At 43.7% G+C, this 57671-nt stretch carries 44 protein-coding genes (2 of these 44 running past the window's edge); 19 read left to right on the forward strand and 25 right to left on the reverse strand.

The features are described from left to right. A protein-coding gene (locus AC5JPY_RS12595; protein ID WP_493852652.1) for a ferredoxin--NADP reductase crosses the window boundary here: on the reverse strand, positions 1-125 show its beginning. It extends 649 nt beyond the left edge of the window; 125 of the gene's 774 nt are visible here — the first part of the coding sequence; it begins with the start codon at positions 123-125; its stop codon lies beyond the left edge, outside the window. Between the two features lie 443 nt (positions 126-568). Here AC5JPY_RS12595 and tsaA point away from each other — a divergent pair, with 443 nt between their 5' ends. The 8 genes from tsaA to gspK all read left to right on the forward strand — a co-directional run bounded on the left by tsaA (position 569) and on the right by gspK (position 8678). Beyond that, the gene (gene tsaA, locus AC5JPY_RS12600) at positions 569-1474 is read left to right on the forward strand and encodes a tRNA (N6-threonylcarbamoyladenosine(37)-N6)-methyltransferase TrmO (protein WP_493852653.1); all 906 of its coding nucleotides are present in this window, start codon (positions 569-571) and stop codon (positions 1472-1474) included. 53 nt (positions 1475-1527) lie between these two features. Further along, a complete protein-coding gene (gene tfpB, locus AC5JPY_RS12605) occupies positions 1528-3315 on the forward strand; it encodes a type IV pilus assembly ATPase TfpB (RefSeq protein WP_493852654.1) in 1788 nt (595 codons plus the stop codon). A gap of 224 nt (positions 3316-3539) precedes the next feature. Further along, a complete protein-coding gene (locus AC5JPY_RS12610; RefSeq protein WP_493852655.1) occupies positions 3540-4328 on the forward strand; it encodes a TatD family hydrolase in 789 nt (262 codons plus the stop codon). 233 nt (positions 4329-4561) lie between these two features. Beyond that, positions 4562-5245: a TetR/AcrR family transcriptional regulator gene (locus AC5JPY_RS12615; RefSeq protein ID WP_319050189.1), complete on the forward strand. Its 684-nt coding sequence runs from the start codon at positions 4562-4564 to the stop codon at positions 5243-5245. A 159-nt stretch (positions 5246-5404) separates the two neighbouring features. After that, on the forward strand, positions 5405-6247 hold the full coding sequence (locus AC5JPY_RS12620) for a prepilin-type N-terminal cleavage/methylation domain-containing protein (protein WP_493852656.1): 843 nt from the start codon (positions 5405-5407) through the stop codon (positions 6245-6247). Further along, positions 6247-6741, forward strand: coding sequence for a type II secretion system minor pseudopilin GspI (gene gspI / locus AC5JPY_RS12625; RefSeq protein WP_493852657.1), 495 nt, complete (start codon positions 6247-6249; stop codon positions 6739-6741). Before AC5JPY_RS12620 ends, gspI begins: the two co-directional genes overlap by 1 nt. Beyond that, complete coding sequence (locus AC5JPY_RS12630; protein ID WP_493852658.1) at positions 6738-7565, forward strand: type II secretion system protein GspJ; 828 nt, start codon at positions 6738-6740, stop codon at positions 7563-7565. Before gspI ends, AC5JPY_RS12630 begins: the two co-directional genes overlap by 4 nt. 48 nt (positions 7566-7613) lie before the next feature. Next, a complete protein-coding gene (gene gspK / locus AC5JPY_RS12635; protein WP_493852659.1) occupies positions 7614-8678 on the forward strand; it encodes a type II secretion system minor pseudopilin GspK in 1065 nt (354 codons plus the stop codon). 21 nt (positions 8679-8699) lie between these two features. Here gspK and AC5JPY_RS12640 read toward each other — a convergent pair whose 3' ends face one another. The 4 genes from AC5JPY_RS12640 to ychF form a co-directional block, all read right to left on the reverse strand. Next, complete coding sequence (locus AC5JPY_RS12640) at positions 8700-9380, reverse strand: TetR family transcriptional regulator (protein ID WP_319050194.1); 681 nt, start codon at positions 9378-9380, stop codon at positions 8700-8702. Between the two features lie 105 nt (positions 9381-9485). Then, complete coding sequence (locus AC5JPY_RS12645) at positions 9486-10898, reverse strand: deoxyguanosinetriphosphate triphosphohydrolase (RefSeq protein WP_493852660.1); 1413 nt, start codon at positions 10896-10898, stop codon at positions 9486-9488. Between the two features lie 168 nt (positions 10899-11066). Beyond that, positions 11067-11603, reverse strand: coding sequence for a hypothetical protein (locus AC5JPY_RS12650; protein ID WP_493852661.1), 537 nt, complete (start codon positions 11601-11603; stop codon positions 11067-11069). 184 nt (positions 11604-11787) lie between these two features. Further along, positions 11788-12879, reverse strand: a complete 1092-nt coding sequence (gene ychF, locus AC5JPY_RS12655; protein WP_443524295.1) for a redox-regulated ATPase YchF — start codon at positions 12877-12879, stop codon at positions 11788-11790. A gap of 503 nt (positions 12880-13382) precedes the next feature. Between ychF and AC5JPY_RS12660 the strand changes: the two genes are divergently transcribed. From AC5JPY_RS12660 to AC5JPY_RS12670, 3 genes are all read left to right on the forward strand, one after another. Then, on the forward strand, positions 13383-15566 hold the full coding sequence (locus AC5JPY_RS12660) for an ATP-dependent helicase (protein ID WP_493852662.1): 2184 nt from the start codon (positions 13383-13385) through the stop codon (positions 15564-15566). Between the two features lie 326 nt (positions 15567-15892). Then, complete coding sequence (locus AC5JPY_RS12665) at positions 15893-17140, forward strand: NAD(P)/FAD-dependent oxidoreductase (protein WP_493852663.1); 1248 nt, start codon at positions 15893-15895, stop codon at positions 17138-17140. A 59-nt stretch (positions 17141-17199) separates the two neighbouring features. Then, on the forward strand, positions 17200-17538 hold the full coding sequence (locus AC5JPY_RS12670; protein ID WP_493852743.1) for a RidA family protein: 339 nt from the start codon (positions 17200-17202) through the stop codon (positions 17536-17538). A 138-nt stretch (positions 17539-17676) separates the two neighbouring features. Here the strand turns inward: AC5JPY_RS12670 and AC5JPY_RS12675 are convergent, their stop codons facing one another. Next, on the reverse strand, positions 17677-18489 hold the full coding sequence (locus tag AC5JPY_RS12675) for an enoyl-CoA hydratase (RefSeq protein ID WP_493852664.1): 813 nt from the start codon (positions 18487-18489) through the stop codon (positions 17677-17679). A gap of 189 nt (positions 18490-18678) precedes the next feature. Continuing rightward, entirely contained in the window at positions 18679-19179 is a 501-nt protein-coding gene (locus AC5JPY_RS12680; protein WP_101205448.1) for a lactoylglutathione lyase family protein, read from the reverse strand. 108 nt (positions 19180-19287) lie between these two features. On the opposite strand from AC5JPY_RS12680, the gene AC5JPY_RS12685 reads away from it, so the two are divergent. Continuing rightward, entirely contained in the window at positions 19288-20157 is an 870-nt protein-coding gene (locus tag AC5JPY_RS12685; RefSeq protein WP_493852665.1) for a LysR family transcriptional regulator, read from the forward strand. Between the two features lie 99 nt (positions 20158-20256). Here the strand turns inward: AC5JPY_RS12685 and AC5JPY_RS12690 are convergent, their stop codons facing one another. The 8 genes from AC5JPY_RS12690 to ppsA form a co-directional block, all read right to left on the reverse strand. After that, positions 20257-21393 (reverse strand): glycerate kinase, encoded by a 1137-nt coding sequence (locus AC5JPY_RS12690; protein WP_493852666.1) that lies wholly within the window; start codon positions 21391-21393, stop codon positions 20257-20259. Positions 21394-21504: 111 nt separating this feature from the next. Continuing rightward, positions 21505-22863: a GntP family permease gene (locus AC5JPY_RS12695; RefSeq protein WP_493852667.1), complete on the reverse strand. Its 1359-nt coding sequence runs from the start codon at positions 22861-22863 to the stop codon at positions 21505-21507. 553 nt (positions 22864-23416) lie between these two features. After that, positions 23417-23656 carry a hypothetical protein gene (locus AC5JPY_RS12700; RefSeq protein ID WP_493843409.1) on the reverse strand — a complete coding sequence of 80 codons (240 nt, stop codon included), beginning with the start codon at positions 23654-23656 and terminating at the stop codon, positions 23417-23419. Positions 23657-24009: 353 nt separating this feature from the next. Continuing rightward, complete coding sequence (gene rplI / locus AC5JPY_RS12705; RefSeq protein ID WP_493852668.1) at positions 24010-24516, reverse strand: 50S ribosomal protein L9; 507 nt, start codon at positions 24514-24516, stop codon at positions 24010-24012. 20 nt (positions 24517-24536) lie between these two features. Further along, entirely contained in the window at positions 24537-24767 is a 231-nt protein-coding gene (rpsR, locus tag AC5JPY_RS12710; RefSeq protein ID WP_010198808.1) for a 30S ribosomal protein S18, read from the reverse strand. A gap of 16 nt (positions 24768-24783) precedes the next feature. Beyond that, on the reverse strand, positions 24784-25188 hold the full coding sequence (rpsF, locus tag AC5JPY_RS12715) for a 30S ribosomal protein S6 (protein WP_101205443.1): 405 nt from the start codon (positions 25186-25188) through the stop codon (positions 24784-24786). A gap of 293 nt (positions 25189-25481) precedes the next feature. Next, complete coding sequence (locus tag AC5JPY_RS12720; RefSeq protein WP_493852669.1) at positions 25482-26465, reverse strand: RDD family protein; 984 nt, start codon at positions 26463-26465, stop codon at positions 25482-25484. Positions 26466-26634: 169 nt separating this feature from the next. Further along, positions 26635-29019: a phosphoenolpyruvate synthase gene (ppsA, locus tag AC5JPY_RS12725; RefSeq protein WP_443524281.1), complete on the reverse strand. Its 2385-nt coding sequence runs from the start codon at positions 29017-29019 to the stop codon at positions 26635-26637. Positions 29020-29646: 627 nt separating this feature from the next. On the opposite strand from ppsA, the gene ppsR reads away from it, so the two are divergent. After that, complete coding sequence (ppsR, locus tag AC5JPY_RS12730) at positions 29647-30543, forward strand: posphoenolpyruvate synthetase regulatory kinase/phosphorylase PpsR (protein WP_443524279.1); 897 nt, start codon at positions 29647-29649, stop codon at positions 30541-30543. A gap of 160 nt (positions 30544-30703) precedes the next feature. Further along, on the forward strand, positions 30704-32347 hold the full coding sequence (gene sthA / locus AC5JPY_RS12735) for a Si-specific NAD(P)(+) transhydrogenase (RefSeq protein WP_319050212.1): 1644 nt from the start codon (positions 30704-30706) through the stop codon (positions 32345-32347). Between the two features lie 163 nt (positions 32348-32510). Here the strand turns inward: sthA and AC5JPY_RS12740 are convergent, their stop codons facing one another. The 5 genes from AC5JPY_RS12740 to AC5JPY_RS12760 form a co-directional block, all read right to left on the reverse strand. After that, positions 32511-33707, reverse strand: coding sequence for an ABC transporter permease (locus AC5JPY_RS12740; RefSeq protein ID WP_493852670.1), 1197 nt, complete (start codon positions 33705-33707; stop codon positions 32511-32513). Further along, the gene (locus AC5JPY_RS12745) at positions 33707-35020 is read right to left on the reverse strand and encodes an ABC transporter permease (RefSeq protein WP_493852671.1); all 1314 of its coding nucleotides are present in this window, start codon (positions 35018-35020) and stop codon (positions 33707-33709) included. The genes AC5JPY_RS12740 and AC5JPY_RS12745 overlap by 1 nt, the downstream gene beginning before the upstream one ends. A 3-nt stretch (positions 35021-35023) precedes the next feature. Beyond that, the gene (locus AC5JPY_RS12750; protein ID WP_493852672.1) at positions 35024-36223 is read right to left on the reverse strand and encodes an HlyD family secretion protein; all 1200 of its coding nucleotides are present in this window, start codon (positions 36221-36223) and stop codon (positions 35024-35026) included. A gap of 62 nt (positions 36224-36285) precedes the next feature. Next, positions 36286-37152 carry a YihY/virulence factor BrkB family protein gene (locus AC5JPY_RS12755; RefSeq protein WP_493852673.1) on the reverse strand — a complete coding sequence of 289 codons (867 nt, stop codon included), beginning with the start codon at positions 37150-37152 and terminating at the stop codon, positions 36286-36288. A gap of 207 nt (positions 37153-37359) precedes the next feature. Continuing rightward, entirely contained in the window at positions 37360-39018 is a 1659-nt protein-coding gene (locus tag AC5JPY_RS12760; protein ID WP_493852674.1) for a TolC family protein, read from the reverse strand. Positions 39019-39590: 572 nt separating this feature from the next. Here AC5JPY_RS12760 and glpK point away from each other — a divergent pair. The 4 genes from glpK to AC5JPY_RS12780 all read left to right on the forward strand — a co-directional run bounded on the left by glpK (position 39591) and on the right by AC5JPY_RS12780 (position 44325). Further along, positions 39591-41225: a glycerol kinase GlpK gene (gene glpK / locus AC5JPY_RS12765; RefSeq protein WP_493852675.1), complete on the forward strand. Its 1635-nt coding sequence runs from the start codon at positions 39591-39593 to the stop codon at positions 41223-41225. Between the two features lie 368 nt (positions 41226-41593). Continuing rightward, positions 41594-42064 carry a hypothetical protein gene (locus tag AC5JPY_RS12770; protein WP_319050431.1) on the forward strand — a complete coding sequence of 157 codons (471 nt, stop codon included), beginning with the start codon at positions 41594-41596 and terminating at the stop codon, positions 42062-42064. Between the two features lie 308 nt (positions 42065-42372). Next, positions 42373-43395 carry an endonuclease/exonuclease/phosphatase family protein gene (locus AC5JPY_RS12775; RefSeq protein ID WP_493852676.1) on the forward strand — a complete coding sequence of 341 codons (1023 nt, stop codon included), beginning with the start codon at positions 42373-42375 and terminating at the stop codon, positions 43393-43395. A 237-nt stretch (positions 43396-43632) separates the two neighbouring features. Further along, positions 43633-44325: a TetR/AcrR family transcriptional regulator gene (locus tag AC5JPY_RS12780; protein ID WP_319050221.1), complete on the forward strand. Its 693-nt coding sequence runs from the start codon at positions 43633-43635 to the stop codon at positions 44323-44325. Positions 44326-44478: 153 nt separating this feature from the next. Here the strand turns inward: AC5JPY_RS12780 and AC5JPY_RS12785 are convergent, their stop codons facing one another. The 5 genes from AC5JPY_RS12785 to AC5JPY_RS12805 all read right to left on the reverse strand — a co-directional run bounded on the left by AC5JPY_RS12785 (position 44479) and on the right by AC5JPY_RS12805 (position 55815). Next, positions 44479-45276 (reverse strand): hypothetical protein, encoded by a 798-nt coding sequence (locus AC5JPY_RS12785; RefSeq protein WP_493852677.1) that lies wholly within the window; start codon positions 45274-45276, stop codon positions 44479-44481. 147 nt (positions 45277-45423) lie between these two features. Then, entirely contained in the window at positions 45424-50754 is a 5331-nt protein-coding gene (locus AC5JPY_RS12790; protein ID WP_493852678.1) for an SdrD B-like domain-containing protein, read from the reverse strand. A 139-nt stretch (positions 50755-50893) separates the two neighbouring features. Beyond that, entirely contained in the window at positions 50894-53002 is a 2109-nt protein-coding gene (locus tag AC5JPY_RS12795; RefSeq protein WP_493852679.1) for a beta strand repeat-containing protein, read from the reverse strand. A gap of 41 nt (positions 53003-53043) precedes the next feature. Then, on the reverse strand, positions 53044-53511 hold the full coding sequence (locus tag AC5JPY_RS12800; protein WP_420230407.1) for a hypothetical protein: 468 nt from the start codon (positions 53509-53511) through the stop codon (positions 53044-53046). Between the two features lie 249 nt (positions 53512-53760). Continuing rightward, positions 53761-55815 carry a hypothetical protein gene (locus AC5JPY_RS12805; protein ID WP_493852680.1) on the reverse strand — a complete coding sequence of 685 codons (2055 nt, stop codon included), beginning with the start codon at positions 55813-55815 and terminating at the stop codon, positions 53761-53763. Between the two features lie 579 nt (positions 55816-56394). On the opposite strand from AC5JPY_RS12805, the gene aceE reads away from it, so the two are divergent. Next, positions 56395-57671: the start of a pyruvate dehydrogenase (acetyl-transferring), homodimeric type gene (gene aceE, locus AC5JPY_RS12810; RefSeq protein WP_443524259.1), read on the forward strand. Its footprint extends 1537 nt past the window's final position; only the first 1277 of its 2814 coding nucleotides appear in the window; it begins with the start codon at positions 56395-56397; the stop codon falls past the right edge of the window.

The following is a 57671-nucleotide window of genomic DNA, read 5'->3' on the forward strand; positions in this document are numbered from 1 at the left end:
AGTCCAATCATCGCAAATTCGCCATTACGAAAGCGTAAGCCATCGTCACGAGTGGTTTTGATGCTAAATAGAGAGTCATTCCAGTGATGAACCTCTGTGACCTTTTCGGTGCGAAGTTTTGACATAAAGTCCTCGTTAATTAATAAGTTGCTGTCGGTGTCGTCACGTTTAAATACGTATTAAATCAAAATTTTCAATGATAGATTAAAAAATATAAAAACCTACCAGTATTCTAATAGTTATCGAAAATCCTGATTATTAAAACGTAAGTAACGAAGGTTTAATAATAAATCTGGCCTATCAGTCTCTATAAAAGGGAAGATAGCCTGTATTGTATTTCGTATACCCATTCATAATCGATGCTAATAGCCTTTACAAATAAGTATCAGAGAGTACAAATGAAAAAGACTCTCATCAAAATTATTGCTCATAATACCAAACTTTAAAATAAAAATCCGTCTGGCCGTTACCTTCTAGCATGATAAAATGGAATATCGTTAGTGAGTAATTTTGTATCATTTGATAGAACTGTCTAAAAAAGACAGTCAGCTATTACTGGAGCAGGCTTATGTCTGATGGCAATATGCCTTTAGTTGGTTATCATCAATCGCCTATCATTGGTTACCACCGTGCACCGCTTTCACAAAAGTTTGGGGCACCGCGCCAGCCAAATTTGGTCGCGCTGACCAGCGCTATTGAAATGGTCGCGCCCTATGATACGCCAGCCGCGTTTGAGGGTTTAGACGCTTTTAGCCATATATGGATCAGTTGGCAGTTTCATCATAATTATCGATACAAAAATTCTGGACATAATGACAACCATCAAGCGGATAGTAACTTTCGAGCACAAGTGCGCCCTCCAAGATTGGGTGGTAACCAAAAGATAGGGGTGTTTGCCAGTCGTAGTATGTATCGACCATCAGCATTGGGGTTATCTGTCGTTAAACTTGAGCGTGTAGAGGTGATACAAGGTCGTATACTACTCATCATTAAAGGTGCTGATATGATAGACGGTACCCCAATTATTGATATAAAGCCGTATGTGTCCTATAGCGATGCACTCATACAGGCACAAAGCGGATTTGCACCCGCTGCGCCAACGCTGCTAGACGTGATTATGACCGAGCATGCTTACGAGCAATTTATGCTGCTAGTGAGCACTAAAGAACCAGCTGGTATCAACGATAGTGACGAGGGCAGTACTCATATAAGTAACCACATAAGTAGCCATATAAAAAGTGCATCCAGAAATGCTACAGTAGCTGCAACACTTCGTCAGATACAAAGCCAGCTGGTGGTCTCTGATATCGATGCTATCAAAGCGCTAATCGCTCAAGACCCGCGTCCAGCTTATCGTCGTCAAGAGGTGGATGCATCATTTGTGATGCGTTATAAGTCTGTTGATGTGGGCTTTAGGCTAATAGCGTCAGGGCAGCTACACATAACATCAGTGGTGGCAATAGCGCTCGTATGAGTTGATGCCTTGTCTAATAAGAGACCATTTAACCATAATAGAAGAAGAAAAATATGTCTGCTCAAAATTACTCGATAGTGATTGATTTGCGTTGGTGCCTAGATGAGTTATTGGCAGATAAAATCATTGATCAGCGCAGCTACAACCTAGTGATTACCAGTCGCCGTGATAAAACGCAGCATCCACTGCTGACGATTAGTGAGTTTGGGTTGCCGAATGGTCATGCAGCAGACACGAGCGCTGAAAGTAAACTGACGCTGGCATGGTTAAATCAGTGGCTAGCATCAAAAGCGGGCATACCGCTGGTCCGTATCGACCCGCTCAAGATTGATGTGCCTGCCGTCACGCAGCTGATGTCATTTGAGTACGCGCGCTCACAGCATATTTTGCCGATAGAGGTTACTCTAGATGAGGTCGTCATCGGTACCGACCAGCCTTTTTATACCGATTGGCACCCTAGCATTGAAAAGCTGATTAAATTAAAGAACTATCGCACGGTTTATATTAGTCCTGACCAAATCAACCGTTACCGTCAGGAGTTCTATCAAGTCACGCAAGCGATCGCTGGGGCAAATAGTGTTCACAAACGCGCCGCGGCTGATGTCACTAACGTCGAAGCGTTATTGCAGTTGGGTGACAATACCAATCCTGATGCCAATGATCAGCATATTGTCAGAGTCGTTGATTGGCTGTTGCAATATGCCTTTGAACAGCGCGCCAGTGACATCCATTTAGAGCCACGCCGTGAGACGGGAAAAGTGCGGTTCCGTATCGATGGCGTGCTACATACTGTGTATGAGATGCCGCTTGCGATCATCGTGGCAGTGACAGCACGTATCAAAATTTTGGGGCGTCTCAATGTCGCAGAAAAACGCAAACCCCAAGATGGTCGCTTAAAAACCCGTACACCAAAAGGATTGGAGACTGAGTTACGTCTCTCAACCATGCCCACTGCCTTTGGTGAAAAGCTGGTCATGCGTGTATTTGATCCTGAAGTACTCGTACGCTCATTTGCTCAGCTCGGTCTCTCAGGTAAGCAGCTTGAGACTTGGCATCAGCTGACTGCGAACCCTAATGGTATTATTCTAGTCACGGGCCCGACAGGCTCAGGTAAGACCACGACTCTTTATAGCACGCTCAAGCAACTGGCCACTGAGCAAGTCAATGTCTGTACGATTGAAGATCCGATTGAGATGATAGAGCCTGCATTTAACCAAATGCAGGTCAATCCAGGAGTTGATCTGTACTTTGCTGATGGTATTCGCTCGTTGATGCGTCAGGATCCTGACATTATTATGGTAGGAGAGATTCGGGATGCCGAAACGGCAAATATGGCCGTACAGGCTTCACTAACAGGGCATTTGGTACTCTCGACGCTTCACACCAACGATGCGCCAAGCTCGCTCACTCGTCTGCATGATCTCGGTATCCAGCCATTTTTGACGTCAGCGACGATACTAGGGGTTATGGCACAGCGATTGCTACGTACGCTATGCTCGCATTGCAAGCAAGCAATAGACGTGACACCAGATAGCGAAATCGCCATTCAATGGCAAGAGTTGGTCCAACCATGGCGTGCAGCAGTACCTGCACAGATTTATATGGCGCAGGGCTGTGAGCACTGCCGCCATACAGGCTATCAGGGCCGAGTTGGCCTCTACGAGATTATGCCATTATCTAATGAATTGAAAAAATTGGTCGCCGCTGATGCAAACTTGGATGTGCTCAAACAACAAGCGTACCGTGAAGGGGTACAGCCACTGCGTCTCTCAGGTGCTAAACGCATTAGCGAAGGGGTGACAACGATAGAAGAAGTCATGCGTGTGGTGCCGCTGCATTAACGTTAGGCACCATACGTTAAGTGAAAATATACTCATTAAACACTCAACCGAGCTTAAGTCTATTTTCCGTTGCACGTAGCTGCACTTACGCTACTTGGCTTGAACTTACGCCGCTCGAAAGTCATCCACTACTTGAAAACCATTATCGATAGAACAATTAAGATACTAACGACTTTTTAATTTGCATAGTTTTTACCGATACGCTTCCAATAACGAGATTATTTATGTTTACAGATACACATTGCCACCTAAACCGCTTAGATTTAACCAAGTATGATGGTCAACTGACAGGCGCAATTGATGCCATGAAAGCTGCCAATGTGACGCGTGCGATGGCAATTATGTGTGATTTTGCGGAATATGATGAGATTGCAAATATTGTTAGTACCTATGGCGATGAGACACTCAATTTAGGGATGAGTGTGGGTATCCATCCCTGTGAAGATATTGGTGTCTTGCAATCAGCGACAGTCGAGCGTCTGATAGAAACTGCAAAGGCTGATCACGTATGGGCAATAGGAGAAACGGGTCTTGACTACTATTGGTCAACAGAAAATAAAAAAGAGCAGCAAGCCAGCCTTGCGCGCCATGTTCATGCCAGTCAACAGTTAAAAAAGCCGCTGGTGATACATATGCGCGATGCAAAAGAGGATACGATAGATATCCTAAAAAGTGAGGGCGCTGAGCATGGCATCATTCATTGTTTTACTGAAGACTGGGAGACCGCAAAGCGTGCTTTGGATCTGGGTTTTTATATCTCATTTTCAGGTATCGTGAGTTTTAAGAGCGCGCAAGATATCAAGGATGCTGCTAAACAAATGCCAAGAGATAGAATATTAATCGAAACTGATAGTCCGTACTTGGCGCCAGTCCCCAAACGCGGTAGACCCAATGAGCCTGCGTATGTGCCCTACGTGGCGAGCTGCATCGCAGACATGTATGGTTGTAGTGCAAAAGAAGTAGGGGCATTGACGGCAAAAAACTTTGAAAATTTACTGGCACAGTACCACTAAAATGGTTATGCTATGACCAATCAGTCATTTATTCGATAGTCTTGTGGTTCAATCCCCCTAAGTATTTATCACAATAAATATAACCACATGACTACCGATAACTATGTCAGCAAACATAAGCATATTCCCCGTTGTAGAGCTTTAGCAGTTTTGGTATAGCATTAAACGCTTACTACCTATACTGCTGTGAATGATGGTTGTATGCTTAATCTTGTCATGTTTTAGGAGAGATTATGAGTCGTCAGCATCAGTTCAAGGCACGAGAAGAGAATATCTTAGCGATGGCAGAGCAATTGCTACTTGAGTCAGGCGATGGTGATATTACGTTGGACAGTTTGGCAGATCAGCTAGACTTGGCCAAAGGCACGCTATATAAGCATTTTTCTAGTAAAGATGAGCTCTACCTACGTATTATTATTCGTTATGAAGAGCAACTGTTCGATATCAACCGTATCGATGACTGCCCATCAGCAGGTGTTGCCCGCATGATTTTTCAGCAGTTATTTAATCCACAAAAAGCAATGCTACTGAATCAAATCGAAGAGCGTCTTGCTGCATCAGTTACTGGTCTCAATCGCTTGTTTGGTGAGTTATATGATATTCGCCGCCAACGTATGAAGCGCTTAATTGATATTATTAGTGCTTACTTAAAAGATGAACACAGTAGTTTGAGCACACGTGACTATTTGTCATCTATTTGGGCGATGGGTCAAGGCGGTGCAGGGCTGTTAAATTCAAGTTTTTATCAGCGTTATTTAGGTCGCCGTGATACCTTGCGCTACGCTTTTGTTCAACAAATGCTAGAGTTGCCTAGTCATTATCCCGCTGAGGATGATGAGGTGATGGATGAGGACATGCAAGAGCTAGTAGAGCAGATTGACACTGAGTCAGAAGAGCATCGTAATACCAACTATTAAACGGTCTATGATCTATTATTTTGGCTACCCTCAATGACGTCATTTCTGTGTTGTCATACCCGATATGGCAGCACATTGAAATGACTTTTTTTAGCATTTACAAAAGCAAAGTCTATTATCCTACATATATAAACGAATTACAGGCTCTATAGGTGCAATATGCCGGTCACTGTCAAGACTCAGTCCAGCTCAGTGGCCACTCGCCCTTTAGCCCTAATCAGTCAAACCTCACGCTCACCCCACTTTGGTACGATAGCTACCAACCCTCACTACAGCGGTGCTTCTTCAGCTGTTTGTGACTCATTATCTTCTTTCTCAAGATATAGGACCGCGCAGACTGGTTTTACGCTGGTTGAAATCGTAGTAGTGGTGGTTATTTTGTCTATATTTGCTGGCATGATGAGCCTTTCTGTTGGGAGTAGCGAGTCCCGAAAAAACCGCGCCTTTTATGAGCACCTTACCGACTCCTTAAGCTACGTTCGTCTACTATCAGCTGAGCGTATGCAGCCAATGGGCTTACGTCTACAAGCAGATAATCAAGGTCAAATAGAGCCCGTCATCGTCACCTTGTCAAATCCCTATATCGCTTATCAAACTGCTGATAGCGTATCAGGCAACCTATCAGGCTCCTTCTCAAATAACCTCGACAGCCAGTCGAAAAACTCGATGGAGCTGTCTGCAGATCTGGGCGGTATGTCAGGCTCCACTGGAGAGCAGCAGCCAACACCGAGCTGGGATCTTGAGTCAGAAGTGAGCATGCCTGAGTTACCTGCTGGTGTCAGTATCAGAATCCAAAGCTTGGACGCTATCAATCTGGCAAATACAAGACAGACGCAGTCGCTACAACCTTGGTTTAGTGATCAAACCGTACCACAGCTATTATGGTTTGGTACGGGACAAGCGACACCGGTTACCATTGAAGTCATTCATGATTCGCGACTAGTAGGGGAAGTGATTACCATTATGCCTGATGGTAGTATGATGATAGGGCAGGGACTATAGTGAGTAAACGATCTAACAGTCCCAGAATGATGAATAAGCCGAGAGCAATCAATGCTAAACGTGAGAGTGGATTTACATTAATCGAAGTTATGGTTGCTTTAGCTATCTTGGCAGTAGTAGCAGTAGCAGCCAGCCGTGCCAGCAGTGCGTATTTGAGATCGGTTGATATATTGCGTACCCGTACGCTCGCTCATTTTGTGGCGCAAAATGCCGCTGCTGACTTACGAATCCAAGAGACATGGCTGACTGCCAATCGTACCCAAACCGTGAATGCTCAAGGTCGTGACTGGCAAATAGTGATGACAGTTGGCGATGCCATTACACCTGCGTTAAAAGAAGTTAATATATCGGTGGCACCTATCATAGATGGACAAACGCGTACCTCGGTCACTGATATTAGTATCATGCTAAGTAATGCTGAGCAAGATACGGCAAGCTTAGACTTTAATAACGTGGGTGGTGATAATACCCGGCAAGCAGGAGATGGCCTGTGAAGCGACAGCGTGGATTTACACTGCTCGAGCTGATGGTTGCTATGGCGATATTCGCGATGCTAGCAGTCGCAGGCTGGCAAGTGTTTGATAGTGTCAACCGCGCTCGTGAACGCGCCCAAACCCATGCGGATAACTTGGCTGTACTACAGTATGCTTATTTGCAGCTGCAACAAGATATGGCACAAGTAGTCCCTTACCAAGCGCTTAGCGATCCAAACGTCAATGTTGCTGTGCCTACAAATAACCGTACAGATAGTACCAGTCCAGCAGGCGAGCAAACCAGCGAAACAGTACCTGAGCCTTTTATGAAGGTAGATAGTGAGCACATCAGCTTTGTACGTTTTGCTGATCCTGACCCACGCTATCAAAGCAGCACGAGTATCCAGCATATCGAATATGTATTTGCAGATGGGCGCTTGATACGTCGGCAGTACACTAGTCTAGAAAATGGAAGCAATAGCGTTAGCTTAGACAGCGTGCTATTAGAAGATATTAGCGTAGGACGTTGGCAAGCCTATCTACCAGAGCTAAGCCCTAAATTTCCAAGTGATGATATCAATAGTAGTAGCACTACTATCAATACCGCCTTGGGACAGACAGCAAATACCGAGAGTAGTGAGCCCGATGCTATTCTGCTCCCAAAAGGTGTTTCTATTAATTTTACGTATCAAGATATGCCAATCACGTGGCAGTGGGCGCTTACTCCGCAGCCGATACCACAAAGTACGCCAAGCGTGACTAACAATCCTGAGGGTAATAGTAACGATAGTGATAGTAATGGTAGCAGCAATACAGATAATGGCAGTATAGAAAATGGTAATTGAGATGGTGGTATATAATAGGCATCACTTGCCGAGCAATAAAGGCTATATATGTCAATAACAGTGAATGCTCAGCGCGGTGTGGCGCTGCTTACGATATTACTATTGGTCGTGAGTATTACCGTGGTTGCAGGAGCGATGTTGGCCAGTCAAAAGGTCGCTATTAGGCGTAGCGGCTTATTGTTTGATCAAAATCAGCTATTGCAAGATATCGATGCTGGTCAGCAGTTGGCAGTGACGATGATTCGCGCGGATAGTCAGCTTAACGATACCGATAGTGAGCGAGACATTTGGGCACAGCCAATTCCGCCTTACACATTGGCGAACCATGGTATTAGTGTTGAGTTACGCGATGAGGCGGGTCGTTTTAATATCAATAATTTGTATCAAGGCGGTGCGGTTAATACGGCTGCACTGGCAGTCTTTCAACGATTATTGACTGAACTAAACCTAGAGACAGATATTGCTATTGCGGTACTTGATTGGCAAGACGCGGACAGCGATGTCTATCAAGATGGTGGTGATGAAAGCACAGTATACGCCCAGCAGTTAAACGGCACTACAAATGGTTCTTTACCTAATCAACCTTTTGTCAGTATTGATCAGTTACAAGAAGTGCGGGGAGTGAGCGCTGAGGCGTTAGCGACCATGCGACCTTATCTGACTGCGGTTCCTTATTACGTGCCTATCAACATCAATGCTGCCAGCCCAGTATTGTTAGCAGCACTGATTGATGGTGCAACCAGCCAGCAGATGCAAGGATTGGTCGACGCGCGCGCAAGACAAGCATTGACCTCTATCGATGAGATATGGCAGCTGACAAATCTGAGCGACGTAGATGATACACAGCGTCAAGCGATAGCCCCGTTGCTAGCAGTTGACAGTCAGGCTTTTATGGCGCTTATCACAGCAAGTGACAATGTTGTTACTGATAATGGACGGGGTAGACAGCGCTTTGCTACCGTTTTAATCAGCAAGACCGCAGTGAACGACAGCCAGCGGTCAAATAATAACCAAACCCCAAACGGTACTGATGGTAGTAATACCAATAGCGACACGCCCAAAGAAATCAAAGTGATTGGACAGCGACTATGGGCTTTTCGTCCGAGTTTTTAGTGAATCATCGTGAATGACTCATCAATCTCGCAGGCGAGTCTCTTCACTCGATTTCCAGTTATAAGCACCATAAAACAACATCTGTGCTTGACGAGTACAATTATGGAGCATCAACTGCTTATTCTCTTCGATCTCATTTAGATCGATCTCATCATCGTGGTCTTCAGTATAGGTCAACTCCAACCAGTCGATAATCCAAGAAAAGAACATATTTACGCCAGCCTCAGCAAGCAAACGGCGATCATAAGCATTGATATGCGTAAACGCTGGCTGTAACGCCAAATCATCTGCTAAGCTTTGAGCATGCTTTTTTACTAACTCATTAATAGCTTTGCGTACCGCTTCTGAACCGCCATAACGCTCACTGACCAAAAACTGCCAGTAATAAGGCTGGTCGCTGACCATATACAAAAACAGCTGAATACTCTTAGCTATCTGACGATCAAAACTGCGTTTACGTCCAATTTGTAGACTATCGCTAAGTGCGGCTAGCGTACCGCCCAGCTCCTCGATGACTAAGGCGCGCCCTAGGGACTCCATATCATCAAAATGACGATAAAACGCAGTCGGCACTACGCCAACCTCGCGGGTGACTTGCCTGAGACTAATAGAGCTAAAAGATTGCCCTGTCATACATAGATCAAGTACGGCGTTAAAAAAAGCGTGCCGAGTTTGAAGTTTCTTTTGTTCGCGACTGCTCATAATATTTCAAAATTGTCCGATTAGTGTTTATCATACTCATTTCAACGCATAAATACGACCAAAATGCGCAATTCGTGTGAATTTACTAGAGCTGTACTTGGTTTTTTAAACCAGGGTATCCCAATGGCCTTGTAGTTCTTGCGCCAATCGATAAGCCTCGTGATCATTCATACCGGTAATAAAATCTAAAATATTCAATATATTGTCATAAATATCGTCTGACAACACGCGGCGATGTTCGTCAAAATGTGGCCGTAGCAAGCTCAGCAGACGCTGCTGCTCAAAAGACATCGATGATAAGTTGCCTACTTGAGAGCCTGTCCAAGCCAATGGCACAAAAGCATCCATCAGGCGATGCAGACATTGATTGGCCATCAGCTCCATTCTGACTTTGCTTGGGTGATTGAATATTTTTTCGCGCGCTAATTGCTTTGCCTGCAATATACCGTTTTGTACGCTAGTATCACAGTGAGCAAACAAGCTACCTTGCAGTGTACCAGCCAGCAGCGCTGCACTGTTGGCGACAAAAGCATCGGTGACCGTATTGACCAACCGCATCATAGCACGTGATCGTAATGAGGCGAGGCTCTGCCTGACAGACATGTGCGCGGGCAGGCTGACGCTATCAGGACGCTCACCAATCAATTCATAGAATATCGTGGCAACCTCATGATAGGTGAGCATATTGAGATTAATGCCATCTTCTAAATCAATTAGGGCATAGCAGATATCGTCTGCCGCTTCCAACAGATAAGCTAAAGGATGACGAGCAAACCCATCGTGTTGTGCGGCGCGCGGCAGCTGTAAACACGCTGCCAGCTCCTCTAACTGAGCAGCCTCACTATAAAAACAGCCAAACTTCTGTATATTGTGATTTTTATCATCAGCGTCATTGCTGTGAGTGGCGAGCCAAGGATACTTCATAAAAGCGCCTAGCGTTGCGCAGGTGAGACGCATACCGCCTTTATCAGGATGGTGCTCATTGCGTACTAAGAGCCGAAACCCTTGGGCATTGCCTTCGTAGGCCAGTAAGTCCAAACGCTCATTGCTACTTAGCTGTTGTAGTACTGCTTGAGGATCGGACTGCCTAAACCAATCACGAATGGCGTACTCTCCAGCATGTCCAAAAGGCGGGTTACCAATATCATGAGCGAGACAGGCAGCCTGTACTATTACCCCTACATCGTATGGTGAGACGCCTGCTGGTAGACCACTGCCCAACTTATCATGGAGTTTTTCTGCTGCCAGCATGCCCAATGAGCGCCCAATAGAGGAGACCTCAAGCGAATGGGTGAGACGTGTATGAATACCCAGTTGATTGGTCAAGGGATGGACTTGGGTTTTTTGGTTTAACTGACGAAATGAGTGAGAAAATATCAACCTGTCATAGTCTTTATGAAACTGAGAGCGAGTACTGGTATTGGTATTGGACTTTTTGGCAGCGCCAAGACGTTGCGAGTTGAGAAGATGAGACCATTGCGCGGTAGAAGACAGCAAAGAGGGAGAGGTACTTAGCATACTAAAACATCCGAAACCAAGGGAGCTTCTAGCATAGCAAAATAGCGCCCTTGGTACAGCTATAGTCAACTCTTTATAAATTAGATATGGTGTCAGTCTTGCTTAGCTGACTCATTATAGTACTATCACTCGCCGCCCTTATAACTAATAGATATTGAACAGACTATATTAAGATTTTTGACAGTCAAAAAGTACGTCTTCTTCTTCGATAGCTACGTTGCTGTCTAATGTCTTGTTTAACAATGTTGCACGGTCACCATTTACTTGCCAGATAATACCATGATCGTTATCTAAGCCAATATCACTGGTGTAGATGGCTTTATCCGTATTCACATTGCTATCAGAAGCCGCTGACAAATCGTACTCAATACCATCGATAAGCAGATGTGCTGTCTGCGGCGTAACATCATTATGATAAGAGACACCGATAGTAGCAGCTGGCTCACAGGTGAACGTTATGCTGTTGCTGGCGTGCTCAGAATGGTCGTGACCTGCATGCTCATGTCCTTCGTGAGTGTCCATGTCACTATGGCTTTCATGGTCATGTCCTTCATGATCGTGTTCCATATCATCATGTGCTTCGTGGTCATGCTCTTCATGAGCATGTTCATCGTGTCCTGCATGACTGTCTGTGGTTGTTACATCTTCAGATGCTACTGGTTCACTGTCTGTTTTGGACTGGCAACCTAACAGTGAAACTGTCATAACACTGCTTATTAGAGAAATGCTTACGAATTTGGAGAAAGTAAAAGAATTGATCACAATATAATCCTAGAGTAAGACAAAAAAGATATGTTATATTATAACAATTAAGTAATAAAATAAAGCCGATGCTGGAGAATATCCAGCATCGGCTTGTTAGCGACTAAACAGTGTTAACTATCTAAAGCTACACGTTAAATCTAAAGTGCATGACATCGCCATCTTGCACGATATAAGTTTTGCCTTCTAGACGTGATTTACCAGCAGCGGCAGCGCCTTTCTCACCATTATGTTCGATGAAATCATCATAGGCAATGACTTCGGCACGAATAAAACCACGCTCAAAATCAGTGTGGATCACACCTGCTGCTTGCGGTGCGGTTGCGCCAATGGCTACTGTCCATGCGCGCACTTCTTTTACGCCAGCTGTGAAGTAGGTCTGCATATCAAGTAAGTCGTAACCACCGCGGATGACTTGGTCAAGACCGGCCTCTTCCATATCCATCTCAGCTAAGAAGTCTTTCTTATCTTCTTCGTCCAGCTGAGCGATTTCAGCTTCGATTTGGTTGCATAGAGCGATCACGATAGAGTCTTCACCAGTTGCATAGTCGCGCACCGCATCGAGATATGGGTTGTTTTCAAAACCATCTTCAGCAACGTTTGCGATATACATGGTAGGTTTTAGGGTGATTAAACCATAGCTTCTGATTAATTTTTTCTCATCAGCATCTAGAGTAGCCGCACGTGCCGCTTTACCTTCTGCTAATAATGGCTCAATCTTTTTGAACACATCAAGCATGGCACTGGCGTCTTTGTCACCGCCCTTGGCTTTCTTGGTCAAGTTAAGGATAGCGCGTTCAACGGCTTCTAAGTCGGCTAAAGCCAGTTCAGTATTGATGGTTTCAATATCGTCAATCGGGCTGACGCGACCATCAACGTGTACCACGTTGTCATCGTCAAAACAGCGAACGACGTGAGCAATCGCATCAGTCTCACGGATATTGGCTAGGAACTGGTTGCCCATACCTTCACCTTTTGAGGCGCCTGCGACCAGCCCTGCAATATCGACAAACTCCATCGTCGTAGGCATCACGCGCTCAGGATTGACGATATCAGCCAGTTGCTTTAGGCGAGGGTCAGGTACTGGTACGATACCAGTATTGGGATCTTTGGTACAAAATGGAAAGTTTTCAGCGGCAATACCCGCTTTGGTTAATGCATTAAACAAGGTGGATTTACCCACGTTTGGTAGGCCGACGATGCCGCAATTAAAACCCATAACATTCTCTCAATGTATTAATAAAAATAGTTGGTATGTAGTGACTATCAGACTGATTATGGCGTAAGCCTAAAACCTCACCTGTACGAAACGAAGCGCGTTTAAAATAGGCATTTAGAACAGCAGTCAGATAGTCAATCAAAATTGGGCACATTGTAGCAAATTTACCTGAATAGGGGTGAGGTTGTTACTTTATATGCTAAGGTTTTTGCCTGCCAATGACAGCCTGCTCGATGGCTAGGTTCGTATACATAGAGCGTCCATAAACGAGTCGGGCAGCTTATATGAGTGGTAAGCATTACTTTTGCGCGGTTATTCAAGACTTTTTAGTATGGTAAGCTATCTGATACAAACAGTACCCTAAAGCACAAGACGATGAAGCACTTGTGTGGTGTTTGACTTAACAGCTAATACTGATTCTATAGCCTGATATCACAGCGATAAAAAGCTGACCAAAAAACAATCAGTTCGCACCAAAATAAAACGTAAGGCAATATCTGACGATGACAATCTCGATCTTTGATACACAGCGCTATAAATATCCGCAAAACTTCCTTGAGATGAAGCCTAAGCTTGCTCGACTTGAGCAGGCCGTAAAAAAGCTAGAGGCAAATTTAATTCATACCAGTGATGTCAAAAATACCAAGCTTCTCGCTCAACGGTTAGATAGTCATTTAGGATTAACGGTTGACTATGCCAGCGGGTTAAATCCCGATCAGCTTATGGCAGCCACTACCACCGAAGGTAAAGTGTTGGTCATTGCGGGCGCAGGCTCTGGCAAAACCAAAACCTTGACCTATCGTACCAGTTACTTGCTCGAAAACGGGGTATCGCCTAAAGAGATATTACTACTGACATTCACTCGTAAAGCCGCGAATGAAATCAAAGATCGCGCTAAGTCTTTGCTGGCAAGTAGGCTAACAAACGAAGAGCTAGCTGAAGATAAGCTACCAACAGACAAGACATTAAACAGCATCACGAGTGGCACGTTCCATTCGTTTTGCAATATGCTGCTACGCCAGTATTCTGGGCTGCTTGGTATCAATCCACGATTTACTATTTTGGATACCAGTGATAGCGAAGATGCGATTGACTTGGTACATAAAGAAAAAAAATATCCCGCACAAACTAAAACCCAAGCTTTTCCACGTAAAAAAACACTGCAAAATATCATATCAACGTCTAGAAACAGGCGCATTCATATTCGCGACTTAATAGAAAGCAATTACCCTGATATCGCGGTACACATTCCTATCATCGAGCAGTTGGCAGTTGACTTCCATGAGTATAAACGCGCCAATCACTTATATGATTTTGACGATATCATTAGTCAAGTGGTTCGCCATCTAAAAACCAACGACACTTTTCGGCAGCGACTCCAAAGCACGTACGGTTATGTCATGGTTGATGAATACCAAGACACCAATATCCCGCAAAAGCAGCTGATCGATTTGATCTGTGAGCCTGACTCGGTGTCACTAATGGTCGTTGGTGATGACAATCAAAGCATCTACGCCTTTCGCGGTGCCAATTATGAAAACATTTTGCTGTTCGGTGAGACATATCCTGCTGCCAAACTTATCAAGCTTGAACAAAATTATCGCAGCACGCCATCAGTTTTAAACTACATCAATGCATTGTCAGCGCAAATTACCTTGGGCTATCAAAAGCAGTTGCACTCTGACGCACCCGTAGCAGGCGACAAACCAATATTTCGACGACTCAGCGATGAGACGAAAGAAGCGAGTTATATTACTAATAAAATTATCGCGCTCAAGCCAGAGTTTGACTATAACGATTTTGCTGTGTTGTGCCGTACGTCTTTTCAGTCCAATTATGTACAGTTGGAGTTTATGGCGCGCAATATTCCCTTTATCGTGGTGGGCGGTATCAAATTCATCGAAAGGCGACATATCAAAGATGTGCTGGCGTTCGTCAAAATACTCTATAACCCAAATGATACGATTGCGTGGCACCGTATATTGACCTTGTTTAAAGGAGTAGGTGCAGTTACCGCAACTCGTCTCACACAAGCCATCACTGCTGACAACAATGCGTTTGAGCCGTTATTGGCAGTGCCGTTTGCCAAAAAAAGCGAACAGCTACAACCGCTGTACCATACACTTGTCAGCGCCCAGAAAGCGGAATCGGTTGAAATAGCCATTGAGCGTATTCTTGATTTTTATATACCTGTGTTAAAGCTGATTGAAGACAACTGGCGTGAGCGTACTGAGGACTTTCGGGTGTTAAAGAACTTAGCGACAGAGCATACCAGCCTCGATAGCTTTTTGGAAAATCTCGCGCTCGACCCACCGAATGATTCGGTCGCGGTCATGGGGCGCTCTGACGATGAACAGAGTAATGATAAGGTCACCATTTCAACCATTCATAGTGCTAAAGGTCTAGAGTGGCCAGTGGTATTTGTTAACTCATTGGTAGATGGCATCACGCCGCATCACCGCTCGCTGGATGACTTTGAAGCACTAGAAGAAGAGCGTAAACTGTTTTATGTGGCCTGTAGTCGTGCAAAGACACAGTTATATCTGACCGCGCCGAATTATTTTTCTAGCTACTCTGGATATTTTGATATGGCATCACGCTTCATCGCGGAGTTATCTGCCGACGAGGTAACAGTAGAAACAGTAAAACCGCCTATCATGGATAATGATGATCCAATGTGGTGGTAACTGTTGATGAGACTGCGTAATTGAGTTATTTTTATAAGGTAAAGGAGGAGAGCGTATTTTTTATATCACATGAGATCTACAGTAGAAATTCGTGCTGATTTTTAGCTTATTCCCTCCCATTTTTATGACCAGATAACCATGCCACACCTCAGTTATTCCTTTTGAAAATACTCTACCAATAAAGGCATAACTAAAAGTATTTAATGGCGAAAATATTTTTCAGATAAGGGTTTCATATTTAGCCCAATGCGTTACTATTAGCACCTAATTCGGTTCGACCCTTATATTTGATACTCTGTATTAACACCCTAAGAAAAGGATAGGTTATGCGCTACGAAGTGATCGTTATCGGTGCAGGTATGGTTGGCACGTCAATCGCGTGGCATCTACAAAAAAATAACTCAAATGTATTACTCTTAGATAAGAAATTGCCAGGTTCAGAGACCTCGTATGGCAATGCAGGATTGATTCAGCGCGAAGCGATTCATACGCATCCTTTTCCGCGTCAGCTGACAGAAATGATTAGAGTATTGCCAAACCAAGGGACAGATATTCGCTACCGCATACCAGCTATTTTGCGTTATCACCAAGCGCTATTACAGTACTGGAAATACTCTACGCCAGCATCCGTCAAAAAAATTGAATCTGAATGGCAGACGTTGATCGAGCATTGTACCAGTGAGCACCAAACCATGATCAGCGCCTCTGGTGCTGACGAGCTCATTACTCGTGATGGTTGGTTGCAATTGCATCGCTCAGAAGAAACGTTTAAAGAAGCGCAAACATCAGCCATTGATGCTCGTAACCAAGGTGTTGAGCACAATGTTCTCAACCTTGAAGAACTAAAAGCCATGGAGCCAAGCGCCAATTTTGAAGGGTTCGTTGGTGCGATTCATTGGAAAAACTCTTGGCAAGTATCAAACCCAAGCTCGCTTGTAAAAGCCTATGCAAAAAACTTCCAAGACATGCAGGGTACGATCAAAGAGAATGACGTTAAAGAAATCGTCAAAGATGCTGACGGCTGGAAAGTTATCACTGATAAAGATACTTACTACAGTGATAAATTAGTCATTGCAGCAGGTCCATGGTCGAATGATTTGATCAGACCACTGGGATATGACCTACCGTTATTCCCGATGCGTGGCTACCATCAGCATTTCAAAGTAACAGATAAGAACACCATCAATCATAGTATGTTTGATATGGACAAAGGCTTTGTCATGGGTCCAATGCAGCAGGGTATCCGTATCACGACTGGTGCTGAGATGACGACCATGAATGCGCCAAAGAACTTTGGTCAGTTAAAAACCGTATTGAAACTTGCTAAGAAAATCTTGCCATTAGAAGATGCCGTTGAAAGTGAAGCATGGGCTGGATCACGTCCTTGTATGCCAGATATGAAGCCCGTCATCGGACCTGCTGACAAGCATGACAAACTATGGTTTGCGTTTGGTCACAGTCATCAAGGCTTTACCTTAGGGCCAATGACAGGGCGCCTGGTTGAAGAGATGATTCATGACAAGCCGGCATTGGTAGATTTGGCACCATTTAGTGCACAGCGTTTTTCTAATTAAAAGCGCGTCTAGCAAATTTAGCACCATTTTAAGTTAATAAATTAAAGGTAGATAACATGATAAAGAAATTACATAGCACCCCACGCATGAGCAGAATCGTCGTCCACAACCAGACCGTTTACTTATGTGGTCAGGTCGGTAATGCAGAAGACGATATCAAAGCGCAAACATTGACATGTCTAGAAAAAATCCAAACGCTATTACAAGAAGTGGGTAGTGATAAATCAAAACTGCTTTCAGTGACGGTTTGGATCAAAGACATGGCTGATTTTGCAGCTATGAATGAAGTTTATGACGAGTGGTTTGAAGGTATCGAGCCACCAGCGCGCGCTTGTGGCGAATCAGCACTGGCACGTCCTGAGTTATTGGTTGAGATGATTGCCATCGCTGCTGAGTAATAGTCTGTTCGTAGTACTTGTAACTAATAGTAAAAGCAGTAGAAAGGACAGGATAGCAATATCCTGTCCTTTTCTATGTGTGAAGATAAGCTAGCATAGTGACTAATGTAGCTACTAACACAGTTACTCATATAGCTATTAGCATCCTTTCCATACCGCTTGGCGTTTCTCAATAAACGCATCAATGCCTTCACTCACATCGTCTGCCATCATATTGTCCGTCATTACTTCACTGGCATAGTCATATGCATCTTCGATGTTCATACCCAGCTGCTTATAAAACATACCTTTGCCAGTTTTTACTGCCACCGGAGACTTGGTAGTAATCGCCGTTATCAGTGATTGTAGTGTTTGATCGAGTTGCTCTGCTGGCGCAACTCGATTGATCAATCCATATTGTAAGGCAGTATGCGCATCGATAAATTCACCTGTGATTAACATCTCAAATGCTTGCTTACGGGGTAAATTACGACTGACGGCAACGGCAGGCGTAGAGCAAAAAAGTCCAACGTTTATCCCAGAAGTAGCAAATTTTGCATTGTCAGCGGCAACGGCTAAGTCACAAGCTGCGACCAGCTGACATCCTGCGGCTGTGGCAACGCCTTGTACTTTTGCGATAACGACTTGTGGCATACAGTTGATGGTAAGCATCATTTTGCTACATTGCTGGAATAGGGCACGATGAAATGCTTCATCATCGTTTGCGCGCATTTGTTTTAGATTGTGACCCGCACAGAACGCCTTGCCCGTCGCTTGAATAACCACCACTCTGATCGTATCGTCTTGAGCGATATTGTCCAGTTCTGCTTGCATGGCAGATAGTACTTCAACGGACAGGGCATTGAATTGTTTGGGTTGGTTTAAGGTCAGCGTGACTATGCCACTTTCTTTATTGTCTTCTCTAATAACGAGAAGATTGTCTATGCCTAGAGTAATGCCAGATTGTGTCATTTATCATCCTTGATAATGGGTGGTTTGATTTGGCAAATGCTGCTATCTATGAAGTTATATAAATAGTAGCATGGCTCATATTCTATACAATAGATGGAGCACATAGAAAGCTCATAACAAAATAGCGCACTCAGATGATGAGTACGCTATTGGTTTTTCAATCAGATATAAGCTAAATTTATACTAAACCTAGTATGCGCCTTCGCTATAGATAAGCTCGTAGCTATGGCTATATATCTCGACGATGTTACCGAACGGGTCTTCCATATAAATCATGCGGTAAGGTTTTTCGCCAGGATAGTAGTAGCGTGGTTTTTCCATACGCTTTTTACCACCTGCTGCAACCATACGCTCAGCCAGTTCTTCAACATTTGGATCTTGAACACAGAAATGAAAGATGCCCGTTTTCCAGTATTCAAAGTTATTTTCAGGGTTTTCTTGATTTTTGAATTCAAAAATCTCAACACCGATACGGTCACCAGTAGACAAATGAGCGATACGAAAGCTTCCCCAACCTGCACCAAATACTTCAGTACACATCTCACCAATCGGACTGTCATCTTCGACAATCTCAGTTGGTTCCATGATGGTGTACCAACCCATCACTTCGGTATAAAATTTTACGGCAGCATCTAGGTCTGGGACTGATAGACCAATGTGCGAAAAGCTTCTTGGATAGACGTTATTCATAGTTTGTGCTCCTGTTTAATGTGCGTTTTCTTTAACGTGGAGCCAGTATACAAATACAGATCAATTATGTAAAATTATCAAATATTATATAAATAAGTATAAAACGTAATGACAAATATCACATGGCTACGTACTTTTTGCACGCTTGCTGAGGTCGGGCATTTTACGCGTACTGCTGAGCGCTTATACATGACGCAGTCTGGCGTGAGCCAGCACATACGTAAGTTAGAAGAGCAACTAGATACGGATTTGTTGATTCGACAAGGTAAGCAGTTCTCACTGACCAATGCAGGTGAACAGCTTTATAAAGAAGCAGGTGAGATATTGCAGCGTCTATCAAATTTAGAGCAACGTATCGGTGAAGACCCGCCTTATGAAGGGTTGGTACGGCTAATGTCACCGGGTAGTGTAGGGCTTAAGCTATATCCAAAGCTTCTAAATCTACAGCAGCAACACCCACAGCTGGTGATTGATTATCGTTTTGCACCCAACTCAGATATCGAGCAAGCACTTGCCAACCATGAGATTGATATTGGGTTTATGACAGATATCTCAGAGAATGAAACGGTTAGCTGTAAGCCTATGGCGCAAGAAGCATTGATACTGGTGACACCTGCCACGACAACCGAGCCGAGCTGGGAGCAGCTTACCCAGCTTGGATTTATTGATCATCCGGATGGAGCCCATCATGCAGGCATGCTCCTGACTGCCAACTATGAACAATTTCAGCATATCAACGATTTTGAGAAAAAAGGCTTTTCTAATCAAATTGGTCTGATTTTAGAGCCTGTCAGCAGAGGAATAGGCTTTACGGTTTTACCTGCACACGCAGTAGCTGCTTACTCAAAGCCTGAGCTCATCAACAGCCATGCTTTACCAGTTGCCGTTAGCGAAACGCTATATCTGGCAGTCAGACGACAGCAGGTACTCTCTAATAGAATGCATACGGTCATTGATGATATAAGAAAATGGCTATAGATATGTTGAAAACAATAAATGCACCGCTAGCAGGTATATAGGAGCGGTGCATTTAACGTTTTTATATCTAGAGAAGACTATGAATTTGTGAGCGTTGCGCTACTTTAGGCTTTGGCCCAGCTTAATACTTGCAGCAATATTAGCAGCAGTAGTCTCAATATTGTTGTAAGCAGAGCCTAACACATTATCGATCGTATCTACTTTTTGGATACTCGGCATAACCACATCGAACTGACTGGTCTGGGCAGGTTTTAGTCCATCGACGCTGCCGCAGATAGCGATGACAGGTGTACGGCTAGCCTTAGCGATTTGGCTGATACCGCCTGCCACTTTACCCATGGCGGTCTGCGCATCGAGCTTACCCTCGCCAGTGATGACAAGATCAGTCTCTGCAATATGCTGTGACAGATGAGCCACTCCAGCAACTGTATCAAAGCCTGACTTTAGCTGAGCTTGGAAGAACGTCATCATCGCATAGCCAAGACCACCAGCAGCACCAGCACCTTCAACGTGTTGACAGTCTTCATAACCATGCTGATTGCACATTGTTGCAAAGTGATTTAGTGCCTTGTCCAAAGTATTGACTTGCTCTGGGTTAGCGCCTTTTTGCGGGCCAAATACTGCGCTTGCTCCTAGCAGGCCGCATAATGGATTGGTCACATCACAAGCGACCTCAAATACAGTATTCAATATCTTGGCATTGAGGTTGGTGCTGTCGATATGATGTAGGCTGGCAAGTGCACCGCCACCATGAGTGAGTAAGCTATTATTGATGTCATGAAATGTCACACCTAATGCCATGAGCATACCAAGACCTGCATCATTGGTTGCGCTACCACCAAGACCGATAATGATGCGCTTGGCCCCTTCTGCTAACGCATCTTCGATCAGCTCACCCACACCATAACTACTCGCAATAACAGGATTACGCTCATCAGCTGTCAGTAGATGCAATCCGCACGCTTGAGCCACTTCGATTACCGCAGTCGCGTCAGGCAACAATAAGTACTTTGCGGTGATTGGTCTCATCAATGGATCGTGTACTTTGACTTCTTTCCAGTGACCCCCTAATACATAAGACAACACTGCTGATGTGCCTTCGCCGCCATCTGCCATTGGCAGTAGCTTGTAATCAGCATCTGGAAACACTTGGCTAAAGCCAGACTGAATGGCACGGCAGACATCGAGCGCTTCTAGACTTTCTTTAAACGAGTCAGGGGCAATCAAAATTTTCATACGGCTCTCTTTGAATATCTTAATGACACGATCATTGCGATGGTGTCATGTTTTAAAACGTTTACTTAGTAACAGCCAAATAAACGTCTGTAAAAACAGCTAATCTTAGGATTAGATAAATACTAGCGTCAACAACCAGATAAACACAATGCTAGTCACACCTTGGATACCAGTAGCCATTGAATGAGCTTTGTACGCTTGTGCCACACTCATGCGACTAAACTGGCTCACAATCCAAAAGAAGCTGTCATTGGCATGTGAGATGGTCATGGCACCGGCACCAATTGCCATCACACAGAATACCCGGCCAAGCTCGCTGTCTAGACCGATTTGGTTTAGAAGAGGTGCGACCATTGCAGAAGTCGTAACCAATGCGACTGTGGTTGAGCCTTGCGCTGTTTTTAGCGCAGCAGAGACGATAAATGGCATGAAGATACCTAAACCCAAAGCAGATAGCGTTGAACCCAAATAATCGCCAATTGGTGTCACTTTTAACATGGCACCAAATGCGCCACCAGCACCAGTGATCAGTAGGATAGGAGCAGCAACAACCAAACCTTGTGAGATGCTATCGCTAATTTCTTGCGTTTTTTGGCTTGATTTGATTAAGAAGAATGATAAGAACAAGCCGATAAGTAACGCAGTCAGTGGATTACCAATGAATATTAAAATATCAGCTACCATGCTACTGCCAAATGGTGCACTTGGGAAATTAGCAACCGAAGACAAGCAGATCAATATAATAGGAACAATAATAGGTAAAAACGCCATTGTCGCTGATGGTAAGTGACTATAATCATCACGAGTTTTCATGCCTTCAGGCATTGCTGCTGCTGGCGCGTCAGCCTTGTTTATGTTGTCAGGTGTTGCATTGAGAAAACGGTTAGACCACCACCAGCCAGCCAGTACCGCCACGGCAGTCACGACCACACCCACCATGATGACCAAACCCAAGTTAGACTCTAGTCCTAAATTCCCCGCTGCCGCGATTGGACCTGGTGTAGGTGGTACGAAAGTATGAGTAGCATATAGACCTGTTGCCAAAGCAATACTCATCGCCACACTTGAGACGTTCAAGCGCTCAGCTAGAGATTCTTTTAGAGAGTTCAAGATGATGTAGCCTGAGTCACAAAACACAGGTATTGATACTACCGCACCAACGATAGACATCGTCAAAGTAGGAAAGCGCGGCCCCAACACTTTGATCACTGACTCTGCCATTACGATAGCAGCGCCTGTCTTTTCAAGGATTAAACCAATAATCGTACCAAATACAATAACTAGACCGATGTATCCTAGAATCCCACCGAAACCATCAGAGATTGTTTTTGCGACTGTATTGAGCGGTACTTGATAAAATAGCGCGACCAAAAAAGCAGATAGAATCAATACTAAAAAAGGATGCCACTTCAGTTTTGCAGTAGCGAAAATAATAAAAAGAATGGTCAGTACAAGCCAAAATACAATCATCACTGTCTCAATATGGTTTAGAACTTAATGGATTATTAATACAAATACAGTCAATTTTATATAAATCATATACGGCATCAGCGCTGCTCAGACTATATGTCATAGTGGCAGGAATCTTATTTGCACAGGTTTTTATATGAGTCATCTTGAACTGATTATAAACATGAATAACGATACGAAATTTTGAAGGGGCATATTCTATAGCAAATGGCTGCTACTAGGAAATATATTCAGCAGAAATATAGTGCTATTTCTATCCATGCCATATTGAAAAATAATATGGCTGTATCGGACTACTGTTTATTAAAGCCATTCTAAAAGAAAATCAACGTTTGTTCAAAGTATTTCATTGCATCGAAACTATTGAGGTCTATTTTATTAGAATAGGTTATATGGATAGGGCAAAAAAAACTGGCCACATGTAGTGACCAGTTTGTACTGATAAGAGATAATGTCTAACGCAATGCTCATATCAAAGTTTTAGCCCAAAACAAGGTATGAGTAAGCGGTATTTATACGATATGGTATTGAACTAACGAACAACTATACATGACTACGCGATTTTATCGAAAAACGCTTTGTTTGGCGTGGTTGATATCGTTGTATCAAAACTCACATGAATACCTTGTTCGTCGTGAGTGGCATACCAATGATCGTCATTATCACTCGTCAATAGTTGGAAGTACTTGTCATTGACGATTCTGCCTACTGTATAAATTTCACCTTCTAGGTAAATATCATTGCCTTGAATACATAGAAGCTTATCATCAGTGTATATTTCATTGTCTTTCATACTTGTGTGCCCTGTTGTAAATAAAACAGCAGAATATCAATCCTGCTGTTGATAATAAAGACGATTATATAGGCACTATCTTATTGTTTGGTATACCATTTTTAAGGTAGTTGTAGCAAATAGTTGCTATATCATTACATAGGTAACATCGCCGTTAGGACAGTATTTTTTTAAGTAACTTATAAACGACTAATATTTAGCCGACTAATATTGAATTGAATTTCGATCTATCAGAATAGCGCTGCGCAAGACGACAGTAAACTAGTCTACAATTAATCAAAAACCGTACACAATAAAAAAACCAGCAACACAAGGCTGCTGGTTTTTTTGAATAAATCTAACTGTCTAAAGAATTACTCTTCAGAGTAGTCTTCTTCAGATTCTTCTTCGTCAGCTGAATCTTCGTTGTTACCATCTTCAGAAAGAATAGTAACTAAGATGCTAGCAGTAACGTCATGGTGTAGCTGAATATCAACATTGTATTCGCCAATTTGACGTAGAGTGCCTTCAGGTAGCTTGATTTCAGCACGGTCAACTTCTAGACCTGAGTTAGTCAATGCTTCAGCGATATCGCGAGTACCGATAGAACCGAATAGCTTGCCTTCGTCACCTGATTTAGCACGCATGATAACATTAACGTCAGTTAGTGCATCAGCACGCTCTTGAGCAACAGCGATCTCTTTTGCTTCTTCAGCTTCAAGCTCAGCACGACGTGCTTCGAACTTTTCGATGTTAGCTTTAGTAGCAGGTAGAGCGCGGCCCTGAGGGATAAGAAAGTTACGTCCGTAACCTGGTTTTACATCGACAGTTTCACCGAGTTTACCAAGGTTGACGATACGCTGTAACAAAATAATTTGCATGAGTCATTCCTAGTTAGCGGTTAACCTTGATGGTTATCAGTGTATGGAAGTAGCGATAAATAACGAGCTTGCTTGATAGCAGTCGCTAGTTGACGCTGATATTTAGTAGATGTACCAGTAATACGGCTAGGTACGATTTTACCATTATCACTAATATACTGTTTTAGCAATTCAACATCTTTATAGTCGATGTGAGTGATGCCTTCAGCAGTGAAACGGCAGAATTTGCGACGGCGATAGAAACGTGCCATGAGTATTCTCCTTTAATTAGTCTTCACTGTTGTCGTTGTCGTCATTATCGTTTTCACGATTGTCTGGACGACGAGTAGTTGCTTTGCGTGCGCGTTTTTCATCGGCATTCTTGGCTAACTGCGACTCTTCAGTGACAGCTTCGTCACGGCGCATAACTAGACTACGAATGATCGCGTCGTTATAGCGGAATAATTCTTCAAGTTCAGCTAAAGTTTCACCGTCAGTTTCAATGTTGAAAAGAACGTAATGAGCTTTGTGAATCTTGTTAATTGGGTAAGCCAGTTGACGACGGCCCCAATCTTCTAGACGGTGGATAACACCGTTGTTGTCTTGAACTAACTTGATGTAGCGCTCAACCATGCCGACCACTTGGTCGCTTTGGTCTGGGTGTACAAGTAACACCAGTTCGTAATGTCGCATTATGACTCCTTACGGATTAGTAGCTATTAACCCTATGTTAATAGCAAGGAGATTTATAAGGTAAGCCCTAATTCCTAAAAATATAATAAGAAAAAAGCTTAGTTTATAAAGCGCCGTATTATAACAGTACTCGGTGATTAACACAAAGGTTAATCACCAAGCTGTTGCCAATAAGATATAAAAAGAGGATAAATAATCTCTGCCAAATAAAAAAGCCGCGATTATACGCAGTTTTTTTATAGTAACTACAAGAAAAAGTAGAGACAGTATTGATAATCGAGTATAAAAAAGATTTACTTCGTTTTAGACTTTTTTTCTAACTGGCTACTGTCCGCTTTGACGACTAAGGTTTTGGCAAGTTTGTCATGCCAGCCGATATTTTGAGGGTTTCTTGATGCCATGTAATAATGAATAGCGATAATCACAAAACCTAAAAAGCTGGTAAATGAAAACAGCAAGTTGTAGATGATGAACAGTAACAATGTACGCGTACCGATAAGCTTTATGAATGAAGGCAGTCGATGCGTGGTTTGATCCACCACTCGAATACCAGTAATCAGTTTGCCTAGTGATTGACCGCGCATGGCAATAAATAACAATTGCAAAGCAAATAGACCAAATACCATCACTTGCGACATCATTAACGTGCTACTAGGAAGGCTTTCCATCAGCGTCATTGAATACTGATAGGCGGCGTCCATGTCTTGGATGTTTTGGAACTTGGTGTAATCCACATCCAATTTGGTCAATGCCATGACCAATGGCAAAATGGCTAAGACATAAAGTAAACCATTTAATGCCGTTGCCAATACACGCGACATAATAGGCGCGAGCACGACGTTACCCACGGTTTTGTCTGCGGCCGTCTTTTTGAGATTGGACTTGTTCAACGATACATTGTTATGCGGCGTTTGATGACGATTGGTCGTCATATCTGCCTTGACGCTTTTGGGACGTTCAGGCTTGCCGTACAATCTATCTAGTGAGACAGACTTATCTTCTTGACCACTCGCGCTATTAGCATTGTCTTCAGGAAACACGGTTACATTGTTGATAATGGAATCGTTGTTTTCAGAACGACCACTAGCAGTAGGTCTATAAGCCGCTTGGTTGTTGGTGAGATTGCCTACACGTTGCCATTGGCTCAGGCCTTCATGCCACATCAAATCATCTAGCAGTACTTCACCAGAGGCGAGCATAATATTCAGCTGCTCCAAATCATATGGGCCAGCTTGTACGTTATTTCGAGCAAGGAAAATCTGCATAATTGCCTGCATAGTTAGTCATGTCTTAACACATTATATTAGGGTCTATTTGAAAAAATCAAATAGACCCTAATAGTGGTATCTTTAATGACTGTGTGAATTACCCCAGTAACTTAATACTGTGACTTAGCATAGTGAGTCAATATAGTTACTTAACACAATGATCACTTAACACAGTGACTTACTGTGCTTCTTCACCAGCTAAGAAGAACCAAGTATCTAGTACAGAATCAGGATTCAATGATACTGAGCTGATGCCTTGCTCCATAAGCCAGAATGCTAGATCTGGATGATCTGATGGACCCTGACCACAGATACCAACATATTTGTTCTGTTTACGGCAGGCGTCAATAGCCATCGTCAATAGTTTCTTAACTGCAGGGTCACGCTCATCAAATAGATGTGAGACGATGCCTGAGTCACGATCAAGACCAAGCGTTAGCTGAGTCAAATCGTTAGAACCAATAGAGAAACCATCGAAGTGCTCTAGGAACTCTTCTGCGAGTAAGGCGTTGGTTGGTAGTTCACACATCATAATGACGCGTAGACCATTTTCGCCGCGTTTTAGACCATTCTTTTCAAGTAGCTCAATTACTTGTGCTGCTTCGTCAGTGGTACGGACAAATGGGATCATGATCTCAACATTGGTCAGACCCATCTCATCACGAACACGTTTTAGTGCTTTACACTCAAGCTCAAAGCAATCACGGAAGTTGTCAGAGACATAACGGCTAGCACCGCGGAAACCAAGCATTGGGTTTTCTTCTGATGGCTCGTATAACTTACCACCGAGTAGGTTAGCATATTCGTTTGATTTGAAATCTGACATACGAACGATAACTGGCTGATCCATAAAGGCAACGGCTAGGGTTGAGATACCTTCAACCAATTTATCAACGTAGAAATCAACTGGTGAGGCATAGCCTGCAATACGCTCTTGGATTGCTTGTGAGATCTCACGTGGCAAGCTGTTCATGTTTAGTAGCGCTTTTGGATGCACACCAATCATACGGTTGATGATGAACTCTAGACGCGCAAGACCAATACCTTCGTTTGGCATTTGGGTGAATGAGAACGCGCGATCCGGGTTACCAACGTTCATCATCACTTTAAATGCAAGCTCTGGCATAGACTCAACAGAGTTGGTCTGTACTTCAAAATCAATCTGGCTCTCATAAATGAAACCAGTGTCACCTTCAGCACAAGACGCAGTCACGTCTTGACCATCAACCAATAACTCAGTGGCGTTACCACAACCAACGATAGCTGGCACACCTAGCTCACGCGCGATAATAGCCGCATGACACGTACGGCCACCACGGTTAGTGATGATAGCAGAAGCGCGCTTCATAACTGGCTCCCAATCCGGATCAGTCATGTCTGATACCAGTACGTCGCCTTCTTCTACTTTGTCCATCTCGTTTAGGTTGCTAACGATACGCACTTTACCTGAACCGATACGCTGACCGATTGAACGACCTTCACACAATACTTTTGCGCCAGTCGTGTCGATAACATAACGCTCCATGACATTGCTGTCTTGGCGGCTCTTAACAGTCTCAGGACGTGCTTGAACGATAAAGATCTCACCGCTATCGCCGTCTTTTGCCCATTCGATGTCCATTGCATGACCATAATGCTGCTCAATGGTTACGGCTTGTTTGGCAAGTGAGGTCAGCTCTTCAGTAGATAAAGAGAACTGCATACGCTCTTGCTTTTCAACATCAACAGTTTTCACTGATTTAGCCGTGCTGCCTTCATCACCATAAACCATTTTCTTGTGCTTGCTACCTAGGTTACGACGGATAACAGAAGGCTTACCATCAGCTAGCAGACGTTTTGAGATATAAAACTCATCTGGGTTAACTGCGCCCTGTACAACCATCTCACCTAGACCGTAGCTTGAGGTGATGAATACCACCTGATCAAAACCACTTTCGGTATCTAGTGTGAACATAACACCAGCAGCACCAGTCTCTGAACGCACCATACGCTGTACAGCAGCAGACAAGGCAACGCCTTCATGCTCAAAACCTTTATGAACACGATAAGAGATGGCACGGTCGTTATATAAAGAGGCAAATACTTCTTTAATAGCGATTAGAACGTTATCAATACCACGAATGTTCAAGAAGGTTTCTTGCTGACCAGCAAATGAGGCATCTGGCAAATCTTCAGCGGTAGCAGAAGAACGGACAGCAACCGCGATGTCTTCACCGCCACTCATCGTTTCAAATGACTGACGTACTTCTTGCTCAAGATCTTTTGGCAGCTCTTGTTCAATAATCCAAGTACGGATCTTTTTACCTGTTTCTGCAAGTTTTTTGACATCATCAACATCTAGTGTTTTTAGCTCGTTGTTGATTTTGTCAAGCAAGCCTGTTTCTGTCAAAAAGCGATTGAAAGCATTTGAAGTGGTGGCAAAACCGCCTGGAACACTAACGCCTAAATCAGATAGATGGCTGATCATTTCACCAAGAGAGGCATTCTTGCCGCCAACCATTTCGATATCGTCTTTTCCTAGCTGATCAAGATTGATTACAAGTGCTGTAGATTGCGCTGCCATGATAACTCCAGAAAATAAGGTTATTTAGTAAAGATTATAACGGTGAATTATACCGCCATATTATGAGGATTTCGAGGGGTTTGACCAAAAAACTTGTTAAAAATACACAAATTGTAGGAATTGCCACATAAATTTTGGTAAGTGGCTGATATTTTTTTGTCTGAAAGCACAAAAAATATCAACAGTATCAGTAATAGTATGTGCTTGTTGAGTGCTTATAATTGTCAAGAAATTTGAAGATGAGTGCATTCGAGCGACGGTATTCGAGTATTCTCACAACTTCTATTTCTACATAAAAGGTTCAGTAATAAAAACATTTAATGAGTAGGCAGTTGAAGGTAATGATTGCGTGAAAAACCGTGTTGGTTCTAAGTGTGTGCCTGTAACATTGATTTCTATTAAGGGCTTAATATGCGTATAATGTAGCGCATAGATAGGTGATGTGCATGGTTCTATCAACGTACGATACAGATGCCGCTGTGTATCTCGTTCAAGAGCAATCATTGAGTACTTAAATAGCTAATCAGGTAACTCAATTAAGCCGCCAAATTTAGATAAACGCTATCAAATCATCACTAGAAGCTAAATGAAGATCATTATTGAGTTTTCAACCAAGGTGCCAACGTCATGTACTCAAGCAATCCATCTGAACAAGTTAAGTCCACTATCCAAAACCATCACGCACTCAACTTGGACAGCTCACAAGCCATCAGAACGGCATTTTTCATCTCAGATGGCACAGCGATTACTGCTGAGACATTGGGTCGCGCTATTTTAAGTCAGTTTGCTTCAGTGCCTTTTGAGACGCGTGTTTTGCCATACGTTGACAGCCTAGAGCGTGCTGAAGACGCAGTCGAGCAAATCAATATGGCTTATCAGCGCGATGGCTCACTGCCGCTGGTGTTCGATACTATCGTTAATTCAGAGATCCGCGAAAAGATTAACTCAGCCCACAGCTGTAACTTGGATATGTATGAGGGATTAATAGGACGCGTTGCAGAAGAAACCGGCGTTGAGCCAGATGGTCACTCTGGTCATGCGCACGACGACGTTGACTCTGAAACCTACAAAGAGCGTATCGATGCGGTTCATTTTGCTTTGGACAATGACGATGGAGCGCGTACTCGCCACTATAATGCAGCAGATATTATCTTAGTGGGGGTGTCGCGTTCTGGTAAGACACCGACATCGCTATACTTGGCATTACAGTTTGGTATTCGAGCGGCAAACTATCCTTTGACCGAAGATGATTTGTACGACAATCAGTTGCCAAAAGCATTACGTGAGCACAAAGACAAACTGTTTGGCTTGCTCATTGATACCGATCGCTTAGTAAAAATCCGTCAAGAGCGCCGTGCAGGCAGTCGTTATTCCAGCTACCAACAATGTCAGCAAGAGCAGCGTGCGATACAAGGTATCTATATTACTCATGGTATTCCAAGCTTGGACGTATCGGAGATGTCTGTTGAAGAGATTGCCACCCGTATCTTGCAAATGACTGGTCTTAAGCGCCGTATTGGCTGATAAATTATTACAGTGCGCAATACGTATCAAGATTGCAAAAAAGATATCCATACTTTATGGTGGCGTGATTTTACTAACCTAATTTTATTAACCTACGTAGATCGTAAAAACTCACTCCCATACAAACTTATTCATATAATCAATAAATAAAGAGGACATCATGGTAAGTAAAAGTGCAAGCGACGCGACCAATGATACTGGTAAAGATATTCATACCGAAGTATCTAATAAAGAGAACGGTCGCACGCCCAACCCTGAACATACCGAAGGTAAAGACAAAAAACAAAAAATTGAACAAACCCACGAGCAAGTTACTGATGATGTCATGCACCATCCAGACCTTATCAACCCGCTCGATGACACCCGTATCGATATTCAATCGGGTTTTGCCAAAGACTCTCGTCGCTTAAAAAGCGACAATCACGACTATGAATACGATGTTGTGGTATTGGGTGCAGGACCAGCTGGAGAGGCTGCTGCCATGAAGCTTACCAAATCTGGTAAGAGAGTGGTGGTGGTCGATCCGCGTGATCAGGTGGGTGGTAACTCGACTCATGTAGGTACGATCCCGAGTAAAGCACTGCGCCAATCGGTATTTAACTTGATTAACTTTCGCCGTGATCCAATGTTCACAAAAGCGATGGAGTATAAGCAAGTTCCGCTGAATAAAGTGCTTGCCAACGCTCGTCAAGTGATACGCCGTCAAGTGAACACGCATACGGGTTTTTATGAGCGCAACCGTATTGAAGTCATTCAAGGGTGGGGCAGTTTTGTTGACAAACATACTTTACGTGTTGAAACGGATGACAATGTGTTTGAAACCATTACCTTTAATAAAGCCATCGTAACGGTCGGTAGTCGTCCATATCGTCCTGATATCTTAGACTTCAATCATCCGCGTGTTTTTGATTCTGACAAGATCCTACAGATGGATTATATCGTCAAAAAAATCATCATCTATGGTGCTGGCGTGATTGGCTGTGAATACGCTTCCATCTTTACTGGTCTTGGCTATAAAGTGGATCTGATCAACAACCAAGATCAGTTGCTTAACTACCTCGATAGCGAGATTAGCGATGCCATCGCGCACGATTTTAGACAGTTCGGTGTGCTCATTCGCAGTAACGAAGAGATTGATCATCTTGAGACCCATGATGACTGCGTAATCCTACATCTCAAAAGCGGTAAGAAAATCAAATCAGATGCCATTCTGTGGTCAAATGGACGCTCAGGTAACACTGAAGGTCTAAACCTAGAAGCTATCGGGCTAAAAGCGAACAGCCGTGGTCAGCTAAAAGTTGATGATACTTATCGCACTGATGTTGATAATATCTATGCAGCAGGCGATGTGATCGGCTGGCCATCATTAGCATCAGCGGCATATGATCAAGGACGCTGTGCGGCTGCATTTATGGTTGGCGACAGTGATGCTGAACCTGTATCTAGCGTACCAACGGGTATCTATACGATCCCTGAGATTTCTTGTATTGGCAAAACCGAGCAAGAGCTGACAGATGAGAAAGTACCTTACGAAGTTGGGCAAGCTTTCTTTAAGCATCTGGCTCGCGCACAAATCATTGGTGAGCGTACAGGCGTACTAAAGATACTATTCCATCGTGAGACACTAGAGATTTTGGGTATTCACTGCTACGGTAACCATGCCTCAGAGATTATCCATATCGGACAAGCGGTTATGAAGTGTAACAATACGCTTGAGTACTTCGTCAATACGACCTTTAACTATCCAACGATGGCAGAAGCATATCGTGTTGCGGCGCTCAATGGTCTGAACCGAGTGTTTTAACGATTATCTTTAACTACTGAGAATGCTTCAACGTTTGGAAGTACAAGGTTCGGAATTACAACGTTTAGAAGTAACAAGCTTGGAAGTATAAAGTCCTCTCCATAAAAAGCGCCTGCTATTGTTAGCAGGCGCTTTTTTGTCAGGGGCTTGAGCTCAGTTACTATCAAGCGCTATAAGCGGATTGTCTTTGCGGTATACGTTTGCGTAAAAATAGTAGCAAAGCAAAGTAAAATAGCCATAAGCCTGCCAGTACATAAAACCCAATAGCGACTTGGGACACGCTGGCACCCATTTGGTTCAGCTGTACAGAGGTATTGATGGCAGGGGTTGTGGGCACGATCCAGCGTATGACTTGTAATATCTGAGGCAACTGGTCTGCTGGCCATGGGTAGCCACTCAAGAAAAATATCGGTAGCGAGACAAAGATTAAGATTTGCATGCTACGTTCTCGCTGCCGGAACCATAGCCCAAGCACACAGCCGAGCGTGGCGACCGTTAGGCAGAATAATGCCAAAAACAACAACGTACCAAGCATGTTTTGACCACGTGGATAATGATGTAGCTCAAACGCCCAGCCATAATAAAAACAGCCGACGATAAAGCTTAGCGTGCTTAGCGCTCCGATGCGTCCTAGCCAGCCACGTATGCTCGTCGCATGGCGGCGTTGCTCATACCATGTGCCAATCAGCATCGCTGTCGCCATCAGTAGTGTTTGTTGCAAGATAATGACAGAGACAGCTGGCACGACATAAGCACCATAGCCTTCAGTTTGGTTATACAGTGGTATGATGCGTAGCGGTATTGCTTGCGTGCTCTGTGCGGCAGTGGGTGCATAAGCCCCTTTCGCAACGGCCTTCTTTACCTTTATGCCTGCTGATACCGTACCCACTGCTTGAGAGAAGCCCAGCTGAACATTTTTATTTAAGATAAAATAGCCACCATTACCCAAAACACTGACATGGGCTTGTTGACCTGATAGTACTTGCGCTTCAAGCCCACTAGGAATCACCATATAACCTGCAATTTGATTGGACCACATGGCTTCTTTGGCGGCTTGCTCATTGACAAAACGCTCGGTATCTAAATAGGGGCTGGAGCTTGAATAACGAGCGAGCGTACGCGATAAGTTGCTATTGTCATAATCGATGATACCTACCGGTACATGATTGACCACCTCAGTAGAATAAGGCCACGGATAAAAGAAGCCATAAATAATAGGGGCGATGATCAACATCAGCAAGATGCCTTTATCCCCAAAAATATCTTTAAGCGTTTGGACAAAGCTTGTCCAGAACGACGGTGATGGCGAAGACTTTGTTGATTCAGATTTTTTGAGATTGGGGTTGGATCGTATTGACATTAGCGTGCTCCCCAACGTTCAGGATGTGCCAATGCACGTTTGGTTAATAATGCGGCTAGTAGCAGTGCTATGATCATAGCAAGGGTAAGACCGTAGACACTAGGCAGGGATATAGCAATGGGTGCTTGCATCTGTAGTTGTGCAATATGAAGCTTGAGATAATGCGTCAGTGGTAGGATATTTGACCAATATTGCGCGCTATCACTAATCGCAATATAAGGAAAGGTCACACCAGCAAAGGCGTAAGAAGGCGCTGAGATAAAACCAGTAGCAGACAGCCCCATACGTAGAGAAAAAGCATTCAACGTAAAGATCGCACCCAGCCAAAACGAGAGCGCCATTAGGCATAAAAGACCGGCATATACTACGGCAAGCGAAGCTATGCTTATAGATTGGTTCGAGGTTGCCAGCCACAGTATCATAGCCGACCATACACTATAGGCCAGCATTGGCCAAAAATATTTACCTAACAAACCAAACAATAATACTGACAGGCTGAGTGCCTGTGGCGCTCTTAAGGTTGACGACACCGTGGCATTATCGCTGTTGTTATTGACACTATCTTGCTTGATGAACGGTGCGGTTAGTGTTTTCGGATATCGAGGTGACGTTCGTTTAGGGTTTTTGGTATCAATAAAACGATACCAGCGACCAATATTCTTATCACGTAGCTCACGTCCAATGGTCGTTGCACCAACGACCATTGCCAATATATGTAGCAGGGCAGGTATCACGGTTGAGGCCAAAAACTGTTGATAATTGGTGGCCGCATTGAACAGACTGATACGTTGAATACTGATAGGCGCGTAAGCAGTTGCGGCTTGCGATGGCGCTACGCCTTGCTTGACCAATCGCTGTATCTCGACGCCTGCGGACAGTGTACTTGCAACTGCTTGAACACTCGTTTGAATAATACCAGAGTGAGTACCATACTGTGCGTTTACTTGTAGTGTGAGTGGCGCAGGTGTATTCGATAGAATATGGCGAGAGAAGTCTTCAGGAATCGTCACGACTGCGTAAATATCGCGTTGCAATATCGCAGCCTCGGCCTCTGCTTGAGAATAATACAACTGCCTGACTGTGAGCGTAGGACTGGCTTCTAAGTAGCGTACAGCAGTATTGGCCATCGCACTATTGTCTTGATCGATAATGCCTATAGGCAAATCAGTAATCTGAGTCTGTGAAAATATCCACCAAATAAGTAGGACGGTTGCCAGCGGTATCCATACCACCATGCTAAGGTCCCACTGGTTTTTGATCAAAAATCGCCGCTCATAGGCTGCACTGCGCAAAAACGCCTCAATTAAGCGCATGGTTTACTCTTGGTTCTGGTTAATAGGCGTAGGATTGATACGCACAACCACGCTCATACCCGAGCGAATACGAGTATCTGGCGTTGATGGTCGAGCCTTTACCTCAAAGGTACGCACATCAAACCCGTCGTCATTGTTGGTCGGTCGCCAAGTTGCAAAATCAGATAGGGTCGATGTTGCATACACAGTGAACTGTTTGCTATAAGGTTTGTCTGCTGATGATAACGCTGGGATAGTCCCTGTGAATGTTTGACCGATAGCAAATTGATTCAGATAAGATTCAGTGACATTGAGTACCACCCATTGGTCATTGGTATCTACTAAGGTGAGCAAAGGAACGCCTTGACCGATGACTTCACCAGCACTGACGATGACGTTGTCAACGATACCTGCGATAGGGCTTTTTAGATTGGCTTCTTCTTTTGCGACCAGTGCCTCGTCCAGTTGGGCATCGACCTGTGCGACTTGGGCGGTAGCGGCTGACTTATCTTCACTACGCGCGCCCTCTAACGCCAAGTCATATTGCAGACGTGCCGCTTCAGTCTGATCTTCGGTAGCAAGGTACTGTGCATACGCCTCATCGCGCTTTTGCCGCGCCATCAATCCTTCTTCGTAGAGGCGATTAACGCGCTGATAAGTGTTCTTCGCCAAATCAGAGGCTGCTTTATTGGCTTGCCAAGCCGCTTTTGCTTGAGCGATTTCTTGCGGGCGTGCGCCATTTTCGGCTTTGTCCAACTGGCTCTGTGCGATTTGCTTGCCAGCCCGCGCCTGGTTGATCTTGGCATTAATTTCAGGCGAATCCATTTCGACCAGCTGTTGACCCGCGGTAACGGTATCACCTTCTGTCACCATAATCTGTGCAATGCGGCCAGGCACTTTTGCAGCGATAGAGGTTTGCTGCATTTGCATTTGCCCTTGAAGCGTAATGATTTCAGGCTCGCTCTGTTGATTGCTTTTATATAGACCATAGGCAATCACAGCAAGAACAATCAATGCAAGCCCTGCAAGTAGCGCTTTTTTTACACGAGCAGATTTATCAGCGTTAGCATTACCGCGATTGTACGGTGGCGTAGGCTGCACCGGCTCAGCGTCAGGCGTGTTTTCTGCTGGTTTAGCTGAGTATTGACTGTCCTGAGAGGTCGCTAACTCGGTTGAATCATCAGATTGATTTGAGTCGTTTGATTCATTTGGCAATTCAGACATGACAGCGGGATTCCTAAAGCAGCAAAGTTGAGAATAAAGGGTCTAGAATAAAGGGGCTATGATTAATACATTCGAACAGCATAAGGCTTAGCACTGTCTAACGCTTCAGAGTTGAAGATCGCACCAAAAGCGACGATAAATGCCGAATAGTACAGCCATAGCATAATCACTACAGCAGCTGAAAGCGCCCCAAATTCAGCACTATAGTTATTGAAGTTTTGTACATAGATAGAGAACAGCACAGACAGTACAATCCACATAATAGTCGCTAGTGCGGCGCCTGGTACTAGCTTTTTGAGCGCGACAGCATCGCGATTAGGTGCTAAGCGGTAGAGCCCCAAAAAGCTTAGGAATATAATGCCAGCCAGTATTGGCCATCTGCTCCAAAGTGCAATCGTTTCAGCTATCTGAGGAAAGGGGAAAAAAGCCGCTCCCACAGGAATAATAGCAATAGAGGAGACTGCTATAATCAAAACAACTACTGCGCCAAAGGTCAGTCCAACGGCTCGAATAGTACCTTGAATGAACCCACGCTCATGAGTGATATGAAAGGCGAGGTTGATAAGGATAATTAAAGACTTAATTCCTTTAGAGCCAGCATAAAGGGCGAGCAGTGACGATAAAATAAGGCTAAAAGTCAGCTTGGACGTGGTAGTAGAGACTAGGTCATTCAGGCGTGAGTTGAGGACTTCATACACGGTATCGGGTATAAATGGACTCAAAAGTGAGATCTGTTCTTGCATCTGGACGGGTGAAAACACGAGGCCATAAATGAGTACAAACACTGCCATTACGGGAAATATTGACAAAAAACCAAAAAACCCCACGCTTGCACAATGTGCCCAAACGTTGGAGGTGTTTGCAAGCTGCCATGTTTTGAGTAAAGGCTGTAGCCAATGACTTATCGATTTAGAAGTAGATTTTTTCATAAAACAATTATTCACAATAGAATGAGTAACAGTATGGATGTTGTCAGCGTTGTGACAGGCCCCTTATTCAGTGCATTACAAAGGTATGATCGCACCTCACGCACTTGAGTCAGTCGACGTACCGTACCGCTCAAGGACATCGTTATAATAAAAAACTAAATCGACTGTACAAGCGCTCATCCATACGACTTATGGTTTTCATGTTCATTATTGTTCAGTATACAAAGTTGGCAGTTGAATGTCAGCGGCATTCAGATAAGCATTAAAAGCAAGCGGGGTACCACAGCTTTGCATGAGTGCGGCCAATGACTGTACATAGCTATTGGCAGCTTGTGCTTGCTCAGTACGTGCTTTGAGCGACTGAGTCTGTGCTTGTACCACATCAACGGTGGTATTTACGCCTTCTTGTAAGCCAAGGCGGCGCAGTCGCAACACTTCTGCCGCCAAATCAACATTACTCTGAAGTGCCTGATAGCGAGATTGGGCATTATTGACATCATGCCAGTTTTTTTCTACGAGCAGGAGTAGGTTGTCACTGACTTCAATTTCAGAGAGATCGGCTTGACGGATTTGAGCGCTACTTGATGCCAATGAGGCTGTTTTATCAAGTCCGCCCCAGAGTTTCCAACTGGCAGATATACCAGCAACCCAGCTTGGATCCTTCTCTACCTGACCATAACCATAAAGCAAAACGGTCGGCTTATAACCAGTATCAGATAACGCATGCAGCTGCTGTGCCTGCGCACGTTTAGCGGCAACTTTCTGTAATCCTGGGTGATGACTCAGAGCCAGATCTTGAAAATAACTGACATCTGGTAGCGGGCGACTAGACACAAACAAAGGCGTCGTCGGCTTAATACGGTAGTTGGTACGTAGTAACCGCTGGAGTGCAATCATAGCCAAGCGTGCATCGTTATTGGCATTAACAGACTCGCTTTTGGCGTCGGCAAGCGCAGATTGCGCTTCCAACCTATCTACCCGTGAGATAAAGCCTTCTTCAAATAGACGCTCTGCCATATGGTCAGTTTGTTGCAGTGTATCGTAAGCGTCTTCACGTAAGTAAGCGGCAATGATAGCTAGCTGCGCCTTGAAGTAGCGCTCAATCAACGTATTATACAGCTCGTTTTTATCAAGAATACTATCTGCTAGCGCTTCTTGGGTGCGTGCATCGGAGGCGCCAGTCAAGGCATCTGTACGTCCAGCAGTATAAATAGGCCAGACCACACCAACACCTGCTCCAGTTGTGGAGCCTGAGCGTTTGAGGTCATACGAGTCTGGAATCCGCTCACCAACCAATTCGCCAAAGTTGGGTAAGTCTGGCAAGCTTGCAATAGGAGGAATGACACTATCGACACGATTATTCACCCCATCTATGATGCCGTTTTTAAGAGTGGATAAATCTATATCTTGGTCTAGATGGTAAGCACTGGCAGATACGCGAGCAAATACGAGCGGGTTATCGATGGTTCTTAGAGCATCAGTTTGGTATTCGCTGGCAGCAATGGCTGCTTGATTGGCCGCTATCTTGGGCGATACTTGGACTAAAAGTTTTTGTGCTTGCGCTAAGCTCAAAAAGCTGGAGACCTCTAACGGATAGCTATTATCAATCGTTTTGTGTGAGATGGGATCGACAAGGGTAGCCAGTGAAGGTTGCCCATCATAAGTATTTATCGATGTGTTATTAGGTGTTTCAGTTGACTTATGATTGCTCGGATCGTTAGCCTCCACGATTTGTGTTACAGGGCCAGATGCCATACCAGTTGATTCGATACGATCGGCATCAGTACTTGCGTAAGTCACAGGCGCAACACTTATGAGTGTAACAGTCATCATAGCGGACGGTAGCGCTGATAAAGCGAATTTCATAAGTCACATAAACCATTAATTGAGAGGTAAGGTATTATAAGACAACGGTTATCATTGATAGACCGTATTGCTCAGATATTAACTGATCAAATTATTATAGACTATCTATGAGTGACCGCGTCTACCAGTCATCGAGTAAATGATGCCGATACAAAACATTTATTGTCAAATAGGTCAGGGCTTTTAAATAAAAAGGGTCTTATCATAGCGTCGCTGACAGTCTATCATTTGAAATATCATTTAAATTAAGGCATACACTGTAGAGCCACAATGGTGACGGGTCAATGCTCAGTATTTTTTGGTTTTCTATTGTATGGGCAGTAGCGGTATGATAGAAGCTCAACTCTATATTTAAATATCTCTTTATAACTAACAACATAGCTTAGGAGGTATTTTGAGATGATTCTATTTGTCTTCAAATAAACTTTGTTTTTAGTTTTACTATTAAAATAATTAATCAGTCATTCATAAAAAAACAGCAAGCGATGAACGTTAATCAATGAACAGTAAGTAGTCACTTATTACGAATTTTTGTCAAATAAAATAAATAACCTTAGTAGAGGATGTGCGTAATGGCAGGATATATTTTGGCGCTGGATCAGGGAACAACATCGAGTCGAGCGATCCTCTATGACGATCATGCACGCCCTATAAAAATGGTACAACAACCAACGACCCTCCAAACGCCAAGTGCTGGATTTGTAGAGCAAGATGCACAGCAGATTTGGCAAACCCAGATCAGCTGTGCTCACGATGTTATCAATCGGTCAGGTTTGCTTGCAACGGACGTCACCAGCATTGCCATTACCAATCAGCGCGAATCTATCGTGATGTGGGACAAACAAACGGGTAAACCATTGGCACCTGCTATCATCTGGCAGGACAGACGGACGGCAAACTACTGTAAGACGCTTGCTGCCGAAAGCGCTACCAATAGTATGGATGATAGCGGCTATAAAAACAGCGCTCATACGAACACGTCTGAAAATCATCAAAATAATATGGCGCATGAGGTACAGCGTATTACAGGCCTGCGGTTAGACCCTTATTTTAGTGCCAGCAAGATTGCGTGGTTGCTCGAAAACAATCCAAAGCTTAGCGTGCGAGCCAGTAAAGGTGAGATAGCTGTCGGTACTATCGACAGTTGGCTGATATACAAGCTAACAGGTGGAGAGCACGTTATCGATGTGACTAACGCCTCTCGCACTTTGTTATTTGACATCCATAAACTGGCGTGGTCAGAGACACTTTGTGACCGCTTTGCCATTCCTATGAATATCTTACCCAAAGTGCTGCCCTCAGATGGTGATTTTGGTAAAACCAAAAAAGGCTTGTTTGCCAAACAAATACCCATTCAAGCCGTGCTTGGCGATCAGCAAGCGGCGCTCTTTGGGCAAGGTTGTCTTGATGCAGGTATGGCAAAGAACACCTATGGTACAGGGTGTTTTATGCTAATGAATATCGGTCAGCAGCCAAAGTTGAGCGACCATAAGCTACTGACCACTATCGCGTGGCAACGAAAAACATCGCCAACTCGTCCAGATAACTTATCGTTTGATCAGATTGTACAGTCAGGAAAGCGTATGCTACAACCGCCCAAAAAGGAAGTCACTTATGCGTTAGAAGGGAGTGTCTTTATGGCGGGCGCTATCGTCCAATGGCTACGTGACAACTTAGGTATGATTCAACAAAGTAGTGATGTTGAGGACCTAGCGCGTCAAGTGGATAGTAGTGAAGATGTGGTGCTACTACCAGCGTTTACTGGGCTTGGGGCACCTTATTGGCGTTCTGATATCAGTGCTAGTATCACAGGGATGAGCCGCGGTACAACCAAAGCGCACATTGCCCGTGCAGCATTAGAGGCGGTAGCCTATCAGACATACGATGTACTTATCGCTATGCAAAAAGACAGTCCCCATCCATTGACCGAGCTGAGAGTAGATGGCGGCGCAGCAAACAACGATTTGCTGATGCAGTTTCAGGCGGATTTGTTAGATGTTCCTGTACTGCGTCCAAGAGACACAGAAATTACCGCAAAAGGCGCGGCGTTACTCGCAGGTCTAAAAACTGGGCTATACGATGAGTCAACAATGAAAGCATCATGGCAGGTAGATCGTATCTTTGAGCCAAGTATGTCTACTGCTGCTCGCGAACAACATCTTGATAAATGGCAACGTGCTATCGAGAGGTCGTTAATGCCGCTATAAGCCTATTTTACTTGGTAAGTTAAGTATCAACGCGTTTTTGCAATTACTCAAAGTATAGGTCAACCGTACACAAACGCGATAAAGATACAGGCTGTAACGCAAGCCTACAAAGATATCGACATAGCTTACATAACCTGTATATCGTAGGGTAGTGATTGTTCCTATACTTCAAATGCAGTCAAGCAATGATTTTGACAAGACCTATAAGAACAAACGGAAATCAATAACTAATTAAGGATATATTTATTATGAATAACCATGACGAACTAAATAAAACAAAAATTAATGCAGATGGTACTACACATACAAATGTAACAGACGACTACAACCGTGACCATGATGCCATCGACCGTAGCGAAGTGAAACATATGTCTGATGAGACAAAAGACGATTTGAACGCTGATATGATCACAGGTGAACCAGGTTCACATCCAGTGGGTACTGGTATCGGTGGTGTGGGCGGTGCAGCAGCAGGCGCAGCAATCGGTTCGATGGCAGGTCCATTAGGTACATTGATCGGTGGTGCTATCGGTGCAGTTGTTGGTGGCGGTGCAGGTCATGCAGCAGGTGAAGCGATAAATCCAACACACGAAGAAGCTTACTGGCGTGCAGAATATGCAAACGCTGACTACTATAAAGAAGGACATGATTTCGATCGCGATCTGCATCCAGCCTATGCAGTAGGATATGCAAACCGTGCTCGTTATCCAGCAGATGCTCGTTTTGAAGATCACGAAGCAGATTTAGAGCGTTCATGGCACGAAGTAAAAGGTGAGTCTCGTCTGGCATGGGATGAGGCACGTCTAGCGTCACGTGATGCATGGCACCGCGTTTCGTAACACATGCAACATAAAAAGCCACATAGCTGCCTTTTAGCTACTGAATTAGTCAGGGTTTGTCAGGTTATATTTTGAAGCAGCATTGATTCATAAAATTATCAAGTAAACGGATAATCCGAAATATTGTTGATTCATTGCTAAAAATAGGCTAATTGTATAACTAGCTCTACGAGTGGCTTTAACTATCAAATTTATGCTATTTTAAAACTTCCAAGGTTGACCTTGGAGGTTTTTTTAGGCATAAAATTTGCTGTTTATACACATAAATGAATATTATGTATTATAATGATGAAAACAATAGGGAATATATGAGTAATCACGCTGATAATAATAAGCAGTTTTATGTTGCCACAGCCAACTTATTGAATTTCGCCAACCCTGATCGGATTTATTACGACAATGCACCGGCTTATGATAAGCAATCCTATGAGCATAAGCTGCATGGTCTTACAGACTTATTATCTAAGGCGAATGCTGATATCATTGCCGTGCAGGAAGTATGGGACAGTGAGGCACTAGAGGCGCTATCTGTTTCGTTAGGGTTCAAACCAGAGCATGCTGTGATTCCATTAGCAAGTAATGATAGTGCCAGTCCATATACTCAAGGTATGGGGGCACAAGGCACACCAGCTGTTGGTATTATCAGTCGATTTGAGCAGTTAGAAACCAGTCTATTAGAAGGTATTGCACCAAAGGCTGTGATTGATATTCCAGATATAGGACCTTATGAGCGTTTTAATCGTCCACCGCTCGTATTGCGTGTCGATGCATATGGTCAACCAATAACGATTATTACTGCGCATTTAAAAAGTAAACGTGCTTTTTTCTTACGTGATAAGAACGGCAATCTACTAGAAGATATGGATGATCCCAATATTCGTATTCGTGCCAAGCTGCGCAGTTTGTGCATGCGTGCTGCAGAAGCTGCATCGATTCGAATGGCTATTATGGAGCGTTTGCATCATACGCGTGAGCCATTGATATTGCTGGGTGACATGAATGATGTGACAGGTAGTGTCACCACTCAGCTGATGACCGAAACTGGTGAGGTCAATTATGATAAAAGTATGCGCGACGTCGCACTTTTTGATGCCGCTCGTATTCAGGCTCGTTATGGCTGGATGAAAGATGTCGCTTACACCCATATACACCAAGGCATGCCAGAAGTAATCGATCAGCTGTTTGTCTCAGAGGAGTTTTTACCTGATAGTAAGTTTTCGCTTGGTCAGGTTGAACGCGTTGATTATTTCAATGATCACCTTAGATGGGATTATGCAGACAGAGTCACTGATCATGGTATTATAAGAGCGAAAATCAAACTTAATGATTAACTTTTTAAAATTAAACAGTTAACTCTAGTAGAGTATTAATCGATACATGAACTTCTAACCCATTCATGTCCCTTGCTTGATAGTGTACAAGCGTTTATGATGCCTCCTCATCGAGTGTGGTAACGATAATATTAGCGCTATATTTTAGCCAATAGCCAGTAATCCGTTAGTTTTGGATGAATACTGTCTAATGAAGATTATATCTATACAATAGGGCGTAACATAAAGAGATTTATAATGAGTGATAACAAAGACGACAAAATTGAAGATGTGTTGGTAGACTCAGAATTGGCAAAAAAACTTGTACCGAACAAGTTTAAATTTACCAGCCAACAAGGCCGTGTACGCCGCCAAAAACTTTTGGCTGGTGCCAAGAAATTGAGTGAAACACAAGCAATTAATGATATTACCTTGGCTGCCGTATGCGAAGAAGCGGGCATACCAAGAGCCTCTGCTTATCACTTCTTTCCTAATATTGAAGCAATATTTCTAGCATTGCGTTTTTTGAATGCCATCGAAATATTGGAGATGGTAGAAACAGTTGATATCGGTAATTATGATAGATGGCAAGGATATCTGACTGCTCTTATTGATCAGTGTGTAATGATTTTTCATAGTGATGAGACCAAAGCCAAGCTAATTTACGATACCAATACGCCTGACTTTGAAGGCGACAGCTTTGGTGAAGATATGGACCATCAAATCGTTGACTTGGTATATAAGCGCTTGTCAGAGCGTTATGAAATGCCAAACTTTGATGATATCCAAAATACCCTGTTGATTGCTTATAGTATCGTCAACGCTATTTTTACCTTGTCTTATCGTCGTCATCAGAGCATTACTGAGGACTATATTCAAGAAGCAAATACAGCATTTATCGCGTATCTACGCTGCTATCTGCCAGAGAAGCTACGACGCAAAAGCGTTTAATTCTTCATACTAAACACAAAAAGCCGACATCTCTGTCGGCTTTTTTACGTCTTGTGTTTACTACAATTTCTTAAACACACATGGCTATCGCTTATCAAGATGTCATATAACCGTAGCAATGATCAATGGTATTTGTTAATAACAAGCTATTTCTCAACTATTGGGCGTTAAGTCTTGTCCGCGGCAGACATCATCGACAGCATCTAAAGGGGAATATTGCTGATAGTAGCTGCCTATTGATGCTTCTAACGCTACAGTGGTCTGTGAGTCATGAGCGTTGACATAAGCTTCACGTGCTTGCTCAAGCCATCGATCTGCCATACGAAAATGTATACCGGACTCTCGCCAGCCTCGTTCGCATTGGTTGGTGGCGGCCCATATTAGAGCCACTTCACCAAATGCCATTTCACGAGGTGCTGACGCTATACCATTACTATCTTTGAGCGCACTCAGCGTTGCCCATAGGTCAGGTCGCATTAGCGCAGAGGTAGTAGGAATATCCTGATATATACTCATGTCTTGTGCACTATTATTTTTTAGTGCTTGCAAAATAGTCTCTGCCATTTCTACTGCAACTGAGCCTGTAGATGAGCGGCTATTCATACTGTCTTTGTTGATAGCATAAGTAAGCCATGCTTGTGCTTTATAAGCGAGATACTGCTCATGAGCTGTCTTGTCTTTTTGTTGATACGGCTCTAATTGCGCTACCATACAGTTCAATACACGCTGTTGTTGGCTTTGATACTTATAAGAATGCGCTTGTTTCTGCACATGGCTCTGCAAGTCATCACGACAGTCAGTAATATTGGTCGTATTAGTGATTTGAGCTGAAGTATTAACGATGTCACTGTTAGCTAAAGCAGGTGGGGCTACAGTCAGTAGCAGTATTGCCGATAAGGCAGTAGATATCGTTTGCTTATCAGGTATGGTTTTCATGACAGCTTTAAACATAATGCAAACCTTGTATGAAGGTAATAAGGGGTGTTATTTACCATTATCAGGGCTAGTGCTACTCATAGCTTGGTAGGTCGTAATGCAGTTATAGTGGCATTATCATAAGACGGTACTGAAGCAATGCCATTAGATCGCGTTGTCAATTTACAACGTATTATCGCTTATAGTAGTAGAGCTGCTCATCAAACGCTGGTTTTTTCGTGGATCTTCACGTTTGAATAGATCTTCATCGAATTTGAAGCGCAGTCTGAAATAAGCCCCTTCTTGAGTACTGTCATCATAGGCGATGTCTTCGTCTTCAAAGCCCATAAAGTTGTAGCCAAGTGATAACCACAGGTTGGTCATTGGACTATAGCCAACCTCTGCACCAAGCATATAAGCCAAGTCGTTTGCTTGATCGTTCCAGTAAGTGCCTGCTTGTAAGCCAATATCCCAGCGCTCACTGAGGTCATAGAGCCCACGACCATAGACAGCATGCGCCGTATTGTCACTGGTCAATGCGTCTGCTTTGTACTCTGTGTATTTACCAGCATAACGTCCAGATAAGGTTAGCGGACGCGTCGGATGGTAGTTACCATTCCATGACCAGATGGTCGTGTCTTTTCGATAAGTGTCATCACCAGTGTTGTTATCATCCAAGCGATACTCAAGCTTTGCCAGCATATCTAACTGGTTGCTATCATAATCACGATAAGCTGCGCCTAGCTGAAAGCGATTAATAGTACGGTCGCCATCAGTGTAATCAGTGCGTGAGTAGATATCTTTGGCAAGTAGGGTGATCTCATCAGTATAGCGATAGGCAATACCAGCACTACCTAGTAATGTATCACTTGTTTCGCCCCAGCGTTTTTCAAAACGCCCCGATGCTTTGTAGTTTTCTTTGGCAAGATACTCAACACCAATACCTGCTGCGGTTGCCGTGTTGTCTTCTTCACCTTCAAGGGACTCAACACGCTCAAACAAGGTATTTAGAGTTAGACCTTCTTGGACATACCATTTGTTTTTTAGACCGATAGCGGCTTCGGCCTCGCGTGCACTAATAGCGTCACTCATACGGTATTCGCTATACACTTTACCGTCTTTCATATAAGTGGCATCGAAACCAAAAACAGTACGTTGACGCTCATCAGTATCATCAAGACCATAAGTACCCGATAAGCTGTTGATCAAATCGTGACGCGCGTACAGTCGTCCCAAGCTACCAAGAGGGGTCTCGCCGCCAATAGAAGTGGCATTACGTGAGCTATTGTCGATATCTTGCTCATACTCTGCAAATACCAAGCTATTATTCAATTTAGGCAGGCGAGAGGTAATACGAGCACGAACGGTTGTACCTTCGATGTCTTCATCAGCATTACTAACGCTACTTAAAGCTGATTGATTGATGATGTCATCATTAAATAGCGTATCGTCTGTAATATCCAAAACGTCTGTCGCCGCTTGGGTATTGCGTGAAGCAGCAGTGGCATCTTGCTTATAGTAGCGTACGCCAATCTCACCGACCACATTCTCACTCAAACGCTGCTCTATGCTAGCCTGGATACCTTCGACGCTCGCCTCGGTAGTATGGTCTTCGGTACGTACACCTTCTAGCTTTAATGCTGTTTTTTTGTTGTTTATCGTGTGAACGACTTCTACACCAGACTCGGTACGACCCGCCGTAAGCGGTGACGCACCAGTGACAAAACCTTCGTCAGCATCATTGTAGTACGCTTTGGCACGGGTGTTTTTCTTATTATCAAAGTCAATCTCAAGACGCAGCGCATTACCCTCAACATCACTATCGTCGAGTTCTGTGGTGTTGATTTGATTGCTGGCTTGAAAATTTGGATTCTCAGCTTTATTCATGGCGTATTCAGCGACTAGCTTTAACTTGTCGTTAAATTTGATAACGCTGTTGAGACTTGCAAGCTCTTCTTTGTTTAGTGGATCGTCACTATTGATATAGCTACCACCAATAGAGACTTTGTTGGTTAGCTGTTGCTTAGCAGCGATACCACCAACTAGATAGTCCTCACCACCTTCATCTACTTCTACCGTAACACGGATATAGACAGGATTGCCTTCGATGTCTTGACTGGCAATCGGTGATTTCAAAAATAAGCTGCGGCTAATCGGATCAATCTCATAATCAGCAAAACGTGTCAGCGTTTCACGGCTGATGATAAGACCAGGATTATTGGCATCACGAGTGATCACTTCAATCGTTTCAGAGTTTTCTAATACCGCATCGAAGTTCTCAGCCAATGGATATGGACCTGAAATGCCTAGGCCACGCGTCTCATTAACACGCTGGCTGGTACTGGTCTCTGCCAAAAATGCCGTGACACGAGTATTGCTGTCCTCAAACTGAGCTTTTAGACCAGTTAGGGTACGGTTGTATTGACCCAGCTTGATACCTTCATCGTTATCAATCTGTGTCTTTAGGTCACCATACATAGCGAATGAGCGACCTTTGTCCAAGCGCACATAGAGCTTGCTTGTGGACTGCGCATCAAAGCCTTTAGCTGATGAATCGCCATATACAGGATAGTATTCGCCAGGCTCGATATCACGAAAGAGTCGCTCACCTTTTTTATCACTATCATAAGCAAGCGTCAGCAAATAATCGCCGCGTACCTTGCCTTTGAGGAACATCGCCGCACGACCAGAAGCTGTGTAATCGTCGTTACCGGCAAAATCATTGAGCTCTTGTTCAAATGCACCTTGAGCATCAGTGATGCTGCCACCATCAAAATCTTTGAGCGAGATAGCACCTTCGACGATACCAACGGCAATCAGTGGACGCAATTGAGCAGTGAACTGTAATGGGATGACTTGTTTACTACTACCCGTGTCAATGACGAGCTCGCCCTTACCGGGTACGCTCGACGCGATGACTGGTATTAATAACTCACCACCTGATACAGTCACTTGGGTACCAGCTTGATCTTTGCTGCTGTCTTCCAAATTGATACGACCGATATTAGTATCAAGTGTAAGAGAAGTAGTACCAATATAGGGGCGATTGTCACGATCTTTTAGACTAACGACTATCTGGTATTCGCTAATGCCGTCTGCAGCTACTAGCTGAGTCTGAGTGCGATAATCGATAGATTGTAAGCTATCAGGTGTCAATACTTTAATCGTCTGCTCAGAGATGATTTTGCCGTTGATATCAGTGGCCACACCGCGCAGGGTATTACTTCCACGTTGTAGGTCAACCGCATAATAGTCAAAAGCCGTCACATTTTGCTTTTCTTGCTTAGCAGTTTTACCGATATTTTGCTCTGATACCGCTTTGCCATTGGCGTATAAAGTAAATATTGAGCCAAGAGGGGCTTGCACCTGTACCATCTGCTTGTAAGTGCTAAGCTGTTGACCTTCACCTAGATTAATAAAGGCGACATTGTTGTTAGCCACTTCTTTTAAGTATTCTTCGAGCTCTTTTTCTACTGGAGGGGCAATCGTTGTCACGGCCATATCGACACGATTGGTCGCTTGCCCAACCATATCGTTGACAATAGCAGAATCACAGTTGTTACCAAGGTCTAAGTCACCATTGATATTACAGCCACTTGCATCGATATTATCAGTCGTGTCGGTATCGTAGTCTGGCTCTAGTGTTAGCGCTGTTTTTACCGCTTGCTCTAGCGTATCGTTTTTAGCGCTCACTGATTTGCTACGAGCGATTAGCTCAGCGTTCAGACGCTCAGTGCTATCCGCCATACCAGCGACTATTGCAAAATCTGCACGATGTAACTCGCCGTATTTTAAGTCGACAAAACGGCTGCCAGCATCACCAGTATTACGGTTGCTTTGGGTGACCAGTTCTGTTTCTCTAGGGATCGTCGTGCGGTCTACTTTCAGTACGTGCGTTTTGGCACTGATGCCATAAAAGTTGTATTTACCTTCAGGATCAGTAACGATGAAGTTACCGTTCTCCATGTAGATACGTACACCAGCAACACCAAGCTCACCGTCTTCTTTTTGCTGAATACCATCGCGGTTGATGTCGTGATAGACCTTACCGATGATGATGCCGTCAGTGTTCATGACGCCACGTTCTACGTCGATTTTCCACTGTGCTTCTCTTGATACTAAGCTTTGGCCTTGCTCGTTGTTAGCAACTGCGATTGCGCGGTTGATACCATCACCACCTAGTGATGCAGCACCAACAAGCACACGATAAGTAATTTTTTTACTTTCGCCATTTGCCATATTGCCTAAGTTCAATACCTGGTATTTACCGTCAGACTTAAACTCAGTAGTTTGTGTCTGATTGATATCGATATCAGTCGCTGGGCTCACACGCACACTGCTATCGACATAATCAAAACCGCGTGGTAATGCGTCTTTTAGCTGCACATCGTAAGCAGTAGCACTACCGTTGTTCGTGATATTGATGGTGTAGCTGACGTAATCACCGAGCTCAGCACTTTTTACGTCACTTTCCTTTGTGACAACTAAAGCTGGGTTGTCATCGACGATATTAATTTGTGAGCTCAGATCACTGATACGCACGGTGAAGTCAGACGCGTTCGGCAATTCATCAGCACCAATGCCAACCGAAGGGGCGATACAGGCGTCTAAGCTGACAGTCAATGTGTCACTGTTCAACGTCTGGATGAGCTTATCATTAATAGCGTTGGCGTTATTTTGAGTGGCCGCTGATAGCTGATATTTACCCGTGTTATTACCAGTTTCTATAGCTTTAAGTGAATAGCTATCTCCAGTTATCGGCGACTTGATGGTTACCCATACTTGATCAGGCTTATCAGTTTGTACGTTACATTGCGCATAGCTGGCACTGACATAAACATCATCATTAATTTGTGAAACAGTTTTACTTTCATCAAATTTAGGAGTGGTGAATTTGATACCAGATTCGATAATGACCAGGCTATCGGTCGCACTCACGCTGGCTACTGACGAATCTGCTAACACAACTGCACCAATCTTAATATCAGCAGCATCCCCATCCTGACCATCAACATCTGATAGCGCTTGTACAATAAGCTGAATGTTTTCACTCTGACCAAGCTTAATTTGAGCACTCATGTTATCAAGAATAAGTTGTCTATCGCCACTGTCGACGATACCATTGTTATTCAGGTCTTGATAAACTTTCAAATTAGATAGAGTTGGCGATACATCAAGCGTCAGCTCAACAGTCTGACTACTATAGCCAGTATTACTAAGAACATTGACCCAATTCACTAATGTGTTGGGTGCGACAGTACGCAGAGGTTGCTGAGTTAAATTAATACCATATTCAGGTAGGGCAGAGGTTTTGACTTGAACTTGGTTTGAAATGCCGCTTTGTTCAATAGAATCGACATCATAAGTCGCATTAGCAATGTTGTTGATAGTCTGTACGAGCGTGCTAGGCGCAGCAAGCGCCACATTTGATTGCATAAGCAACATTGCAGCTGTCAGCGCAGAGATCTTCGCTGTATGCAACGTAATACGATTAGACGTTGAGTATGTAGTCATATGTCGCTTATCCAATAAAACATAGAAGGGTAGGGTAGTAACCCTCCAGCTTGGCTAACCAAAAACGATCAGGTCAAACTGGAGCGTTAGTCTATAAACGTCTTGTGACGCTTATAGACTTTGAAATATTAAATATAAATTAACGATCGTTTTTGATTTTGATTTTGAAAGTCAAGGTGCCAACGCCCTGAGGAACTATAGTAAAGTTAGTACCAAGAACTGCAGTACTAGTCGCACTAGGCGTGCCTGCAGTAGATGAAGCAGTCGCCGAAGTAGCAGGTGAACCAGCTACTAAATCCGCACCAGCTGAGAAGTTAGACAACAAATCCGAGATAGTTAATGCGTTAAGATTAAAACCTAATGCTGTTGAAGAAGTGTTAGTTGCCTGAATACGATAGATAACACATTGATCAGGTGCCGCATTGAGCGTAGTCTGAACAAAGGTACTTGTAGCAACGGTAGCTTCACAAGCAGCATCTAGTGATTGAGACTTCACCAACGTTAAGCCTCTAACGTTAGTCGTATCAGTCACTGAAGTAACAGCAGGTGGATTAATACCGGCAGGCGTTAGCGTTACGACAGAAGTTTCAGTGCTACCAACAGCTGCAGCATCAGCAACAGTTGCAGGAGTGGTTACATTGCCCGACGATACATTATAGTTGATCGCTAGTGTGCCACCAGGTGCAATACCATTTGGAAATTGAGCGGCTGGTAGTGTAGCGCTATTAAGGGTGTACGTATTACCACCAGCAACGGTAGGTTGCAACGTCATAGTAACCGGGGCACCATTACCAGGCGGCGTATAAGTAACACTAACAGGACCAGTAACAGGTCTAACAGCCCCATTATTGCCACCATCAGCAATAGTGAAAGTCAATGGGTTAGTATTAGTACCTTCAGCATCTTGACCACTGTTAGTAATGAGAGTTGAATGAGTCGCTTGACTAGCAGTACCTGAGGCAGGGGGAACTTCTCTAGTTGTTGGATTGCTCACTATAACCGCTCGTCTGGTAAAGTTAGTCACACCAGCAGTATCTATACCAGCGCCGTTAGCTTGATCCGCAGCAGCAGGTACTCTAGTCATATCTAAATTGTTATTTGTACTATCCAAAATGTCATAGTCAGTACCAAGTACAGGAGCAGCAATTAACGGACTAACCGCACCGACGAACTTATCGTAGACTTCTGCATTGTTAGTTACTGAACTATTAGCAGCTGTATACTGATCTCTATCGACATTAACCGTGAAAGTAATTGTGCGACTTGCGCCAACGGCTAAGTTCGCTACAGCAACATTAATAGCTTGTCGAGTACCAACAGTAGAAATCGTAGCAGTGCCAGCACCAGTTACGGTCACGTCTGAGGCTGTGCCATTAGGCAAACTCAAACCTGCAGGAAGGACATCTCGGATGACAATATCAGTCGCAGCAGTACTATAGTCAGTATCCACGTTAGTGACTACGATACTATAAGCGATCTGTGGGTTAGCGACTGTCAAATCGACAGTACTGGTCGCTGTTTTTTCTATTTTGAAGGTAGGCAGTCTCACGATAGTTTGGTTTTCGTTCACCAATGTCGCATTTGCTGGAAGATTAGCAGTAAAGAAACTACTGGTTGCTGTTAATGTGCCTACACCTTTGTCATTACCGTTACGAGCGGCTGGTGTAGCTGCTTCGTAGCTTAAGTTAGCTCTGGTACCTGGTTGTAGTCTAATAGTACCACCGTTGGCTAGGGTACCTGTCTGTGCCTGACCATTCAAAGCGGTGACTTGAGTAGGAGTTAAAGCAGTGCCATCTGCTTGTACAATCGTAAACGTGACAGGCGCAGTACCTAAAGCATAGTCTGGCGTAGCTGTTACTAGTGCTGAGTCATTACCTGTGGTATTAACGGTATAAGTATCCGTCACGTTACCCGTATTGGTTAAGGCATGAGTAAAGGTAGTCGTACCACCTGGCGTAGCAGTCTGATTGATAGCAATATCGTCACCAATGCTACCATCATCAACAGTCGATACGAGTGCAAAGTTAGCTGTTTCGCTAACGCTCACAGTCACTGTGTTAGAAGTAACGTTTGGCTGAGCAATGCCAGCAACGCTATAGTTTGCGGTTGCGACGTTGGTAATCGGTGCTGCTCCTGCACTAATACCACCAGTAGTATTAGGAGTAGCTGCATTAGCGGCAGTAGAGATACCCATTGCAGCCACAACACCTACGGCTAATACTGAATATTTAAAAGAATTTGGTTTCATGCAGTAAATCTCCGAAAGATTAAATCAGTAAGGATGAAGGGTTATTTGTTAACGACAGTATTGAGGGCAACAGCTGCTGCCTTTTTTGCGGGTAGTAATTTGATGTTCCAGCGTAGCGTACGGTATTCAGAGTAGGGCACTTTAACCATTTTGCCATCGACTTTGCGCATTAGCGGCATATCAGCATAGTTCTTGCCATCAGTGCTAGCTTGTGCGCTTGCAGGCATCGCATCACCAGTAAAGGTCATGTTGGCAGGAATAGGTAGAGTCACCATTAGATCATTAATATCTTTATTAATGGTATTGGTATAAGTTGCCTTGTATTGGATGACAGTACCTGCTGGTGCGGTACGTACTGCCGTATAGACTGTCTTACCGTCAGCATTTTTGATGACTTGATTGGCAGTCAGTTCCATCTTTAGAGCATCTTCAGCATGCGCGAGGCCTAACATGCAAGTAGAAGCAACCGTTGCTAATAGAACATTGCGTAGAATCTTGAAACGTTTCATATAAAATCCTTTCTTATACCGTTGCTATCATTGGGATATTGATGCTTTGGGCTCCAGTGAGGCTGTCTATAACTAGATATCAGGCTCGTCTGTAAAAAGCACACATCTCCCTTTAAGCTATTGTCACGTAACCAATACAAACTTTCATTATAAAGACGACAAATGGTATTTCGAGATGACCAAACGGTAAAAGCCCTATCTAGGAAGATAGGGCTTGATTGAGTATTCAGTAATTTGATACACAGGTGTTTAGTTACTAATGGTAGTACCATATTTAGTATTAAAACGAATGGCCTGACGGCGAGTGGCTGTAGTAGCACCTAAAGAAAAAGTATTGGTAGTCACTGTACCGTTGTTACCAATAGATACCGAGTTTGTTGCAAATGATGGAGTGCCGCTATTTTCACCAATAGGTGTTGGATTAACTAAGGTAGAGGTAATCAGCGAATTATTAGAGTCATTTTTACTCTGTAGCGTATCCTTGATAACAATATCTGTCAGAGAAACGTTGCCCCGGTTGATGGCTTCAATTCTATAAGCGATACATTGTCCTGGCACAATGCCAGATATTGGTTTTATACTATACGCGCTGTTAGCACTACCTTCATAATTGACACCAATTGTAGCAAGGTTATTTAGACTACAGTCATGAACATACTGACTTTTGATTAATACTAATGCAGCATTTTCTTGGATGACATCACCAAAGTCATTGCTAGGATAGTTGTACTGACTATTAATAATGTTTATTTGTCGCACATCGCTTGTCGTGTCTACAGAATATGCATAATTGCTAGGTTCATTCTGAGTGACACAGAGTCTTGTGTAACTGCCAACTTGTGCAGATGTCAAATTGAAGTTGTAGGTACCGTCACTATTGATATTCACTGTTTGAGGCGAAAACGTCCCACTATCACCAGCACATTTATTCAAAGTAATGGTGTGACCAGTGGTAAAGGGGATTCCAGATTCAGTTGGTGAGTCATATCTACCATTAAAATAAAGACTATTATTTAGATATTTAGTAGAGACATCATCTTTGGCTGGAGATGTAATTTGACCGTTATCGTTAAATACAATACCTGAAAAGACATAATTGGATCTGTCATTTGTGATTGTACATGCCCAATTATCTCCGTACGTAAGCTTGAGATTTTTTGGATCTAAAGTGGTAACGGTTGTACCATCCGATCTTCTACATGCATATAACGCAGTATAATCTACTAGGTTGGTCGTTCCTGAGACGGCTTCTGTCAGTGTATAGGTCTTGGCAGGGTTCACCTTAAAGGTTCCTGTAGTGCCTGTGCCCGTAGTAACTGTATTGCCTGAACCCGATGTAGTGACCGAGCTGATGCCGTTGGTAACAACTGAGTTATCTGCATTGTCCTTGATTTGAACAGTAAATTGATCGGTATTTGTTTTACGAGAAGAAGAGAGAACTTTAGTATATGTTAGGCGCGGCTGTGGTAGGTAGCAGTAACCATCAAATACAATGTTGATCAGCTGATCACCAGGGTTACCTACAGTGCCAGTAGTATTATCGTAGTATTCTAGGTTAGGGTTATTGCCATAAGACACATCTACTCTAACGATAGGTTGATTAAAAGCAACGGATACTTTACATCTCTCATCTACAGAATCTGTACTACATAAAACGCTACCAGTAGTAGTTGTTTGACGATAGGGTGCAGTAGTCGTTATTCCGGTGCCTCTATATGTCAAAGTTGGCGTCACACTAGCACCCGCACTAGTAAAACCAGTGATTGTTACTTGGTCGGAAAACTCGAAATACCTAGTACCTGCTGTTGTTCCTCCGTTTCCTGTCCCTGTACCTAAATAGTTCACATCTATATCATAAATACTTAAGCTGACATTGGTAAAGGCTTGAGATTCGTTGGTGAAACTGTTTTTAAAAGTGTATGAGACCGCACGAGACGATCCCTTATTAGTAAAATCCTGAAAAAATTCAAACGATTGAAGGTTGCCTGTTAGCGTCTTAGGTCTATAAAAATTTGAGCCGCCAGCATCTAAACTGCCAGTAGTCACTAAACTGTTAGAAGCAATAGTGTAACTTTCACTTCTGAGACCGTTTAAAAGTTGGTTTACACCAAGGATAGGTGGCGATGCTGTCGATCCTAAGTTACTGTAATCAGTGCTTGCAAACTCATCAGACACAAAGTTAGCAGGGCAAGTCGTAATTGCCGCCAAAGCCAGATAGTTGGGCAATAGTATCAACAAAGATGGCAAAGCTATCCAACGCGTTACTCTCGACTTAAGAGCTGATAGTTCAACAGACGAATTCATAATAGCTCCGAGAGCAAGGATGGAATGTAGATATAATTTTGTTATAAGAATAATATTTAAGTGACAATTAATATACAAAAATGAGACGAAAGTCTATTTATAGGGTATGAATAGCAGAAAGCTTTTCCAGATAATATATTTAGAGAGCTGAACCCCTACTGCAAAGGCTATACTTGTTTTTGCACATTCAACAAAATTATATCTCTCTCAGTGAGTCATCAGTAATCATTTTTAAAAAAACTAATCGTTATTTATTTAAAAAATACTTGTTATTTCTCCATTTCTTTACAGCCATAAACAATTTCCTCGCAAACGCCTATAATGGACTGTCAAAATCATCTATGACAGGATATACAGGGATAACAGTATGAGCTGTTTTGTCATGGCATCTATTTGATGTACAAGTCAGCTCACCGTAGCAGTGTTTTTTACCATCATGTTCTATACCACCGCACAAAACAATGGAATGATTGAAGATAGCAAGGAAGCCATCAGTAAGTCGATATCCCATCACTCACCAGTATTTAACAAAGCCCTGCCATATAGGCAGGTACGACTGATATAAAAGGATTAACACCAATGAATTATTATAAGGATGCTGATAGCACCGAAACCCAAGAGTGGCTGGCAGCCTTTGAATCTGTGGTCAAACACGCAGACAAGGACCGTGCCCAGTTTCTACTAAAGGCGTTGTACAACATGGCAGTTCAAGAAGGCCTGCCTTTTAATAGACTAGATACCGCTTACGTCAATAGTATCGCTGCAGAAGATGAGCCAATGTATCCAGGCGATCTAGGCATGGAGCGTAAGATACGTGCTTTGATTCGTTATAACGCACTTGCCATGGTTATGCGTGCCAACAAAAACGATGATGACTTGGGTGGTCACTTAGCGACATTCGCCTCTAGTGCAACGCTTTATGAGACTGGTTTTAACCATTTCTTCCGAGCAGCCAGCGATCATTTCGGTGGCGATATGATTTATTACCAAGGTCACTCAGCACCAGGTATCTATGCTCGCTCTTATTTAGAAGGTCGTTTGACCGAAGATCAGCTTGATAACTTCCGCCGTGAAGTGGGTGGTAAAGGTCTATCAAGCTATCCACATCCATACTTAATGCCCGATTATTGGCAGTTCCCAACGGTATCAATGGGACTTGGTCCCATCATGTCGATTTACCATGCCCATGTACATCGCTATATGGAAAACCGCGAATTACTAGAAAAAGAAGGTCGTAAAATCTGGACGTTCTTGGGTGATGGTGAAACAGATGAGCCAGAAAGCTTAGGTGCAATCTCTCTTGCTGGTCGTGAGAAGCTAGATAACTTGATATGGGTAGTCAATTGTAACTTACAGCGCCTTGATGGTCCTGTACGTGGTAATGGCAAGATCATTCAAGAGCTAGAGTCTGTGTTCCGCGGTGCAGGCTGGCGCGTCATCAAAGTTATCTGGGGTGGCAACTGGGATTCACTACTTAGTAAAGATCATACCGGCGTGCTTAAACATCGCATGGAAGAAGTGGTCGATGGTGAGTACCAATTATATGAAGCACGTACGCCTGAATTTACCCGAAAAGAGTTTTTTGGTAAATACCCAGAGTTAGAAGAGATGGCAGATGCGCTGACAGACGAAGAGATTGCACGTCTGAACCGCGGTGGCCACGATCCAGTGAAAGTCTATGCTGCTTTTAGTGAAGCAATGAAGACAAAAGGTCAGCCAACCGTTATTTTGGTCAAAACTGTCAAAGGCTACGGCTTATCTACTCAAACGCAAGCCGTTAACAAGTCACATCAGATCAAGAAACTAGATCAAGAAGCCTTGATGTATTTCCGTGATCGTTTTGATTTACCGTTTAC

It is taken from the genome of Psychrobacter sp. H27 (assembly GCF_059072655.1).

Excerpts from the sequence above, each read along its gene's own strand:
- tfpB (WP_493852654.1), top strand. The coding sequence starts at position 1,528 with ATGTCTGCTCAAAATTACTCGATAGTGATTGATTTGCGTTGGTGCCTA.
- gspK (WP_493852659.1), top strand. The coding sequence starts at position 7,614 with ATGTCAATAACAGTGAATGCTCAGCGCGGTGTGGCGCTGCTTACGATA.
- AC5JPY_RS12795 (WP_493852679.1), bottom strand. The coding sequence starts at position 53,002 with ATGAAACCAAATTCTTTTAAATATTCAGTATTAGCCGTAGGTGTTGTG.
- AC5JPY_RS12760 (WP_493852674.1), bottom strand. The coding sequence starts at position 39,018 with ATGAAATTCGCTTTATCAGCGCTACCGTCCGCTATGATGACTGTTACA.
- AC5JPY_RS12745 (WP_493852671.1), bottom strand. The coding sequence starts at position 35,020 with ATGCGCTTAATTGAGGCGTTTTTGCGCAGTGCAGCCTATGAGCGGCGA.
- AC5JPY_RS12675 (WP_493852664.1), bottom strand. The coding sequence starts at position 18,489 with ATGACACAATCTGGCATTACTCTAGGCATAGACAATCTTCTCGTTATT.
- AC5JPY_RS12780 (WP_319050221.1), top strand. The coding sequence starts at position 43,633 with ATGAGTGATAACAAAGACGACAAAATTGAAGATGTGTTGGTAGACTCA.
- ppsA (WP_443524281.1), bottom strand. The coding sequence starts at position 29,019 with ATGGCAGCGCAATCTACAGCACTTGTAATCAATCTTGATCAGCTAGGA.
- AC5JPY_RS12790 (WP_493852678.1), bottom strand. The coding sequence starts at position 50,754 with ATGACTACATACTCAACGTCTAATCGTATTACGTTGCATACAGCGAAG.
- glpK (WP_493852675.1), top strand. The coding sequence starts at position 39,591 with ATGGCAGGATATATTTTGGCGCTGGATCAGGGAACAACATCGAGTCGA.
- AC5JPY_RS12610 (WP_493852655.1), top strand. The coding sequence starts at position 3,540 with ATGTTTACAGATACACATTGCCACCTAAACCGCTTAGATTTAACCAAG.
- sthA (WP_319050212.1), top strand. The coding sequence starts at position 30,704 with ATGGTAAGTAAAAGTGCAAGCGACGCGACCAATGATACTGGTAAAGAT.
- AC5JPY_RS12720 (WP_493852669.1), bottom strand. The coding sequence starts at position 26,465 with ATGCAGGCAATTATGCAGATTTTCCTTGCTCGAAATAACGTACAAGCT.
- AC5JPY_RS12685 (WP_493852665.1), top strand. The coding sequence starts at position 19,288 with ATGACAAATATCACATGGCTACGTACTTTTTGCACGCTTGCTGAGGTC.
- AC5JPY_RS12615 (WP_319050189.1), top strand. The coding sequence starts at position 4,562 with ATGAGTCGTCAGCATCAGTTCAAGGCACGAGAAGAGAATATCTTAGCG.
- AC5JPY_RS12800 (WP_420230407.1), bottom strand. The coding sequence starts at position 53,511 with ATGAAACGTTTCAAGATTCTACGCAATGTTCTATTAGCAACGGTTGCT.
- AC5JPY_RS12640 (WP_319050194.1), bottom strand. The coding sequence starts at position 9,380 with ATGAGCAGTCGCGAACAAAAGAAACTTCAAACTCGGCACGCTTTTTTT.
- AC5JPY_RS12695 (WP_493852667.1), bottom strand. The coding sequence starts at position 22,863 with ATGATTGTATTTTGGCTTGTACTGACCATTCTTTTTATTATTTTCGCT.
- AC5JPY_RS12755 (WP_493852673.1), bottom strand. The coding sequence starts at position 37,152 with ATGAAAAAATCTACTTCTAAATCGATAAGTCATTGGCTACAGCCTTTA.
- AC5JPY_RS12770 (WP_319050431.1), top strand. The coding sequence starts at position 41,594 with ATGTCTGATGAGACAAAAGACGATTTGAACGCTGATATGATCACAGGT.
- AC5JPY_RS12665 (WP_493852663.1), top strand. The coding sequence starts at position 15,893 with ATGCGCTACGAAGTGATCGTTATCGGTGCAGGTATGGTTGGCACGTCA.
- AC5JPY_RS12680 (WP_101205448.1), bottom strand. The coding sequence starts at position 19,179 with ATGAATAACGTCTATCCAAGAAGCTTTTCGCACATTGGTCTATCAGTC.
- AC5JPY_RS12700 (WP_493843409.1), bottom strand. The coding sequence starts at position 23,656 with ATGAAAGACAATGAAATATACACTGATGATAAGCTTCTATGTATTCAA.
- AC5JPY_RS12740 (WP_493852670.1), bottom strand. The coding sequence starts at position 33,707 with ATGTCAATACGATCCAACCCCAATCTCAAAAAATCTGAATCAACAAAG.
- rplI (WP_493852668.1), bottom strand. The coding sequence starts at position 24,516 with ATGCAAATTATTTTGTTACAGCGTATCGTCAACCTTGGTAAACTCGGT.
- tsaA (WP_493852653.1), top strand. The coding sequence starts at position 569 with ATGTCTGATGGCAATATGCCTTTAGTTGGTTATCATCAATCGCCTATC.
- ychF (WP_443524295.1), bottom strand. The coding sequence starts at position 12,879 with ATGGGTTTTAATTGCGGCATCGTCGGCCTACCAAACGTGGGTAAATCC.
- AC5JPY_RS12690 (WP_493852666.1), bottom strand. The coding sequence starts at position 21,393 with ATGAAAATTTTGATTGCCCCTGACTCGTTTAAAGAAAGTCTAGAAGCG.
- ppsR (WP_443524279.1), top strand. The coding sequence starts at position 29,647 with ATGTACTCAAGCAATCCATCTGAACAAGTTAAGTCCACTATCCAAAAC.
- AC5JPY_RS12645 (WP_493852660.1), bottom strand. The coding sequence starts at position 10,898 with ATGCTAAGTACCTCTCCCTCTTTGCTGTCTTCTACCGCGCAATGGTCT.
- rpsF (WP_101205443.1), bottom strand. The coding sequence starts at position 25,188 with ATGCGACATTACGAACTGGTGTTACTTGTACACCCAGACCAAAGCGAC.
- AC5JPY_RS12750 (WP_493852672.1), bottom strand. The coding sequence starts at position 36,223 with ATGTCTGAATTGCCAAATGAATCAAACGACTCAAATCAATCTGATGAT.
- AC5JPY_RS12775 (WP_493852676.1), top strand. The coding sequence starts at position 42,373 with ATGAGTAATCACGCTGATAATAATAAGCAGTTTTATGTTGCCACAGCC.
- AC5JPY_RS12785 (WP_493852677.1), bottom strand. The coding sequence starts at position 45,276 with ATGTTTAAAGCTGTCATGAAAACCATACCTGATAAGCAAACGATATCT.
- AC5JPY_RS12660 (WP_493852662.1), top strand. The coding sequence starts at position 13,383 with ATGACAATCTCGATCTTTGATACACAGCGCTATAAATATCCGCAAAAC.
- AC5JPY_RS12805 (WP_493852680.1), bottom strand. The coding sequence starts at position 55,815 with ATGAATTCGTCTGTTGAACTATCAGCTCTTAAGTCGAGAGTAACGCGT.
- rpsR (WP_010198808.1), bottom strand. The coding sequence starts at position 24,767 with ATGGCACGTTTCTATCGCCGTCGCAAATTCTGCCGTTTCACTGCTGAA.
- AC5JPY_RS12650 (WP_493852661.1), bottom strand. The coding sequence starts at position 11,603 with ATGACAGTTTCACTGTTAGGTTGCCAGTCCAAAACAGACAGTGAACCA.
- AC5JPY_RS12620 (WP_493852656.1), top strand. The coding sequence starts at position 5,405 with ATGCCGGTCACTGTCAAGACTCAGTCCAGCTCAGTGGCCACTCGCCCT.